The following is a 47,970-nucleotide window of genomic DNA, read 5'->3' as shown; positions in this document are numbered from 1 at the left end:
GGTCACGGCCGCCGTCGCGGCCGGGCCGCCGCCCTGAGACCTGTAGGCGCTGGCGGGCGTGCGTGAAAGCGTGGGCGGAAAGCGCTCGACCCGCCAGAGGTGGTCCAAGCAGGAGAGGCCGACCGCGAGCACCCGGGGCGGCCTCACGGGCCGGCACCCTCCGGCGGGGCCGCCAGCGGCTGCGCGCCGAGCCAGAGGCAGAGTTCGCGCAGGGCGCCGGTAAGCTCGCCCTCGCCAAAGGCCAGGTGGTGGGGCAGGCGGTAGTCGAGCACGCCCGCGACGACGCCGTAGGCGCTCCGCCGCTCGCCGTCCCAGTGCAGGTCGCGGAGCCAGCCGCGCACCCCGTCGAAGCTCGGCTTGCTGGGCTCGCCAAAGCGGCCCGAGAGGATCACCGCGCCCCGGCCACCGCGCAGCAGGCGAAAGCCCGTCGCCGGGCCGGGCCTGAGCACCATGTCGCGCACCGCGCCGAGCGTGTCACGGTTAAAGTGGGTGGTGAGGCGCGTGCCGCTCTCGGCGGCCCAGCTCGCGGGCGCGTTGCCGCAGTGCCAGAAGAGCAGGCTGTCGTCGCTCTCGTCTACGTCGGAGAGGTCCATCAGGGTGGCGGGCCTCTCGCTCACGCCCTGCAGGGCGAGCATGGAGAGCGCGCCCATCACGTCGCCCTCGCAGGCCGCGGGCATGTCGGCGTCGCCCAGGCGCGCCAGGGCGGCGCAGCCCATCGCCCCGCAGCGGTCGGGAAGTTCGGGCCAGCAGCGCAGCGCCAGGGCGTGGTAGCCACCCTCTTCGGCCATCCTGGCGAGGGCGAGCTCGAGCCTCGAGACGGTCTTCAGCTGCTCGAAAGGGACGTTGTGGTTCGCTTCCCGCTCCTCCCAGGCCTGCGCCCGCCTAAAGGCCTCGCGCTCGTCGACCTCCTCCACCCGCGCGAAGAGCTCCGCCAGGCCCTTCGTCTCGACGGTCACCGAGGCCAGTTCGGGGCTCTCCTCGAGGCCGTAGAAGCCCGGCGCCGTGCCGCCGACCTGCAAGACGCGCGCGCCCTCGATGGCCCTTAGCCCCCGCAAGCCGGCCAGCGTGGGCAGGAGGCGCGCCCGAAAGGTATCGCCGTCGGCCGCGCCGTAAAACCACTTGACCGGTTCCCGCTTGGCCACCGCCGGGTGGTCCAGCAGGCTCATGGTCATGTTGAGGCCGCAGAGCGCGTTTAGGGGCAGTGGGCCACTGCCGGCGCCAGGGCCGATGCCGGACTCCAGCCCCGCCGCCTCCGGCACCGCCCAGACGCCCACGCGCCGCGCGGCCCCTAAGAGCGGCGCCAAGAGGTCGCCGGTGGCGAAGGTGCTGTGCTGGATGAGCAGAAAGTCGAGCGCCTCCGCCGCGATCTCCCGCGACACCCTTTCGGCGTCACCTGCCTCGCTGACGGTCACGTCGCGGGTGACGAGCTCGAAGCCCATCTCTTCGCCGAGGCGCCGCAAGCCCGCCTCCGACTCGGCGGCGACGCGGCGGCTGTCGCCTTTGAAGATAGGTCTGATCACAGAGACGAGCGCAAGGCGTAAGGGCATATCCCTTACCTTATACCACTATCGCTACGCCGGCCCCGTCTAAACCCGCACGTCCAACGCTACCAGAACGCAGCGGGTGTAGAGTGACACTATGGCAAACCGCGCGGCGGACTGGCTCAAACAGGCTGAGCGGGACCTCGAGCAGGCTAAACTCTCGGAGGCTGCAGAGACCTTCGAGTGGGCTTGTTTCGCCGCGCACCAAGCCGCCGAAAAGGCCGTCAAGGCGCTCCATCTGCACCACGCCCAAGAAGCCTGGGGCCACGTCGTCGCCCGGCTCCTCAGGGATTTGCCGGAAGGGGTCGAGGTGCCCGCGCTGCTGGGGCAAAAAGCGCGGGTGCTCGACAACTTCTACATTCCGACCCGCTACCCAGGCAGCCACGCCGAGGGTGCGCCTTTCGAACATTACGGTCCGCTTCAGAGTGAGGAGGCGATTGCCTATGCCGGTGAGATCCTCGACTTCGTCCGTGTTTCGCTGGCCGGGGCCTGACGAGGTCGACCGCGCCGCGCGGGCCTGGGCGCGAGGGCTGCTCGAGAGCCATGCCGAGGTCTTGGCCGTCGGCTACTTCGGCTCCTATGCCCGCGGTGACCACGGCGTCGGCAGCGACCTCGATCTCGTGGTCTTGCTCTCCAGAAGCGAGCTCTCTCCCGAACGCCGTTCGCTGGGGTGGCCGCTCGAGAGCCTGCCGGTCCCGGCCGAGGTGCTCGTGTACACGGCCGAGGAGTGGCGAGGGCTCGCCGGGGGAGGCGGCCGTTTCTACCGGATGCTCAGAGACGAAACGGTGTGGGTTTGCCGCAGAGGCGAGCAGAGAGGCGAGCAGGGCGTCCCCTGAGTGCAGAGGCACCGTTTCCGGCCCGGTTCCTCACGGCGCCAGCCGAATCAGTCCTTGACCCCACCGGCCGTCAGCCCGCTGATGATGCGCTGCTGGAAGAAGATGATGAGCGCCACCAAGGGCAGGACGCCGATGGTGATGGCCGCGCTGATCAGCGCCCAGGGAAAGGCGAACTCGCCCTGGTAGAGGGTGATGCCCACCGGGACGGTGCGCATGTTCATGGCGGTGTTGAAGGTGAGCGCCAGCAGAAACTCGTTCCAGGAGTTGACGAAGACGATGATGCCGGCGGTGACGATGCCGGGCGCGCTCACCGGCGCGATGATTCTGTAGAGCGCCCCGACGCGGGTGCAGCCGTCCACCAGGGCGGCGCTCTCTAAGTCCTTGGGGATGAGCTGGAAAAAGCTGGTGAGGATCAAGGTGGCGATAGGCAAGGAGAGCGCGATGTAGGGAATGATCAGGGCCCAGTAGGAGTTGAGGATGTTGGGCGTCCGCGCGGTAGCAGGGAAAAAACTCATCCCCAGGTCGTGCATGACGCTGAAAAAGGCGCTCAGGAAGGGAATCTCGAAGCCCACGAAGAGGCGGTAGAGGGGCACCAGCAGCACCAGGGCCGGAAACATGCTGGTCATCACGATGATGGTCAGAATCAGCTTGCGAAAGGGCATGTTGAGGCGTCCCAAGGCATAACCCGCCAGGGCCGCGAAGAGCACGCAGAGAATCGTCGCCCCCACCGATACCACCGCCGAATTGAGCAGAAAGCGGGCGAAGGGCAAGGCCTGAAAGACCTGAAGGTAGTTCTGCAAGGTCGGGTCCTGCGGCAAGTAGGTGATGGGGAGGCGAATCAGCTCGCGCTCCTGCTTGAGCGAGGTGAGCATCATCCAGACGAGGGGAAAGGTGCCGTTGACGATCAGCGCCGCAAGGCCCAAGTAGGTAAGGAGTCTGGTGAGGAGATTGCCTCTATCCATAAACATGACCAACGGCTAGCGCCGACGAGGCCGACAAGGTTGTAGGTTTTTCCCTAGCCCCTAGTCCCCAACCCCCAGCCCCCAGCTCAGTCATCGGTGTAGATCCATCTCAGATAGAGCACGGTTATCAAGAGGCTCAAGACGAAGAGCGAGACCGACAAGGCCGCCGCGTAGCCGATGTTCAAGTTGATGGTGGTGTTGTAGACGTAGATGCCCAAGGTCTCGAGCGACCGCCCCGGGCCGCCCCCGGTCATGGCGAAGGGCTCGTCGAAGGTCTGAATGGCGGTCAATGTGCGGAAGATGAGCGCCACGGCGATGGCAGGCCGCAGCAGCGGCAGGGTGATCGACCAGAAGCGCTGCCAGGCGCTGGCGCCGTCCACCTTGGCCGCTTCATAGAGGCTTTCGTCGATCGACTGCAAACCGGCCAGCAAGATGAGCCCGACAAAGGACGAGGCGCTCCAGATGATGGTGATGTTGACCGCGGCCATCGCCGGGGTGGTACGCGCCAGCCACAGCGGCCCCTCGATACCGATGCGCGCCAAGAGGTCGTTGATGACCCCCGAGGTGCTGTTGAAGAGCCAGGCGAACATGAGGCCCGTCAACACCCTCGGCATGGCCCAGGGAATCAGCAGCGCCACCCGGACGAGCCAGCGCAGCGGCGACCTGATGTTGGCCAAGAGCGCCAGCGGCAGGCCCAAGGCAAAGGAGCCGACCACGCTCACCACGATGATCAGCAGCGAGACGCCAAAGGCGTTCCAGAAGCGCCGGTCGCCCCAGCGCCCCTCCTCGCCCGGCTGAAAGCCCATGAGGACGGCGAAGACGGCGACGATGAGCAGGGTCCACCACAGGGTCCACCACAGCGCCGCGGAACGCTTCATGCCGCCGCGAAAGGCCGAGAGCCAGAGGAACGGGAGCACCGCCAGGCCCGCCAGCCGCCAGCCCGGCAGACGGTCCATGCTCCAGGTCATGTCGCTGCCCCAGAGCATGCGCTCGAAGTTTTCCAGACCGATGAAGGGCCGGCCCCCGGCGGGCAGGTTGAGCCGCTCGAAGTGAAGCGACTGCCACAAGACGTTGACGATGGGATAGAACATCACCAGCAGGAGCACGACAAAGGCCGGCACCAGGAGGATAAAGCCGAGCTGAGCCTCGGTCAGGTTGCCGTCTCTCAGGCGCTTGAAGAGGCCGGGCTTGTGGTAGCTCGCTTTGGCTGGTGAGGTCGCCATCAGGTTACGTCAGGTTAGACATATTAGACATATTAGACATAATTAGACATAGGTGTGTGGGGCGGGTTGGGTGTGCCCGCCCCTACCGGATCAATTCTCGAGGATGTCCTCTAAGCCGAGCTGCATCTCGCTCAGGGCCTCGTCGGCAGCTATCGCCTGGGCGAAAAAGGCGTTCATGGTGGTGCGGATGAGCTCCGAGACCTCGGTGTAAAAGGCCGTCACCGGCCTCGAGCGGGCGCCCACAATCACCTCGTAAAACTCGGCGAAGTGAGGCGCGGCCTCCAAGACCTCGGGGTCCTGGTAGAGGCTCTGGCGCGCGGGGATGTTGCTGGCCTGGACGGCGAGCGTGCGCTGCGCGTCCTCGCCGGCCAGGAACTGGAGCAGGGTAAAGGCCGCCTCCTTGTTCTGGCTGTAGGGGTTGATCGCCCACTGCCAGCCGCCCACGCAGGTCGCCGACTCGCCCCCTTCAAAGGCGGGCAGGGGCGCCACGCCGACCACTCCGGCCACCTCGGTGGCGTCCGGGCTGTCGCCCTGGAAGTGCGCCCAGGCGTAGCCCCAGTTGAGCATGAAGACCACGTTGCCCGCCTGGAACTGCTGGCGGCTAAGGTCGGTGGTCATCTCGGCGATGCCGGGAACGGTGATGCCGCTCTCGATGGTGCTCTGGTACCACTCGAGCGCCCGGCGGCCCTCGGGCGAGTCTATGGTGATGTTGCCCGCCTCGTCGCGCCAGTCGCCGCCCGCCGTCCAGAGCGCCTCCAAAAAGGTGCAGACGGTGCCCTCGATGGCCGCGCCCTGGTAGTTGAAGCCCTGCAGGTTGGGGTCGCCCTCCCCCTCGGTGATCGTCTGCGCCTGCGCCATCAGCTCCTCCCAGGTCGTCGGCGGCTCGAGGCCGTACCCCTCCAGGAGGTCGGCGCGGTAGTAGAGAAACTGCGCGTCGGTAAAGGCGGGCAGGGCGTAGAGCGTGCCGTCAATCATGCCGGCCTCGACGGGACCGGGCAGGAAGGCCTCCAGGTAGTCCATCATCGCCGCTTCGCTCTCGAAGTAGGGGTTTAGGGGCTCGGCCCAGCCCGAGGCGGCGTACTGCGCGGGACGCACCACGTCGATCAGGAAGATGTCGATGTCGCCGCTCTGGCTGGTCAGGACCGTGCTCAGGTACTGCTGCTGGGCCTCGCTGGTGGCGCCGCCCACCTCGTAGCCGGCGTCGATGTCGGGGTTTTCGGCGCTGAAGCGCTCCAGAATCGGACCGATCACGTCGGGGCGCTGCTGCCCGCCGATAAAGACGGTGAGTTGCGTCTGGGCCAACCCCAGCGAGAAAACCAGGCTCAGCGCGAGTACGAACAGCCGATGTGCTTTCATGTTGCTCCTCCTTCAGATGTAGATGCCTTCAGCCTAACACGCCACGGGCGGGCACGGTTTCAAGTCTTAAGAACCGCTTCCCGCGCCGCGCGGCTTGAGTTATGGGGCCGGGTTTGTTAACCTGCTGTTACGTCTACGTCTAAGACCCTGACAAGGAGGAGTGTTCTATGGCAGCTGTTGTACCCGTCATTTTTTCCATCTTGGCGGCTCTGGCTTTTGCAGCCTCGAGCCTGGCCGACGCCCAAAATCGCCTCATTATCGGCGAGAGCGCCGAAGCCGTTGGGCTCGACCCGAGGGTGCAAAACGACGTGCCCTCGTTCACACGCATGCAGACCATCATGGAGCCCTTGGTCACCTTCAGCACCGACATGGAGGTCATCCCGCGCCTGGCCGAGAGCTGGCAGATCGGCGAAGACGGCCTCAGCCTCACCTTCGCGCTGCGCCAGGGCGTTCTCTTTCATCACGGCCAGGAGTTGACCGCCGAGGACGTTGTGTACACCTTCGACTGGGTGCTCGACGAGGCGAACAACTCGGTGCACCGCAGCCTCTACGCCGACATCACCGCCGTCGAAGCGGTGGACGACTATACCGTACGCATGGAACTGCAAGCGCCCAACGCCTTTGTGCTCAACAACGTCGCGCTGATGCCGATCGTGCCGCGCGACGCCGACGAGCGCGACTTCGACCGCCAGCCCGTCGGCACCGGCCCTCTCGTCTTCGAGTCGTGGACGCGCGACGACCGCATGGTGCTTCGCGCCTTCCCGGACTACTGGGGCGGCCGCCCGCAGATAGACGAGGTCGAGTTCCGGCCCATCCCCGAGGACACCGCCCGCCTCTTGGCCTTTGAAGCAGGCGAGATCGACCTCTACCAGGGTCGCGTGGTGCCCAGCGAGGTCGAAAGCCTCGAGGCCAATCCCGACATCGGGGTGCAGCGCGTGCCGGGTCTCACCTACACCTATGTCGGCTTCAACCAAGAGGTCGAGCCGCTAGACGACGTGCGCGTGCGCGAGGCTATCGCCCACCTCATCCCCCGCGAGGCCGTGGTCGAGCGGGTGATGCAGGGCACCGCCGAAGTGGCGATCAGCCCCTTCTCGTCGGGCTCCCCCTGGTACTACCCGGGCGTTCCCCGCTTCGACTACGACCCCGAACGCGCCCGCGAACTCTTAGCGGAGGCCGGACTCGAGGCCGGCGGCTTGAGCCTGAGCATCTACACCAACCAGAATCCCGTGCGCGAACAGGTCGCGGAGATCCTGCAAGCCGAGCTCTCGCAGCTCGGCATCGAGCTCACCGTCACCATCGAAGAGTGGGGCGCCTTCTTGAGCCGGGTTCAAGACAGCGACGACTACGACCTCTTCATCCTGGGCTGGAGCCGCAACGTCGATCCCGACCGCGCCATCGCCAGGCAGTTTTCCCGCGAGGGCGGCAGCAACTTTACCCACTACCAGAACGACCGCGTCGACGAGCTTTTAGAGCGCGGCCGCAGCCTGCCGCTCTACGACGAGGAGCAGATGGCCATCTACCACGAGGTACAGGAGATCATCGTCGGCGACGTGCCTTACGCCTTCATCATGTACGAGCAGGAGATCGGCGTCTACCACGACACCATCAGCGGCTGGCAGGTCCACCCCTACAACACGGCGACCTATCAGGACATCCACCTGATCGGCAAGGACCGCTGAGCCTTTGCGGCAAGCCCGCTGTTCATGTCCGCTGTTCATGTCCGCTGTTCATGTCCGCTGCCTGCCGATGTCGCCAGCACGGCGCGTTCCTGTTAGGGTTACCTGTTAGGGTAGGGTACCCGTCAGCGATCCGGCGGCAAGCGAGCCGCGGCCCCAAACCCAAGCCGTCCGTTCGGAAGCCGTCCGCCCACCAAGGCCGTCCAAGGAGGACAGATGAACCACGTTAAGGGCTTTGTTTCCCTCGCGCTCAGCCTCGTGCTTTTCGCCAGCGCCGCCTTCGCCGCTTCGCCCAACCGCCTGATCATCGCGCAAGCGAGCGAGATCTCGAGCCTCGACCCGCGCATCGGCACGGACATCTACTCCTTTAGGGTCATCAAGATGATGATGGAGGAGCTCGTTGCCTTTGCGCCCGACCTGAGCCTCGAGCCGCGCCTCGCCACCGACTGGGAATTCAGCGAGGACGGGCGCACCATCACCTTCACCTTGCGCGAAGGGGTGGTATTCCACCACGGCCGCGAGTTCACTTCTGACGACGTGCGCTACACCTTCGAATGGGTCTTGAACCCGGAGAACGACTCGCCGAACCGCCAGCTCTACGAGGACATCGAAAGTATCGAGACGCCGGACGACGGCACCGTCGTCTTCCACCTGAGCGAGGCCAACTCGTTTTTGCTCAACAACATCGCGCGCATGCAGATCGTTCCCGCCGACTTAGGCGACGACGATTTCGCCTCGAACCCGGTGGGCACCGGCCCGATGATGTTCGAGTCCATCCAACGCGACGACCGCACGGTGCTCACGGCCTTCCCGGACTACTGGGGCGGCCGGGCGCAGGTCGACAGCGTCGAAATCCGCCCCATCCCGGAGACCGCTACCCGCCTGCTGGCCTTCGAGGGCGGCGAAATCGACCTCTACCAGGACGACGTGGTGCCCGCCGAGCTCTCGCGCCTCGAGGACGATCCCGACGTCATCGTGCAGCGCTCGCCGGGTACCGGCTACACCTATATGGGCTTCAACCAATTGAGCGAGCCGCTAGACGACGTTCGCGTCCGCCAGGCGATCAATCACGTCATCCCCCGCGAGGCGATCGTCGAGCGGGTCTTGGAGGGCATCGGCCAGCCGGGCGTCAGCATGATCATGCCCTACATGCCCTGGTTCAACCCCGACGTCACCCGCTACGACTACAATCCCGAAAGAGCCCGCGAACTGCTCGAGGAAGCTGGCTACGGCGACGGCTTCAGCGTGCGCATGCACGTGAGCGACAACCCCATCCGCATCCAAATCGCCGAGATCATGGGGTTCGAACTCTCCCAGGTCGGCATCGAACTCTCCGTAACCGTCGAAGAGTTCGGCGCCTTTTTGAGCCGGGTCCAGACCAGCGACGACTATGACCTCTTCATCCTCGGTTGGGGCGGCCAGCTCGATCCGGACAGGGCCATGATCCGCCAGTTCACCAGCGACGGCGCCTCCAACTACGTCAACTACGCCGACCCCCACATCGACGAGCTCGTCACCCAGGGACGCCTGGTGCCACCCGACAGCCAGGAGTCGGTCGACATCTACCGCGAAGCCCAGGAGATCATCGTCGAGGAGTCGCCCTATGCCTTCATCTTCTATACCGAAGAGATCGCCCTGCAACACCCCTATATCGAAGGGTGGGAGATCCACCCTTACAGCGCGAACACCTACCAGGACATCCACCTGATCGGCAAGAACCGCTAAGTCAGTCAAAGGACGCCGAACCAATCGGTGTCCTTCTTCTTCAGCGCGGATGTTGCCGTTTCAACTACTGCTCGAGCTCGAGTCCCCTGCCTGACCGGCTGGACAGCGGAAGATTGACGGCGCTGGTCGGCTGTAAAGGCAAGAGGCGCACAAGCTCTCCAAAGGAGGCCATCTTGTGAAGAATTCGGTTCCGGGACATTCAAGGATATATCTGCCAAGGATATATCTGCTCGCCCTTAACCTCGCGTTGCTCGCGCTCTTTGGCTTCGGTGCTGCTCAAACGACTTCTCAGGAGCGGCTGGTCATCGGCTCGAGCGGCGAGCTCTCCACCCTGGACCCGCGGGTCGGCGTGGACGTGTTTTCGTTCGAGCGCATCAGCGCCATTATGGAGCCGCTCGTGGTCTTCGCGCCCGACCTCAGCCTCGAGCCCCGCCTGGCCGAGAGCTGGACGTTCAGCGACGACGGCCTCACCCTGACCTTCAACCTGCGCCAAGGGGTGATGTTCCACCACGGCCGCGAGTTCACCGCCGCGGACGCTCGCTACACCCTCGAGTGGGTTTTGGACCCGGACAACGCCGCGCAGAACCGCCCGCTCTACGCCGATATTGAGAGCATCGACACCCCGGACGACAGCACCCTGGTGCTCAACCTGAGCGAGGCCAACGCCTTTTTGCTCAACAACATCGCCCGCTTGCCCGTCGTGCCCCAGGAACTGGGCGACGACGAAGGCTTTGCGAGCAACCCCGTCGGCACCGGCCCCTACCGCTTCGAGTCGCTCACCCGCGACGACCGCCTGGTGCTCACGGCCTTCCCGGACTACTGGGGCGGGCGCGGCAGCATCGACGTCGTGGAGTTTAGGCCCATTCCCGAGGACGGCACCCGCTTGCTGGCCTTGGAGGGCGGCGAGCTCGACATGTATCAGGGCAACGTCGTCCCCAGCGAGCTCGCCCGGCTCGAGGCCGACGAACGCTTCGTCGTCGACCGGACACCCGCCGCGGGCTACGTCTACCTGGGCATGAATAACGTAAACGAGCCCCTCGGCAACATGCAGGTGCGCCAGGCCATCAGCTACATGATCCCGCGCGAGGCGATCGTCGAGCGCATTTTGGAAGGCGTCGGCCGGCCCGGCATCAGCATGATCATCCCCGACATGCCCTGGTTCAACCCTGACGTGATGCGCTTCGACTACGACCCCGAGCGCGCTAGAGAGCTGCTCGCCGAGGCGGGCTTCGAAGAGGGCGGCTTCAGCCTCAGGCTCTACACCGACGAGAACCCCGCGCGCGTGCAGATCGCCGAGATCCTCCAGGCCGAACTCGCCCAGGTAGGCATCGACATGAGCGTCAACGTCGAGGAGTTCGGCGCCGTGCTCGACCGCTTTTTGGACACCGACGACTACGACCTCTTCCTGCTGAGCTGGAACGGCCAACTGGACCCCGACCGAGCCATGTTCCGGCAGTTCACGACAGGCGGCGCCTTTAGCGGCTTCATCAACTACTCCAACCCTCGGGTGGATGAACTGGTCAACCGCGGTCGCCTCGTGCCGCCCGACAGCCAGGAATCCATAGCCATCTACCAAGAAGCCCAGGCCATCATCGTCGAGGAGGCGCCCTACGCCTTTATCTTCTACATCGAGGAGGTGGCTCTGGCGCACGCCGACATCACGGGCTGGCAGGTCCATCCCTACAACGCCGTGACCTACCAAAACCTCCACCGGGTCGGCCTAAGCCGGTGAGGCCGGCTTGAAGACAGGCGCTTCACTGCATTTTCGGTGCCGGATCCATCCGGCACCGAGGGACGCGTCACCGCGACCTCGACACCGTCGCCTGCGCGTAAGCCTTTATTTTTCGTAGTTTGGGAGTTCTCCGGTGTTTCAATATATTCTCCGCCGGCTCTTCTCGCTCGTCTTCATCCTCTTCGGCGTCTCCATCATCGTCTTCGCTCTGGTCCACCTGGCGCCGGGCGACCCGGTCCGCATCATGCTCGGCGAGGAGGCCACCGCCGAGGACGTAGCCAGGCTGAACCGCCTCTACGGCTTCGACCAGCCCCTGCCCGTGCAGTACGGGCGCTGGCTCGGCAACGCCCTCAGAGGCGACCTGGGCCAGAGCATCCGCCAGCGCCTGCCCGTCACCCAGCTCATCTGGGAGCGCATGGGCGCCACCATCGAGCTGGCTCTGGCGTCGCTCTTGCTGGCTATCATCGTGGGCATCCCCTTGGGCGTCATCGCCGCCGTGCGCCGCAACTCCTGGATCGACTTCGGCAGCATGATCGCGGCGCTGGCCGGCGTCTCCGCGCCCAACTTCTGGGTGGGCCTGATCCTCTTGAGCAGCGTCGCCCTGCACGTCAGCTGGCTGCCCCTCTTCGGCCGCGGCCCCGCCTTTACGGGCGCCGTGGCGGCTATCTTCACCCAGGGCAGCCTCGTTCCCCTCTGGGACTCCTTGCGCTACCTGCTGCTACCCGCCTTTGCCCTGGGCACCTCGATCATGGCCCTGATCACCAGGCTGACGCGCTCGAGCCTCCTGGAGGTCTTGAGCCGCGACTACGTCCGCACCGCCCGCGCCAAGGGCGTCTTGGGCCTCTGGGTCGTCTACAAGCACGCGCTTCGCAACGCCCTCTTGCCGGTCATCACCATCATCGGCGTGCAGTTCGGGGCGCTCTTGGGCGGCGCCATCGTCATCGAGGTGGTCTTCGCCTGGCCCGGCGTGGGCCGGCTCATCGTCAACGCCATCTCCCAGCGCGACTTCCCCATCGTGCAGGGCGCCGTCCTGATGCTGGCGGTGGTCTTCGCCCTGGTCAACCTGCTCGTCGATCTGAGTTACAGCCTGTTCAACCCGAGGATCCGTTATGACTAGCGCAGCCTACAGGAGCCAGGCGTCAGGCGTCTGTCTTCTTCCTGACCCCTACGGCAACCGCGCTCCGCCGGCACTCAGCCTGTGCGGCAGGAGAAAGGCCCTACTGTGACCGTACTGTGACCGTCCACACCGCCGCCCCCACCGGCGCGCCCGTGCCGGAGCCCGCACCGGAGCCCGCACAGGGGCCCGCGCAGGGGCGCAAGAGGATGCCGACCTGGCGCAAGCTGCTCAGGAACAGGAACATCGTCTTCGGCTCGCTGCTCATCGTGCTGCTGGTCATGACCGCCCTCTTCGCGCCCTGGCTCACCCCCATGGACCCCCTGCAGCAAGACATCTGGGAGCGCTACGCCCCGCCCCAGGGCCTCTTCGGCGAGGACGGTTTCAACACCCGCTACATCCTGGGCGCCGACGAGCTCGGCCGCGACCTGCTGAGCCGGCTGATCATGGGCAGTCGCGTGTCCCTGATGGTCGGCCTGATCGCCACCGGCATCTCGCTGCTGGTCGGCGTGGTCCTGGGCGCCGTCGCCGGCTACCTGGGCGGCTGGGTGGACAACGTCATCATGCGGGTCATGGACGTCCTGCTGGCCCTGCCGGGGATTCTCCTGGCCATCGCCATCGTGGCGGCGCTCGGGCCCAACATCGTCAACGCCATGGTGGCCATCGCCATCGTGCGGATCCCGGCCAGCGCCAGGATCGTGCGCAGCGACGTCTTGGCCCTGCGCGAGGAGGAGTTCGTCGAGGCCGCTCGGGCGCTCGGTGTCTCCCACCTGAGCATCCTCTTCAAGCACATCCTCATGAATGCCTGGGCGCCGGCCCTGGTCCTGGCGACGCTGGGTATGGGCACGGCCATCGTCGCCGAGGCGGCGCTGTCCTTTTTGGGTCTGGGCACGCAGCCGCCGCAGATCAGTTGGGGCAGGATGCTCAGCGTGGGCAGGGAGGCGATTCGCTCGGCGCCGCACGTCACCCTCTATCCGGGGCTCGCCATCATGCTCACCGTGCTCGGCTTCAACCTCCTCGGTGACGGGCTCAGGGACTTCTTCGATACCAGACTCCAGGATAGGTAGGGGCGGCAGCGTAAAGCCCGTCCAGTAATTGCTCACTGCCGAGACGAACCGGCCACTCGAGCGCCGCTCCTAGCGGCGGTGGCGGCTTCAGGAGCGTCCACCTCCTGGTCGCGCGCCTGCAGGCGCGCGATGACGGGCCGGCTGCGCAGCGCCAGCCACAGCATCTGGACCAGGCTGCCCACGGCGAAGGCAAAGGTGCCGACGTAAAGCCCCGGCAGCGTCCCCAGCCACACCCCCACCACCAGCAGCACGGCGCTCGTCGCGAGCGAGATCAGCACCGCGTGGCTGACGTGCCGCGTCTGACCGCCATAGAGGATGACGCCCTGGTAGTAGTTCTGGTACACGGTCACAGCCGGCCACAGCAGCGTGAGCAGCAGGCCGCCGCCGGCCAGCCTCACCAGGTCCGGCTCGAGACCCATGACCGCGCTGAAGTAGAGCTGTGACAGCGGGCTCAGCGCGACGAGGAGCAAGACCCCGGTCATGCCGAGGCTCAAGAGGTGCGCAAAGCGCCGCAAGCTCCGCCACGCGCCGCTCCCGTCCAGCGTGGCCACGACCACTTCGTTATAGGCCATGCCGAGACCCCGGAACATGAAGATAAAGGCCATCAGGACGGGCCAGGCCGCCAGCGACTCGAGGGCCTGGGGCATGCGGGCGAGCGCCGCGCTGCCCAGCGGCTGCGCGGCCAGAATCAGCAGGCTGGTCAGCGCCAGGGGGTTGTAGAAGCGGTAGAAGGCCCGCCAGGACAGCGGCGTACCCGCCTCCGCGGGCAGTTGTTCCCTGACCACCGGGCGCACCCGCCAGCCGATAAAGGCCGCCTCGGCGAGCACGCCCGCGGCGATGCCCACCGTGCCGACCACGATGCCGGGCGCCCCGGCGAGGGCCGCCACCGTTATGCCGAGGAGGATGGCGAGGAGCCGGATCACGGTGCCGACGCTGACCGAGAGCGAGCGCCCGTGGCGGATGAGCAGACCCTGGTGGAAGCGGCGGTAGGCGATGCTCCAGGTAAACGGCAGCATCACCATGAGACCCCAGCGGGCGGGCTCGACCACCTCCGCCGGCGGGTTCAAGAGCCTGACCACGACCAGGTCGTAGAGGGGCGTAAAGGCGAGCAAGGCGTGCAAGACGGTGAGCAGCACTCCGGCCGTCATCATGAAGCGGTGGATGAGGCGGTAGGCCTGCCGGTCTTTGCTGAGCGCGGTGGAGGCGGCGAGCAGCATGATGATGGGCGCTTCGATGACGAGCGCGAGCGGGAAGACCAGCCCGCCCAGGGCCGCGAGGTGGACGGTGGGGTCGGCGAGGCGAGCGATGACCGCACCCACCAGGGGCTGCTCCAGGCTCATGAACAGCCAACTGGCGGCGAGCGGCCACCACGCCTTGAGGATGTGGAAGAGCGGCAGAGGGCGCATAACCCGCACAGCCTACTGCTTGCGCCTGGGCGACGCTAGCCGCCTACACTACAAGCCGCCTGAGATAACAGGTCGGGTTTCAGACGGTCCTCTCTCAGGCTGGTGACCAGCTCGAGCGCCCCGGTGCTCCTCCGCGACATGCGCGCGGGGTGGAGTCGGAAGCGCCGAAACACTAGGTTTGAAGGCCGGACTACCGAAGTGCTCAGGCGTTCTCGAGAGGTCCCGCCAGTCGCACCGCATGAAGGATCGCTTCGACCATCGATGCCTCGCTCGCCACGCCTTTACCGGCGATGTCGAAGGCGGTTCCATGATCCACCGACGTTCGCACGACGGGCAGGCCGACCGTGATGTTGACGCTCTTGTCGAATCCCGCGTACTTGGCCGGAATGTGGCCCTGATCGTGATACATCACGACGACGACATCGAACCTGCCCTGGCTCGCGTGCCAGAAGACGGTATCCGGCGGGTGCGGCCCGGAAGCTTGAATTCCCTGTCTCTTTGCGGCTTCGATCGCGGGGGCGATCTCGCGGATCTCTTCGTCGCCGAACAAGCCACTCTCACCGGCATGCGGGTTGAGGCCCGCGACAGCAATCCGAGGTTGGGAGATCCCAGCCCCCTCGAGAACCGTGTGGGCCAGCTCGGTAACCCTGAGAATTCGGTCTCGCTTCACCCGGCGGATGGCTTCAGCCAAACTCACGTGAGTAGACACATGAATCACCCGGAGGGTTGGTCCGGCCAGCATCATGGCGTAGTCCCTGGTGTTGGTAAGAGCTGCCAGCATCTCGGTATGTCCGGGGTAAGGAACGTTGGCTAGCGCCAGCGCCTCCTTGTTGATCGGTCCGGTCACGATCGCCGCGATCTCCCCTTTCAAGGCTAGTTTGACGGCGTGTTCGATGTATTCGGCTGCGGCCTTGCCCGCCTCTGCCGTGACTTTACCCCAGCGATGGCTTCCCGCCTTGACATTCTGAAGGTCGATGACTTCGACGTCATCAGGCAAGGGCTGCCCCCCTGGAAGAGCGCCCTTATCCGCAAGGGCACGGGCCGCCTGCTCGAGCACAGCCTCATCACCGATGATCGTCAGTTTGCATACCGCCAGAACGTCCTGCTGGCGCACCGCTTTGAGGGTGATTTCAGGACCGATGCCGGCGGGGTCGCCCATGGTAATGGCGACTCGAGGCTTACGGCTGTGCTTGCTTATCATGCCTGCCTTTCGGAATGCTTCGCGACGCCTCAGCGGAAGAGCGTGGTAGGTAGCCATAGCACGAGCCCGCTAAAGAAAACAAGCAGGAAAAGGATGACCACCATGACGAACAGATACGGAACGCTTTCGCGTGCAACACCCAGTACAGGAGTTTTGGCGATATGAGCAGAGATCATCATCGTTGTGCCGACCGGCGGGGTGAACAAGCCGATCGCAAGGCCAAAGACCATGACCACGCCGAAATGAATGGGGTCGATACCGACCGCGCGCACGACCGGAAGCAAGATCGGCCCGAACAGGAGAACACCTGGAGACACGTCCAAAATGGTGCCGGCGAGCAAAAACATCAGGGCGAGCAAGGATAGGAGAACAACTGGGTTGTCGATCGTCCCGCCGATACTGGTCGCGAGCGCTTGGGGAATGAGCGAGTAGGCGAGAAGCCAGGTTATGAAGCCAGCGGTCGAGATAACGATCATGACGACCGCCGATGAGACGACCGTTTCGACGCACGCCCGGTACAGCAACGGCATACTCCAGCGGCGGTAGATTAGGCCCAGCAGCAGCGCGTAAAGAACAGCGGCGACGGAAGCCTCCGTGGCGGTAAACACCCCCGCCATGATGCCCCCGAGGATGATCAGGACGAGTCCGAGCGCCGGCAGCGCCCGGACTCCGGCGACGAGCACGTCACGAACGCTGGCACGCTCATACTTTTGGTAGCCGCGCTTCTTGGCGAGATAGGTGGTCATCAGGATCATGCCGAGAGCGACCATCACGCCCGGCACGATGCCGCCGAAGAACAGCTCGCGGATGGACAGCTGCGTGGCCACTCCCGCCAGAATCATGGGGATGCTCGGCGGGATGATGATGCCCATGGTGGACGAGGTGGCGTTGATCGCGGCCGCGAAGCGGGCGTGATAGCCCTCGCGCTTCATGGCGGGAATTAAAATGGAGCCGAGTGCGCTCGAGTCGGCTATCGCGGACCCGGAGACACCTCCGAAGAACATGCTCGCGACGATCGAGACGTTGGCGAGGCCACCGCGCAGGTGCCCGACAAGCGTGCGGCTGAAGTTGATGATCTGCTCGGACAGGCCGCTGCCGTTCATCAGAGCGCCGGCGAGAATGAAAAACGGGATCGCCAGGAACGGAAACGAGTCCAGGCTGGTAAACATCCGTTGGAATACGGCCAGCATGGGTAGGGGTGTCTCGTTGACCAGGTAGGCGACGCCGGCGAGACCGAGCGCGAAGGCAATCGGCACCCCGATTGCCAGCAGCACCGCGAAAATACCGAGAAGCAGCAGCACCCGTCACTCACCTTCTTCGCGGAGCGGTTCACCCGTTCTCCACGAGCGCACGATGCGCAAGATGGTCTCGAGGTTGAACAAGAACATCACCGCGCCGCTGACAGGCAAGGCGGCGTAGGCATAGCCCATAGGATACCTGAGCGCGCTCGAGCGCTGGTTCATGGTGCGCTCGACGAGCTGCCAGCCGTGAATGCTCATCAGGTAAAAGAAGTAGCCCAGGATTATAGCAGCCAGGAGCTGCACGAGCACACGTCCCGCGGGCGGCAGCCGGTTGGGCAAGAGGTCGATGCTTATATGCGCCCCTCTGCGGTACACGACCGCGCCACCCAAGAAGACAAGCCAGATCATGAGGTGACGGCTGACTTCCTCCGTCCAGTCGAGCGGCTGGCCGAACACGTAGCGGGTGAAGACCTGCGAGCCTATAAAGGCGACCATTAGAACCAGCACAAGCACCAGCCCGAACATCAGGGTGCGCTCGAACCAGTCGAGGGTGCGGGTCATTCTCTATTCTCCAAGCGCTCTCCTCCAAGAGGGTGAGCCCCGGCCGCGCGGCGGCCGGGAATCGGCGTCAGTAGCTCTGGCCTACTTCTTGAATGGCGTTATAGAGCTCTTCGAAACCTTCGTACTGCAAAAAGCTCTGCTGAACATCGCCGGCGGCTTCACGCCACGGCCCAATGTCCGGTTCCGTGATGGTCATGTGCTGCTCGATCTCTTGCCAATAGTGACTGTCGAGGTCGGCAAGCAGTTCGTCGTTGTAAACCCGCGCGTCTTGAGCGGCGCGAACGAGCGCCTCCTGAAGGTCCGGCTCGAGGCTGCTGTAGCGGTCCTCGCTTATGACGATCATCATGAAGCCGACCAAGTGGTTGGTCAGCGCCAGGTAATCCACCACCTCATAAAAGCGGTTCGCGTAAATCACCCCGAGCGGGTTCTCCTGCCCGTCGACGACACCTTGCTGCAGCGCGTTATAGACCTCCGTGAAGGCCATGGGGGTGGGGTTGGCGCCGAGCGCACGCCAGGTGGCTAAGTGCGCTTCCATCTCCGGAACGCGAATCCGCATGCCCCGAACGTCTTCCACCGTGTTCACGGGCCGGCTCGTGGTGAGGATACGCGGGGTGCGCATCAGGTAGCCAAGGGAGCGGATTCCGGTGCTCTCGACGAGCCGGTCGGTAATCAGTTCACCCGCTTCGCCTTCCATGACGGCGCGGACATGATCCTCGTTGCGGAACAGGAAGGGGAACTCGAGGATGGCCATGGCGGGATCGAAGTTCTGGAGGATGCCGCCGAGCACCGAGCCGTCGATGGTACCGAGCTGAATGCCTTCGGCGACATCACGCTCACCGCCGAGTGCGCCACCGACAACCACCTCGATATTGATGCGGCCGTCGCTGTACTCGTTGGCGAGACGCGCGAACTCCACGAGCGATTGGCTCTGGTGATCGTCCGCTGCATACGCTGAAGCGAACACCATCTCTACCTCTTGGGCTGCCGCGTTGGCGAACACGCCGAGCGCCAACATAATGACCGTTGCTTGCGCAAAACACCTCAAGGCTTTCATGTCCTACCTCCTTCGTTGCGTCGTTTCAAGCCGCTCGCCGTAAGGCGCGGCGGCCAGGGCAACCACTAGCTGGGCGCGGAGAGGGCGTCGACGCCCTCTCCGCTCAGGTGACGGACGACATGAAGAAGCGCGTTCTTCCCGCCAAAGCCGCCTGCTTTCGTAATGATGGGGAGGCGATCTGCACTCCCACCTTGGACAAAGCCAAAGGGCAGGCCGGGGGCGACCTCACCTTGGATAACGATCTCGCTTGCCGACAGAGCTCGAAGCGTGCGGTAGGCTGTTTCTCCGCCGGTCACAAAGATGCAGCGCGGTTTCGTTGCTGTGATGAGACGGCGGGCGTACTGGGCTATAGCGTCAGCGAAAACACCTGTTTCGGCTCTACCGGCAGGCGACTGGAGAGCAAGGTGAGCTGTAGCAAGGTGAGCCGCCGCACGTTCTTGGCTGGCGGCGAAGCCCGCTGTGGCGGTGAGCGTTATGGTGTGCACCGTCTCCCATTCCTTTAGAACGTCGAGCTGCTCGCGGTTCACCGGGTTCATCGATCCGCACAAGATCAGTATACCCGCCGACCCGACGGTCTTCGGGGGAGGCGCCTTGGCGTCTGTGTCCGCTGCCGGCCGCAGGCTCTTGGCCAGGTGCCGAGCGAGACCGGCCGTCCCCACCAGCAAGACCTTCTTCGGCAGGTCTTGCGCCGAGCGCGCGATCACCGCGAGATGCTGCTCGGTCGCAGCGTCTACAACGCAGTAGCCGTTTTGCGAAAACGACCGCCGAAGCGCTTCCGTCAGCGCGCCAGCACCGCGCTCGACGGTCTCCATGCCGATAGTCCCGACGGACACCCCGGCCTGGCGGCGGAGAAGCGTCGGTATGTGGGAGGTCGCCGCTGCACCGACGGGATCCTGCCCTGCTGCGGCGTCCTCGAGAGGAACACCCCATAGCAACTGGCGAGCAGCGACGGTCGTCCGCCCCTCTGCCGGTAGGGCCGGCGCGACCAGAACGCCAGCACACCCAGAGGCGCGCCTCAGCGCCTCGGTTTCGGTCGCTACCGGGCCACGCAAGGTCGAGTCGATCTTCTTGTAGAGGATCGCCTCGGGCCCCTCGAGCCACGGCCTGAGACGAGCCTCGATCTTGGCTCGAGCCTCCTCGGCGCCGGCATGACGCGTCTCTGTGTTCACCACCCGCACGGCAGCGTTCGGCGGAGCGCCGTCCACTGCCATGAGGCCGTCCACGGCGATGGAGACGGGCGTCTGTGGACGGGCGAACACCGCGGCGACCTCGCATGCACCCGTAAAGTCATCCGCCACGACCAGCACATGGGTCATTCCGGAGCACCTGCGGCCTGAAGATCGGCCGGGGCCCCGGCGACGGTGACGGTCGCCCCGTGGGCGCGGGCAGCCTCAAGCTGTTCGCTCGAGATGCGGCTGTCGGTGATGAGCTCGTCGACCTTCTCGAGCGTGGTTATCTCGCAGAATGCCGCCAGGCCGAACTTCGAGGCGTCGGCCAGAACGACCACCCGGCGGGAGGCTCGGATCAGCTTGCGCTTGGTTGCAACCACATCGATCGAGGTGTCGCTCAGGGAGCGCTCAGCTACGCTGTGGACGCCGACGAAGGCGATATCGACGTGAATACGGTCGAGGAAGTCCCCTCCCGGCTCCCCTACCAGCGTGTATGATCCCTGCCGGAGCGTCCCGCCGGGAACCACCAAGCCGGCATGAGAGATAGGCGCGAAGAGCATGGCGATGTTCAGATCATTCGTCAGCGCGGTGACGCGCACGCCTCGTTTGACCACTTCTTTGGCAGCCTCGAGCACCGTCGAGCTGGAGTCGAAGATCACGCTCCAACCGTTCTCCACGCGTCCAGCGGCGAGCTTTCCGATGGCTCGCTTCGCCTCATGATTTTGATGGACGCCTATGGCGAAGTCAGGCTCGAAGGTCGTACTCGGGAGTGTCGGTAGATTCGCTCCGCCATAACTGCGCTGCAGGTAACCATGCCGATTGAGGAAATCGAGGTCGCGCCTCACGGTGCTTTCGGAGAACGACGAATGCCTGGCCAACTCCTTGATCGATGCGGCGCCACGCTGTTGGATAAAGTCAAGCAACACGGCGCGTCGCTGCGCGGGTATCACGGCTTGCCCTCCTCATGATTGAAACGTCGGTCTGAGACGTAGGTCTGAGGCGTCGGTACTAGCTATATCACAGCCAGATTAGCATAGAGTTGCAAACTATGCCAAACTATGCCGAGGCTCTTGTAAAGATGACGGCCGAGAGGCGGGTCTCGGACCCAGGCAGAGGGCCAAGACGGAGGCTGTAACCGAGCTGTGAGGTCGCGGCTTGCCAGTCAGGAGAAGCCAGAGAGGAGAAGGAAGTGAGAATCGTCGATATTCAAGAGCGCACCGTGTCGATCGCCTCGGATATCCGCAACGCCTATATCGACTTCAGCAAGATGAACGTCTCGGTCGTTGCCGTCTACACCGATGTGGACGTGAACGGCCAGAGGGTGATCGGCTACGGCTTCAACTCGAACGGCCGTTACGCCCAGGGCTGCATCCTGCGCGAGCGCATCATCCCGCGCATCATGAACGCCGAGCCCAAAAGCCTCTTGGACGAGACGGGCAACGCCCTAGACCCACAGCGCGTCTGGGACGTCATGATGATGAACGAGAAGCCCGGCGGTCACGGCGAGCGCTCCGTGGCGGTAGGCGTCATCGACATGGCCCTCTGGGACGCGCTGGCCAAGGCCGAAGGAAAACCCCTCTACCGCCTGCTCGCAGAGCGCTACCGGAATGGCGAAGCGGATGAGCAGGTTTTCGTCTATGCCGCAGGCGGCTACTACTACCCCGGCAAGGAGGTCGAGCAGCTAAAGGAGGAGATGCAGAGCTACCTCGACATGGGCTACAGCGTCGTCAAGATGAAAATAGGCGGCGCCAGCCTCGAGGAAGACCTCAGACGTATCGAGGTGGTGCTCGAGCTGGTCGGTTCAGGTGAGAACCTGGCCGTGGACGCCAACGGTCGTTTCGATCTCGATACCGCGGTGGCTTATGCCAGGGCGCTCGAGCCGTACGGGCTGCGCTGGTACGAGGAGGCTGGAGATCCTCTGGATTATGCCTTGCAGGCTGAACTTAGCGAGCATTACCAGCCGGCTATGGCGACGGGAGAAAATCTGTTTTCCATGCAGGACGCGCGGAATCTATTGCGGCACGGCGGCCTCCGAAAGGACCGGGACATCTTGCAGATGGACCCCGTGCTTTCTTACGGCCTGGTAGAGTACAGGCGGACACTATCGGTGCTTCAGGAGATGGGGTGGTCCGCGCGCCGCTGCATTCCCCATGGCGGCCACCAGTTCGCCCTCAACATCGCGGCGGGTCTGGGCCTCGGCGGCAACGAGTCTTACCCCCAGGTGTTCAAGCCGTTTGGTGGCTTTGCCGACAGCACGCCCGTCGAGAACAGCCTTGTCGGTCTACCCGAGGTAGCGGGCATCGGTTTTGAAGCCAAGAGCGAACTCTACGCGCTCCTCACCTCCTTGTTTCACGGCGATGGCTGATCCAGCTACCAAAGATCCTGCCCCGCTGGAACCCGATGTTCAGTCAGCCTCGGCCTCGAGCATGACCCAAACTAGCCAACACGCTTGACAAAGCTTCGCCTGTTCTTAGCATCTTGTTCTGGAACGCAATGATTCTCTGGCCGCCGTGCTAGCTTTTCGACATGAAATGGCAGGATTTAAGACGCAGCAGAAACGTTGTCGACCGCAGGAACGCCAGGCGCACCGCCGCCACCGGAGGTGGTTTGGGCCTGGGAGGCATGATTCTCGTGCTTGCCTTTGCGCTGCTCACCGGGCAGAATCCCCTGGCGCTCCTGGGGCTGGTGCAGCAAACTACCCCCAGCACGAGCCAGACCCAACCACAAGTACGCCAAGATGAAAATAGCGACTTCGTGCAGGCCATCCTGGGGGATACCGAGGTCGTCTGGGGAGAGATCTTTGCCGCCTCAGGTCAGACTTACCAGGAGCCCGAGCTCGTGCTCTTCTCAGAAGGAATAGAATCCGCCTGTGGCTTTGCGGGCTCCGCAGCAGGTCCCTTTTACTGCCCAGGAGACTCCAGGGTCTACATGGATCTTTCCTTTTTTGGGCAACTGGAGGCAACGGCGGGGGAGGAGGCGGAGTTTGCACGTGCCTACGTCATCGCGCACGAGGTCGCTCACCACGTGCAAAACCGGCTCGGCATCCTCGCTGAGGTGCAGGCACAAAGAAGGGGCTTGAGCACAAGCGAGAGCAATGCCTTGCAGGTGAGGGTCGAGCTGCAAGCCGACTGTCTTGCCGGCGTGTGGGGCCACTATACGGCGCAGCGGGGAATCATCGAGCAGGCGGATATCAACAGGGCGTTGCAAGCTGCGGCGGCGGTGGGAGATGATCACCTGCAGCGGCAGTCGCGCGGCCGGGTCGTGCCTGAGAGCTTCACGCACGGCACATCCGAGCAGCGGATGCGCTGGTTCTCGAGGGGACTTGCGAGTGGCGACTCTGCCGACTGTGGGACCTTCAACACTTCCGCCCTCTAGGTCATGGTGCCCTCTAGGTCATGGTGGCAACGGGGATGGGTGTCGGTCTGCCACGTCGCGTCCTCAAGGCACAAGGGACTTTGGAGCTGTCACACCCTGGTTTCCAAAGCCGGTATACAAGCCATACAAGGGCCCCAGGTACGTAGACTCTCTTCTCACGCGCTACGAGCCCGTTTCATGACCCCTTGAGAGACGCGGCTTTTATCAGCCATTCCTGATCCGCACTCCCTTGACCCTGTACCCTGATACGGGGTTTATCCTGGTAAGCGCAGGAACTGGAGGTGGATCCGGGTGAGATCGTTAACCATCGGCAGGGCCGCCAAGCTCGCCGAGCTAGGCGTCGAGACGTTGCGCTTTTACGAGCGGCAAGGGCTGATCGCGCCGCCACCACGCACAGCGTCGGGGTACAGACAGTATCCGCAGGAGGTCGTGGCGCGCCTGCGTTTTATTCAACGCGCCAAGGCGCTGGGCTTTACCTTGGGCGAGATAAAGGAGCTGCTCTCGCTGCGCTTCAGCCCCTCGGCAGACCGCTGCGACATCAAGGCTCGAGCGGAGGCCAAGCTCGCGGCTATCGAAGCAAAACTGCAAGACCTAAAGAGGATGAAAGGCGCCCTCGAAGGTCTCACCCAGGCCTGCGCCGAAACGGCCTCCGCTCGCGGCTGCCCCATCTTGGAAGCGCTCGAGGATTCGGGTGGCTCCGACCCACCTGAAGCCAGCGTTTAAGCAGTGGCAGCGCTCATCAGGGCTCTGCAGCTCAGCCGGACCTACCGAGTGCCCCAAAGGCGCGAGGGGCTTCGCGGCGCCTTCCAGGACCTGCTGCGTCCGCGGACGCGCCAGGTCCACGCCGTCAGCGAGGTAAGCTTCGAGATCGCGCGGGGTGAAAGCGTCGCTTATATCGGCCCCAACGGCGCCGGCAAGTCCACCACCGTCAAGATGCTCTGCGGCATCCTGAGGCCCAGTGCCGGGGACCTCCGGGTCATGGGCTTCGAGCCGCACCGCGACCGGGAGCGCTACGTACAGCACATCGGCGTCGTCTTCGGCCAGCGCAGCGCACTGTGGTGGGACATCGCGGTGATCGAGTCTCTGCGGCTCCTGCAGCGGGTTTACGGCGTCTCCGAGGTGAACTTCAAGGAGCGCCTGGGGCGCTTCGACGAGGTGCTGGGCCTGGGTGGCTTGCTCAGCACGCCCGCCCGCAAGCTCTCGCTGGGCCAGCGGGTGATGGCGGATTTGGCGGCCGCCCTGCTGCACGACCCGCCCGTCGTCTTTTTAGACGAGCCCACCATCGGCCTCGACGTCTCGGTCAAGGCGCGCATCCGCGATTTTCTCAAACACCTCAACCGGGAGGGCACCACCCTGCTCCTGACCACCCACGACCTGGGCGACGTCGAGGCGATTTCCGAGCGGGTGATGGTCATCGACGAGGGGCGGCTCATCTTCGACGGGCCGAGCTGGAAGCTGCGCCGGGAGGTAGGACGGGGCAGCCGCATCATCGTGCAGACCGCCGAGGGCTCCAGCCAAACCTTGCAGGCCGCCACAGAGGGCATGAACCTGATCTGGACGGATGAAGGCCGCGGGCGCTACAGCGCCCGCTACGACGCCGCGAGCTTGCCGACGCCGGAGCTGGTCGCGCAGGTCATCGCCGGTATCAAGGTCGAGGACATGGAACTCCGCGCGGCCAGCATGGAAGACGTGGTGCGCGAGCTCTACGAGGGTCGGCGCGGTGGCTGAAGGCGCCGGCCGCATGACGCTCTACTGGGGCTTTGCCCGGGTGCGCTTCGCCGACCTGCTCGCCAACCGCACGCGCTTCTTGGTGGGCGTTTTCAGCTATCTCGTCTATGTCAGCGTCTACTACAGCATCTACCGGGCGGTGTACGGGGTCGGCGAGACGATAGGCGGGCTGAGCCTGGCCGAGGCCTTGAGCTACGTCGCCGTGGTGTGGCTCCTGCGCTCCTTTTACACCAGCACCTTGGACCGCGACCTGACAGAGGAGGTGAGGCAGGGCGACATCGCCCTGTCGCTCTTGCGCCCGGTCGACTTCAACCTATCCAAGCTGGCCGGCGCGGCCGGCGAGATGGGCTTCAGAGCGCTCTTTTTCACGCTGCCCGCCGCCGTGGTCATCCTGCTCGTCTACCCCGTCTTGCCGCCCGCCGGACTCGCGGCGGGGTTCGGCTTCTTGCTGAGCGCCCTGCTGGCCTCTGCCGTCTACGTCCAGCTGAATCTGCTGGTGGGCCTCAGCGCTGTTTTCAGCGAGCACACCATCGGCATTCAGCGAGCCAAGAACGCCATGCTCGACCTCTTCGGCGGTGTGCTCCTGCCGCTGTCCTTCTATCCGGAATGGGCCCAGAGCATCCTCGCCTGGCTGCCCTTTGGGGCGGTGGCCTACGCGCCCGTGTCGCTCTACCTGGGCAAGCTGGGCGCCCTCGAGGTCCTCGGCGTGCAGGCGCTGTGGGCGGTGGCGCTCTACGCCGTGAGCCGCTGGCTGTGGCGGCGGGCGGCCTATCACCTGACCGTGCAGGGAGGCTGAATGCGGAGCCTGTTGCTGAGCCTGGACTATCTCATCATGCTCTTAAAGGCTCGGCTCGCCTACCGCGCGGACTTTTTCGTCCAGGTGGGCTCGGACCTGCTCTTGCAGGCCGTCGACCTCGTCTTCCTGATGGTGCTCTTTTCGCGCGTCAGGGCGCTGGCGGGATGGAGCTTCGATGAGGCGCTCTTCATCTACGGCTTCTTCCTGATTCCCTTCGCGCTCTTCAACGCCACCTTTGCGGCCCTGTCGGCGCTGGGGGCACGCTACATCGTGCGGGGCGATCTCGACCGCGTGCTGGTGAGGCCAATGAACTCGTTTTTGCAGGTTCAGCTCGAGCTCTTGCGGCCGCAAGCCTTAAACGGCGTGCTGCTGGGGCTGGTGGTCATCGCCGTAGCTTCGGTGCGATTGGGGCTGAGCTGGTCGGCGCCAGGCGCCTTGGCGGCAACGGCGGGCGTTGTCGGCGCCTGGCTGGTCTACGGCGGCGTCTATATCGCCGTCGCCAGCGTCAACTTCTGGACTCAGGACCGCGCCGGCCTCTTCCCCATCGCCTACAACCTGATCACCTTTGGGCGCTACCCGCTGACTATCTACCCGGCCGCCATCAGGTTTCTGCTCACCTTCGTCTTGCCCTACGGCTTTTTGGCCTTCTATCCCGCGGCCGGACTCATACGCGAGGAGTTTCGCCTTATCGGGCTGATGACCCCGGTGGTTGGGGTCATCAGCCTGACGGTGGGCTTGAACCTGTGGAGGCAAGGCTTGAAACGCTACGAAGGCGCCGGCTCATAAACGTCTCACGCCCGCTGGCGCCAACCCGCGGTCACCACCAGGGCCAGCGACAAGAGTCCGCTCGAGACCCATAGCGCCCCCGCCGCCCCGCCCACGAGGTCGCCCGCGACGCCGCTCAGGCTCGGCCCCAGCGCCTGACCGAGCGCAAAGGCCGCCGTCGACAGACCCATCGCCCTGGCCCAGGCGCCAGGGGGCAGGCGTCGCCTGAACACCTGGGTGATGGCCACGATGACGCCCAGGAAGCTCATCCCAAAGGCAAAGGCCGACAGCCAGGGCAGATAGACCATCACCGGAAAGAGGCTGGCGAGGGTGAGCACGAGGAGCACGTGGACGAGCGCGCGAGCGCCACCCAGGCGCTCCACCCAGCCTCCCCAGACGACGCCGGTCATGAGCGCGCCGACGCCCAGGACGGCCCAGAAGCCCGCGAGCGGCACCGGCAAGGCCGTGGTCACGAAGGTCATGTAGCCGATATAGCCCGCGCCGTAGAGCCCGTAGGCCAGCAGCAGCGGCGCGATGGGCCGGAGGCTGCCGTCTTCTCCCAAGGCGGGCGGCGCGGGCTCTTGCAGCCGCGGATAGGCGAGCAGGGCGAGGGCCGCCAAGAGCCCCGAGAGGAGCCCGAGCAGCGCCCACGCCTCCTGCCAGCTCGCGGTCAGGGGCAGGGCCAGCGGCGACAGCAAGATGCCCAAGCCCACCCCGCTGAAGTAGAGGCCGACGCTGAGACCACCCGCCCCGCTGGCCAGGAGCAGCGCGGCGCCGCCGACGAAAACCCAGGCGCCCAGGATACCCTGCACGAACCTTAGGAGCATCAGCCCCGCGAAGGGCGGCGCCAGGGCCAAGGCCAGCAGGCTCAGCGCCTGCAAGGAGAGCGCGCCGTAAAAGCCCCGGCGGTAGCCCAGGCGGTAGAGCGCGCGGTGGCTCAAAAGCGCGCCCAGAAGATAACCGGCGGTGTTGGCGCTGCCCAGCAGGCCGGCCTCCGCGTAAGACAGGCCCAGCTCCCACTGCATCTCGGGCAGGACCAGAGCGTAGGCGAAGCGGCCGATGCCTACCGCCGCCGCGGGGCCCAGACCGAGCAGGAGGCCGAGCAAGAGGCCGAGACGCACCCGGCGATTCTACGCCAAAGGCGCAAGCGGAGCCGCGAAGGTGAGCTCGAGCCGGGCGCGCCCTCGCGCCCCCGGCGTTATCATGGGCCATGACCTTAAAGGGCACAGGCAAAGGCCCCCTCCCACCCCTCCTGGTGCAGTACGTCGAGTTGCGCGAAAAATACCCCGACTATCTGATGCTCTTTCAGGTCGGCGACTTTTACGAGACCTTTGGCGAGGACGCCGAAAGGCTGGCTCGAGCCGTGGGCCTCATCCTGACGCACAAGTCGAGCAAGGACTTCGTCACCCCGATGGCCGGCATCCCGCTGCGCAGCGCCGACGCCTATGTCGAACGCCTCCTGGGCCAGGGGCTGCGGGTGGCCGTCGCCGACCAGGTCGAGGACGAGAGCGCGGCCGACGGCCTGGTCAGGCGCGAGATCAGCCAGCTAATTACGCCCGGCACGGTCACCGACGAGGGGCTCCTAAAGCCCGACGCCAACTACTTGGCGGCGGTCTCGGCCCAAGACGGCTACGGGCTGGCGCTGCTGGACATCAGCACCGGCGAGTTTCGCGGCAGCCAGCTCTTTTCGAAGGGCGCGCTCTTCGACGAGCTCGCGCGCTACCGCCCCTCCGAAGTCCTGCTCGCGCCCGAACTCTTTGAGCACGAGGCGAGCCGCGAGAGCTTCAGCCGCCGCTTCGCGGTGATGCTCTGCCGGGGGCGCTTCGACCCCGCGGCCGCCAAGGAGGTCTTGGCGCGGCAGTTCGGCACCGTCCCAGCCGAGCTGGACGGCGCCCTGGCGGCGGCGGCGGGAGCGGTGCTCTCCTACGCCATAGAGACCCAGCGAGGCGAGCTGCCCCAGGTCACCCGCTTTCAGCCTTACGACCCCGGCGCCTTTATGCAGGTGGGCGAGGTGACCTTTGCGGCGCTCGAGGTCTTTGACTCGGCCTTGGGCTCCTCGACGCTGTTTGGCGCTATCGACTGCACCCGCACCGCGCCGGGGCGGCGCCTCCAGAAGGCCTGGCTGCGGCACCCGCTCTTAGACGCCGGGCTCATCGAGGCGCGCCTGGACGCCGTCGAGGCCTTTGTCAGGGACGGCGTCTTGCGTGACGAGGTGCGCAAGACGCTCCACAAGATGCACGACCTGGGCAGGCTCTCGGCCCGCCTCGCGGCGCAGCGGGCGGGGCCGCGCGACCTCTGTGCGCTCGAGCGCAGCCTCAGCCTCGTCCCCCAGCTGCGCGCGCTCCTGGCCGCGTGCTCCGAAGGCGCGCTCGTCAGCCTGCTCGAGCGCATGCAGGCTCTGGACGAGGCCTGCGAGCGCATCCGCGCCGCGCTCGTTGCCGACCCGCCCCTGAAGCTCAGCGAGGGCCGGCTCATCAAGGACGGCTTCGACAGCATCCTGGACGGGCTGCGCCGGCAGGCCGAGACGGGCCGCGACTGGATCAGCGCGCTCGAGCGCTCGGAGCGCGAGCGCTTGGGCGTCCCCAGCCTCAAGGTCGGTTTCAACAACGTCTTCGGCTACTACCTCGAGCTCACCCGCTCGCACTACGCGCAGGTTCCCGCCGACTACCGCGCCGTGCAGACCCTAAAGGACCGCCAGCGCTTTACCAGGAGCGACCTGCAGGACAAGGAGCGCGAGATCCTGCGCGCCGAGGAGGCCGCCAAGCGGCGCGAGATGGAGGTCTTCGGCGAACTGCGCCAGGGCCTCACTCCCTTCGCCGAGCGCGTGAGCGAGCTGAGCACGGTCTTAGCCGAACTCGACGTCTACGCCGGGCTGGCCCAGGTCGCGGCGACACGCGCCTACAGCCGGCCCAGGCTATCGCCAAGCGGCCGCGTCCGCATCCGCCAGGGCCGCCATCCGGTGGTCGAGGCGCACCAGCTGTTCATCCCCAACGACCTGGAGCTCTCCAGGGGCGAGCGCCTCGTCGTCCTGACGGGGCCGAACATGAGCGGCAAGTCCACCTATCTGCGCCAGACCGCCCTCATCGCCCTGTTGGCGCAAATAGGCTCCTTCGTGCCGGCGGCGGCGGCCGAGCTGCCGCTTTTCGACCGCATCTACACCCGCATCGGCGCGGGCGACGACATCGCCGGCGGACGCAGCACCTTCATGGTGGAGATGGAGGAACTGGCCGCCATCTTGCGCGGGGCGACGCCGCGCAGCCTGGTGCTCCTGGATGAAATCGGCCGCGGCACCAGCACCTACGACGGCCTGTCGCTGGCCTGGGCGGCCTCGGAGTACCTCCACGACCGGGCCCAAGCCTACACCCTTTTCGCCACCCACTACTTCGAGCTGACCGGCCTGGCCTCCAAGCTCCCGGCCGCGCGCAACCACCACGTCGCCGCCCGCGAGGAGGCGGGCGGGCTGGTCTTCTACCACCAGGTCCTGCCGGGCCCGGCCAGCAAGGCCTACGGCTTGGAAGTCGCCAAGCTGGCCGGGCTGCCCGCGAGCGCCCTGGAGCGCGCCCGCGCCGTCTTGGCCGGGCTCGAGGCCAGCGGCAAGGACCACGGCGTGGCGGTGGTCGAGGCGCTCCTCGCCGCCGACCTCAGCCGCCTCTCGCCCCTGGACGCCCTCACCCTCCTGCACAGGCTCCAGGAGCAGGCTCACGGCCTGGTGGTAAGCGACTGAGATGATCCGTAAGCTCTCCCCCCAACTGATCCGCGAGATCGCCGCGGGCGAGGTCGTCAACTCGCCCGTGGACGTGCTTCGGGAACTCGTGGAAAACGCGCTCGACGCCGGGGCGAGCCGCCTTACGGTCATCCTCGAGGCGGGTGGGACGACGCGCATCGTGGTCAGGGACGACGGCCACGGCATCCCTCGCGAGGAACTGACGCTCAGCGCCGAGGCGCACAGCACCTCCAAGCTCGAGTCGCTCAGCAGCATCCGCACCCTGGGCTTTCGCGGCGAGGGTCTCTACGCCATCTGCAACTCGGCGCGGCTTACGCTCACCAGCCGCCCGGCGGGGCAGCTCGGCGGCGCCAGCCTCGTCGCCGAGGGCGATGAACGCATACTCTCGGATGGGCCCGCGCCGCTCGGCACCAGCGCCGAGGTGACGCGGCTTTTTGCCGCCCTGCCCGCCAGGCGCGCGGCGCTGGAAACGCCCGCCGCCGAGGCCAGAAAGGCGCTCGCGCTGCTGGGGCGCTACCTCCTGCACCACCCCGGCTTGCAACTCCGCCTCGTCGCCGACGGCGAGGAGAGGTGGGTCCACGGCGGCGGCGGCGCCCTGAGCGTCGTCAAAAGGCTGTGGGGAAACGTCACCGCCAACCGGCTCATCCCCGTGCAGGCCGAAGGGCCCGGCCTGTCCATGAGCGGTCTCATCTCGCGCCCCGAGCTGACTCGGCCCCGGCGCGACCGGCTCTTTCTGGCCGTCAACGGCCGCCCGGTGGACTGGCTCGACGGACTGCTGGGGGCCGTCCTCGCCGCCTACCGCGAACTCCTGCCGCGCGGGCAGTATCCCGTGGGGGTGCTGAACCTGGCCTTGGAACCCGAGCGCGTCCTCGTCAACACCGCGCCGCAAAAGGAGCGCGTGCGCCTCCTGGAGGAAGATGCCATCGCGGCGGCCGTTCAGGGGGCCCTCGAGGAGGCCCTGAGCGCGCACCCGCTCGCCCGCGCTCTGCCCGACTTCCGGCCCGCCGACGGGGTGAGCGCGGCGCCCCGCGGCGCCTTTCCCGGCTTGCGCTTCGTCGGCGCCTTTCGCGCGCTCTACCTCCTGGCCGAGGCCGAGGGCTCCCTCTGGCTCGTCGACCAGCACGCCGCTCACGAGCGGGTCATCTTCGAGGAGTTGCAGGCGCGCTACAGGGCGGAGCCGCCCCTCGAGCTCGCGCGCCCCGAACTCCTGCCGCTCAGCCTGGAGGAGGAGGCGCAGGTCGCGGCGCGCGCCGACGCTCTAGCGGCCCTGGGCCTCGCGCTCGAGCCCTTCGGCGGACGGCAGTGGCGCGTGCGCCGGGTGCCCGCCTTTCTGATCGGCCATCCCGACCTCGTCGCCGAGGTGGTCAAGAGCAGCCTGGGCGGCAGCGACCTGGCCGGCGCCTGGCGCGCGGTCCTGGGCCGCCTGGCCTGTCTGCCCGCCATCAAGGCCGGCCACCGGCTTTCCCACGCCGACGCCCAGACGCTGCTCGACGCGCTCTGCCTTTGCGCCACGCCCTGGGTCTGTCCCCACGGCCGCCCTACCGCGCTGGTTTTGAGCGAGCTCGAGCTCGCCCGGCGCTTTGGACGGCGCGGCCCGCGCGCGATCAAAGATGAAGTGACGGCCTAGCCAAGCCTCTGCCGGCAGGACGCTTGCTCATCTACTACATAGCCTGCTGTAATAGTACCGTTACGCTCAAACCCTTATGATTCCAAAGCAGTTTCAATTCGACCTGAGCCGCTTGACGGCTCGGCTTCTCACGAAAGGAGCGCCTTATGAACCGCGACATCTTCGGAGGCAATTGGAAGCAGTTCACCGGCAAAGTCAAGGAAAAGTGGGGCGAGCTCACCGACGACGACCTGCAAGCTATCGACGGCAAGAAGGATCAACTCGTCGGCAGGCTCCAGGAAAAGTACGGCTACAGCCGCGAGAGGGCGCAGCAAGAGGCTGACGACTTTGAAAGAAACATGGGCTAAGCGTCAAGCATGAGAAAAGTCGCCCTTCGGGCGGCTTTTTTTGGCTTGCCCTGTTACCGCCGCGCCCTGTTACTGCTCGGCGAGTCCAAGTTCACTCGCAAGCTCCCGGACCATCGCCAGATTCTTGAGCGCGTGGCCCTTGGTGGTGTTCAGAAACAGCAACCAGACCTGCTCGAGGTCGTCTTGCAGTTCGGCTATTCGCAGCAGAAAGGGCCGCAACTCGTCGGCGCTGTAGAGGTAGTCGTGCCGCTCCGCCGCGCTCTTGCCGTCCCACCACGTGCTCTTGTTGCGACCGTGCAGGCGCAAGTAGATCATGCCCGCGCTGCTGTGCAGGTCAGGGCCCGGCAGGCCCCTCAGCGGCGGGTAGTCGACGCTCGTCCAGACGAGGCCGAAGCTCGCTATGCTCTGTCTCACCTCGAGCTGGTTCCAGCTCTCATGGCGGAACTCGAGCGTCAGCCTTTCCCCCTCGAAGTGCTCGACCAGTTCCAAGAGGTACTGCCGGTTCTCGGCGGTGCGGTGAAACGAGTAGGGGAACTGCGCCAGAAACGGCCCCAGGACGCCCGCCTCGCGCAGCGGCGCGACCGACTCGAGCATCCGCGTATACATAGTGTCGTCGGCGTCGCGCGCGTGCGTCATGCTCTGGTGCAGCTTGACCGCGAAACGCACCCGGCCGCCGCTCTTCTCGAGCATGCCCCTAAAGGCCTTGACACCGGGGATGGCGTAGAAGCTGGCGTTCAGCTCGACCGCGTTGAACTTTTCGGCGTAGACCCTCAACCAGTCGGACTTCTTCACCTCGGGCGGGTAGAGCAGCCCGACCCAGTCGTCGTTGGAGTAGCCGCCGGTGCCCAGATAGAGTTCCATAACGCTTCTCCTTACTCTCCCCGGCGCGGCAAGGGGCTAAGGTCTCACCTCGAAGCCTGCCCGACGAAAGTGATCGAAGGTGAACGCCTGGCGCAAGCCCGCCCTGCGCATGAGCGCGAACGAGACGCAGTCGGTAAAGCTGACCTTATCGGCGTCCTTAAGGAGCTCGAGCGCCGCGAGTTCGTCGTTATCGACAAAGATCATTCTTCGTCGTAGAGATACTTGTCGTGGTTCTCCGCGAGGTCGGAAGGGACATCACCCGCGAAGGCTTCGTACTGTGCAAAGAACGGGTCACGTGTAGTCGTCCTTTCCGCTAGACGCGCCTCCAATGCTTTTCCTATCAGTTCCCCGAGCGAGACTCCCTCCTCACGCGCCACATACTCGGCCCGGTGCTTGAGCTCAGGCGGCAACATGATGGTTGTGCGTTTCATAGGTGCATAATAACACAGCCACAACCAGGCTCGGGCCTAATTCTTTTTGGATATGCATGAGGAGCGCCTAATCCTCGAGTAATTCTGCGCCATTGGCTTGCTGAAGCTTGTCCCGCTCAACTTCGAGCACAGCGTCCAGATGGATGAGAAGAGCAGGAAGTTCTCGTTCGACCACATCCCATACCGTCTCGAGTCTCACGCCAAAGTAGTGATGGCTGAGGAGGTCCCGAAACCGACCCATCCCACGCCAGTCGATCTCGGGATAGCGCCCCTTGACATCATCAGAAAGATTTTTGGCAGCCTCACCAATTATTTCTAGATTGCGAAGGGTCGCATCCACAACAAGCTCGTTAAGCATAAACTCGGTGAGGCCCATTCCCTGGGTGTAACGCTGGACTTTGTTCGCGCTTTCGCGCATGTCCTCGAGATAGGAGACCTACGCGCCATCTACGACCTCATAGCGATCTCGCTCGACATAAGACGCCACTCGCGGCTTGAGGGCACCCTCCGTCACCAGATCAACCTTGTGTCCAAACACATCCTCGAGATAAAGCGTGGCTCCGATGTACTGCCTATACGTTGGGGCTTTACCGAAGCCCACAAGAATATCCACGTCACTCGCAAGCGTAGCCTCGTCGCGAGCGACCGAGCCAAAGAGGGCGAGACGCCTCACCCCAAAGCGCCTATTCAGCTCCTTGAAATGCTCCTCGAGAATGGTCACGGCCTCTTGACGGGTCACCCTTACAGTTTACTCGGCTAAGCCGATGAGCTGCTTGGTCGGCAATGCATTCGGCGATGAGAGGTTCTTGGGGTGCTTGAGCCGAGGGTTGAATAGCGTTGAACAGGATTGAACAGCGCCCTCAAGCTTTGCTTTTTCACGGCTCGTGGAGCAGTAAAACGGTATGCTGGGATATGCCGCCCCATGCCCCTTTCGCGGACGCGCTCGAGGGCTTCGCCGAGTCGCTCACGGCCAGTTTCGCCTCGAGCGTCGCCGCGCAGCGCGAGGACCAGCTCAAGACGCCCATGAAGAACCTGCTCGAGGCGCCCCTCTTGAACAACCGCCGGGTCCTGGCCCGGAGCGAGGCGCAGGTCGCGGGCCTGGGCGGACGGCCCGACTTCGGCGTCGCCGTGAACGGGCTGTTGGCGGGCTACATCGAACTCAAGGCGCCCGGTCTGGGAGCCAGGCCGCAGCGCTTCAGTGACGAGCGCAACAAGCGGCAGTGGGAGAAGTTCAAGGCTCTGCCCAACCTCATCTACAGCGACGGCAATGAGTGGACGCTGTTGCGCTCGGGCGCGCAGGAGGCGCATGTGCGCTTTACCGGCGACGTGACGAGTGACGGCGTGCGGGCCTTTACGGCGGACGAGGCCGTGGCCTTAGAGCGCCTCCTGCACGACTTCCTGCTCTGGGAGCCCATCGCTCCCGCCAATCCTAAAGCCTTGGCCGAACTCCTCGCGCCCCTATGCCGGATGGTGCGGGATGACGTGGCATTTGCTCTGCGCGACCCCGACTCGAACCTCTCGCAGCTCGCCCGCGACTGGCGCGAGGCGCTCTTTCCCGACGCCGACGACGCCCGCTTCGCCGACGCCTACGCGCAGACGCTCACCTACGCGCTCCTCCTGGCGAGGCTGAGCGGCGCCCAGACCGTCGAGCCCGAACTCGCCGCCCTCACCCTGGACAGCGGTCACGGTCTCCTGGCGGGGGCCTTGCGGGTGCTCGGCAACCCCGACGTTCGCCGCGACATCGGCGTCGGTCTGAACGTGCTCATTCGTGCGGTCAATGCGATTGACCCCGCCGCCCTGCACAAGGGCGGGGGTGACCCCTGGCTCTACTTTTACGAGGACTTCCTGGCCGCCTACGACCGCAAGCTGCGCAACGACTACGGTGTCTACTACACGCCCGCACAAGTTATCCAGGCCCAGGTGCGGCTCGTCGCCGAGCTTTTGGGGACCCGCTTCGGCAAGTCCCTGTCCTACGCCGACGACGAGGTGGTGGTGCTCGACCCCGCCGCCGGGACGGGCGCCTACCCGCTCGCCATCTTGCAGCACGCCCTGGCGCACGTCGCCGCCTTCTACGGCCCCGGCATGCGCAGCCAGTACGCCTCCAAACTCGCCCAGAACGTCCATGCCTTTGAATTCTTAGTCGGCCCCTACGCCGTCGCTCACCTGCGGGTGACGCAGAAGATTCTCGAGGAGGGTGGCGAACTCCCCGCCGACGGCGCGCACGTCTACCTGGCCGACACCCTCGAGTCGCCCGAGGCCAGAGACTTGGAGCAGCAAGGCATGATGTACCGCCGCCTCACCGACGAACACCGCCGCGCCCGGCGGGTCAAGGGGGACACCCGCGTCCTCGTCTGCATCGGCAACCCGCCCTACGACCGGCAGCAGCGCGATGAGGATGACATTGAGCGCGGCATAGAGCTTCGCGGGGGTTGGGTGCGCTTCGGCGAGCAGAACACCGGCCAGACGCTCGGCATCCTGAGCGACTTCATTCAGCCCGCGCTGGCCGCCGGGCAGGGCGGCCACGTCAAGAACCTCTACAACGATTACGTCTACTTCTGGCGCTGGGCCCTCTGGAAGGTCTTTGAGCAGACGAACGGCCCCGGCATCGTCTCGTTTATCACCGCCGCGAGCTACCTGCGCGGGCCCGGCTTCGTGGGCATGCGTCAGCACATGCGCCGGGTCTTCGACGAGCTGTGGATCATCGACCTCGAGGGCGACAGCCTGGGCGCCCGCAAGACCAAAAACGTCTTCGCCATCCGCACGCCGGTCGCCATCGCGGTAGGGGTGCGCTACGGCCAGCCAAAGCCCGACGAACCCGCCGAGGTTCACTACGCGAGGCTCGAGGGCACGCGGGAAGCCAAGCTCGAGCAACTCGCCGGTATTCAGAGTTTTAGTGGTCTCGAGTGGCGCGACTGCCCGAAGGACTGGAAGAGCCCCTTTTTGCCCGAAGGCGCGGGCGACTACTACGCTTGGCCGCTGCTGACCGACCTTTTTCCCCTGCAGCTTGGCGGCGTCAAAATTGGTCGAACTTGGCCGTTTGCACCAGATAAAGAAGTGCTACAGCGACGGTGGGAGAGACTTGTCAGCTCAAACAACAAGGAACGCGCAGCACTCTTCAAGGATTCCCCAACAGGACGCAAAGCGGCACAGCGCGCACCTCAAAACCTACCTCAGCCCACTTCTGACGAGTCCATTGCATCCGTGACAGCCAATAGCCCCTTTCCGAAAATAGCGCGTTATGGTTACCGAACATTAGACCGTCAATGGATTCTCGCTGATGGACGCCTTATTGACCGTCCATCCCCAGGGCTTTGGCATAGTTACAGCCCCAAGCAGGTTTTCCTCATAAGTTTTCTCACCGAGGTTCTAGGACTTGGACCGGCGGCAACCATTTCCGCCCATGTTCCTGACCTTCATCACTTTCGCGGTTCCTTTGGCGGTAAGCACCTCATCCCCCTCTGGCGCGACGCCGAGGCTACCCAGCCCAACATCACGGCGGGGCTGCTGGACGTGCTCTCGAGCAGCTACGGCAAGCCCGTTTCGCCCGAGGATTTTTTCGCCTACGCCTACGGCGTTCTCGCCTCGCCCAGCTACGTCGAGAGTTTCTCCGAAGAGCTGACCTTGCCGGGGCCGCGCCTGCCGGTCACAAAAGACGCCGCGCTGTTTGATGAGGTGGCGGGCTTGGGGCGCACTCTCATCGGCTGGCACACTTACGGCGAGCGCATGGGCGGGAGCATTCCCAGAGGCGCGGCGCGCAACGCCGTCGCGGTGCCCGCCGACTCGGAGGGCTATCCTAACGACTTTTCCTACGACCCGCGGACGAGGACGCTGCACGTGGGCGCGGGCGCGTTCGCGCCGGTGGAGGCGGAGGTGTGGGGCTTTTCGGTGTCGGGGCTCGAGGTGCTCAGGAGCTGGCTCGGCTACCGGATGCGCGAGCGGAGCGGGCGGTCTTCCTCACCCCTTGACGCTATCCGGCCGGAACGCTGGACGGCGGAGTTGACGAGGGAACTGCTCGAGCTGCTGTGGGTGCTCGAGGCGACCGTGGGGCTGTGGCCGGAGCTGGCGGCGAAGCTGGAAGAGGTGGTGAGCGGCCCGGTCTTCGCCGCGGCCGAACTGCCCGCGCCCGAGACGAGTGAACGCGCGGCGCCGGGACGGGGCGACGGCATGCAACCCAGGTTGGCCTTCGACAGCGCCGAGGACGAGTAATACGCGAGCCGCGACGTGCTGGTAGTGCTGAAAAATCGGGTAGCATAGCAGGAGGCAACCATGGCTAAGACGCTCGTCGTTCAACTCGCCGCCAACGCGCTGGGCGAGGACGTGCAAGAGATGGTCACGTTTTTGGAAACGCAGTACCCGGTCGAAACGCTCACGCGCGAGACGACACTGGTGATGGTGCGGTTCAGCGCGGAGGTAGACGAGAGTGAGCTCGAGGACGATATCCGGCAGCATTTCAACGATGTCGTCTCGGGCGGGCTCGAGTGGTCTTAGACGCTAGCGCCGCGCCTGCCGCGTCTCCTTGCGCATGAGCGTGGCGAGTTCCAAAATCATCACGTCGACGCTGCCGGCGATGTCCTCGCGCTCCCCCGGGCTATACTCGCGCGCGCGCAGGCCCGCGTCCAGGCAGAGCGCCACCACTTCCTTGTACTTCGCCGAGATGGCGGGATAGGGCGCGAGCAGCGGCTCTATCTCGAGCAGGCGGTCATAGACGTGAAAGAGCCGGTCATGCAGCCGGGCGAGCTCGCCCGGCTGCATCTTGGGGTCGTAGAGGCTGTAGTAGTTCCACTGCTTGAGCCGGCTGAGCGCCTCGTCGAAGAGGTCCTGGCGGCGGCGCCAGCCTTGGAGCTCTCGCGCCTCACGCCCTCTGCGCCGGGCCGCGGCCTCCTGCGCGAAGTAGGCCGCTATGAAGCCGACCATCAACCCCAAGAGGCCGACGAGGAGCGTGTAGAGCCCGATCACCGCGGGCCGCGTCTGTGGGTCGGCGAAGAGGTCGAGAAACCGGGTGTCCAGGAACCGGGTGTCCATCCCCCCAGGCTAAGCCCTGGGAGCCGAGTCGGACGTGACGCCGCATGAACGTCTGCTCATCATCGCCCCAGCCCTCGCCCCGGTCCTCGCCCTAATCGCCAAAGGGCGGCGCATCCACCCAGGGGCCCGGGTCCACGGGGATCTCGCGCACCCGCACCTCCCAGTGCAGGTGCGGTCCCGTCGCCAGGCCCGTCATGCCCACGTAACCGAGCAGTTCGCCCTGCCCGACCTCCTGACCGGGAACGACCTCGAGGCGGTCCAGGTGCATATAGCCCGTGCAGACGCTCAAGCCGTGCAGCAGGTAGACCGCGTTGCCGCGCACCGTGAGCCTCTCGGCGATAACGACCTTACCGGCGGCGGCGGCGTAGACGGGCGTGGAGGCGTCGCCGCGAAAGTCGAGGCCCTCGTGATACGAGGTGTAGGGACCGCCGTTGTAGGAGCGCCTCGTGCCGAAACCCGAGGTCAAGACGGGGTTGTCGAGCGGATAGCGAAAGGCGCCCGACCAGCGCGGCGTCCCCTCGAAGGTGCGGCAGTGCGAGCGAACGTAGGCCAGCTCGTCACGGATGAGGTCGCGCTGCAAGAGGGTGGCGCTCTCCGGCGGCAGGGTGATGCTCTCGCGGCGGTAGTCGCCGATCACCACCCTGACTAAAACGGTGAGCGATTCGCCGCCCGGGGCGCGCAGGACCAGGGGATAGACGCCCGGCTCCTGCAAGGCGGGCACCGCCAGAACCCCCTGCGCGCCCGTAGAAGACGGCGAGAGCTCATAGTCCCAGTCGAGAAAGCGGGCGCTCAGGGTGACGGGGCTCTCGAGCGCGACCCGGAGCCCGAAGCTCCGGCCCTGCACGGGCGTCTCCGGCTCGAGGCGGATGGCGCTGAAAGGCGCTTGAAAGGCGCTTGGCTGGGGCGCCCCCGGCAGCCTCAAGACCTGGCCGACCCTCAAGCGGTCGGGGTCGGTCAGCGCATTGAACCGCGCGAGTTCGGCCGCCGTGAGCCCGTGCGCCGTGGCGATGCGGTAGAGGGTGTCGCCCGGCTGCACGGTGTAGTCCGCCTGCGCGGCGGCAAAGCCGAGCAAGAAAAGGACCAGGCTCAAAAACCGTTGTGTCATGTCTTCTCCCTAGACCAGCATAGCGAAGGTGCCAAGGCAGCGGATGAAAAACGTCTCTCTCGGCAGAGGCCTGTCCCCAAGGCGCGGCGTCGTGCATACTGTACAAGAAGGCTGGAGGAGACCTGTTTGAGCGATTACGACGAGTTTGGGGATGAAAAGTTCACGCAGCGCAAGGGCAAACGCAAGCCCAAGGTCACGCGCCGGGTCAAGGAACTGGTCGGCAAGGGCGACGGGACCAAGGGCGACGGGACCAAGGGCGACGGGGCCAAGGTCAAGTTCGACGACCCCGATTTGCAAACCCTCTTCGAGCGCGGCGTCCTGAGCGAGCTCCTTTGGCAGATGCAGAGCGGCAAGGAGGCGACCGTCTACGCGGCCGAAGGGCCGAAGGGCAAGCTGGCCGCCAAGATCTACGCCGACCCCAGGGCGCGCACCTTTAGGCGCGACGAGATCTACCGCGAGGGCCGCTTCGTCTCGAGGGGCCGCTTCAAGAAGGCGATGCAGCAGGCCGGCCGCACCGGTCTGCCTGCCGAGCACATCCTCTGGGTCGAAGACGAGTTCCGCGCTCTCCAGACCCTGCACCGGGCCGGCATCTTGGTGCCCAGGCCCGTCGCCCACGAGGGCAGCGTCATCCTGATGGGCTATATCGGCGACGAGCACCCCGCCCCGCGCCTCGCCGACGCGCAACTCTCGGCGGCGGAGGCCGCGGACGCCTTTGAGCAGAGCCTGAGCCACCTCGCCGCCATGCTGAGGCTCGGCCTGGTCCACGGCGACTACTCGACCTTCAACCTGCTCTGGTGGCAGGGTAGCGTCGTCGTCATCGACCTGCCGCAGATGGTCAAGCTGAAGGAGAGCAAGCATGCGGGGGAGCTCTTGGAGCGCGACGTGCAGTCGCTGCTCAAGTCGTTTCGGAGCTTTGGAATCGAGGCCGAGCTCCTAGAGGTCTTGCGCGAGGTGAAGGCTCGAGCCAAGGGGACCCCGGAGGCTTGACGGGTACTTGACAGACGAGCGCGTCCGGCGCATACTGAGCAGGTCTTAGGAAAGGGGTGGTGTCGATGATTGAGAGAATCCTTAATCCAACCGTGCAGTCCGCGCGGCGCTCCGCCCTTTCCAGCCAATCCTGATTCAAGTCTCTTAGTCAATTCAAGTCTCTGAGTCAAACTCCAAAGGGTCAAGCGCCCGGCCTTCGGGTCGCCTGCCGCGCCGCCGTGCTGCCAGGCATGGTCGCCTTTCTCCAGGAGGTGAAACGCGACCTCACCCCAGCCACGCATCATGGAGAAGATACTTGAACCACTCTGGTGATTTTGACCTCGAGGACAGCTTTGAAAGCTTCAGCAAGCGCAAAGACCGCCGCAAACCGGCCGGCCGCCGCTCGGTCTACGACCTCGCCGCCGAGGACGACAAGGGCTCGAGCGTCGCCCTCTTCAGCGACCCCGGCCTCCAGGCCCTTTACGAGCGGGGCCTGATAACCGACCTCGTCGGACAGCTCAAGAGCGGCAAGGAGGCGACCGTCTACGTCGCCGAGGGCCCCAAGGGGCTGCTCGCCGCCAAGATCTACACCGACATCAGGATTCGCTCATTTCGCGTTGATCGCGTCTACCGCGAGGGGCGCTTTATCGGCGACCAGCGCCTGCAGCGGGCTATCGACCAGCGCTCCGAAACCGGCTTGAGCGCGCAGCAGGCGCTCTGGATCGCCGAGGAGTACGGGCAGCTCCAGACCTTCTACCAAGCCGGGATTCCCGTGCCGGAACCGGTCGCGCAAGTCGGCGCCGTTGTCCTGATGACCTTTATCGGCGACGAAGGCGGCCCCGCCCCGCGCCTCTCCGAGGTGCAACTCGCGCCCTACCAGGCCGAAGACGCCCTCGAGCAGAGCGTCAGGATCTTCATCCAGATGCTGAAGCTGGGCCGCGTCCACGGCGACTACTCGACCTTCAACCTGTTGTGGTGGCGGGGCAGCGTCATCGCCATCGACTTTCCGCAGGTGGTGACCCTCAAGGACAACCCCAGTGCCTGGGCGCTTCTAGAGCGCGACGCGCGGTCCTTGTGCAAGTCCTTTGGGCGCTTCGGTCTGCGCCCCGACCCCGCGCAGGTGTTGCGCCGGGCGAGGGAGGAGGCGGAACTCTGAGCGAGCTGCAATCCGGCTCGAGGCTCGGCAGATGCAGGCTCGGGCAGATGCAGGCTCGGCAGATGCAGGCTCGGGCGGCAGGAAGCTGGAAGGCGTCAGCCTCGAGCTCCCGCCGCCTCGGCCTTGCCGGGCCCTTCGGCCGACTCCGCCGCCTCCTCATGGTCCGGCAAGATGTCCTCGGCGTTGCGCACCGCCGAGAAGAGGTAGGCGCCCAGACCCACCGCCGCGCCAAAGAGGCCCGCCACAACGAACATCAGCGCCATGCCCGCGCCCGGCCCGGTGCCGACGAGCGGGCCAAAGGCGGCCGCTAGGGCGCCTCCCGGCATCATCGCCGGCTCGAAGACGCGGTCGGCCAGCGGCCCCGCCATGAGCATCGCCAGTGGAATCGTGATCTGGGCGATGAGGCGCCGGGTGGCGAAGACCCGCCCCTGCACGTCCGGCGCCACCTTGGCCTGCCAGATCGCCTGGTTCGAGCCGTTCAGGATGGGAATGAAAAAGACGAAGAGAAAGCTGGCGAGCATCCACATCGGCAGGCTCCCTCCAAGGCCCATGAGCACTTGTCCCAGCAGGCTGCCGAAGACCATGCCCAGGAGCACGCCGTGAACGCGCCGCCTGGGCCCGCCCCAGAGACTGAGCAAGAGCCCGCCGGCCACCCCGCCGACGCCGCCGGCCGAGAGCACGCTGCCCAAGGCCAACTCGTCGTTGCCCGTCCGCGAGAGGATCATGGCGGCGAGCACGGTGTTGCCGAAGGTGCTCGTCAGGTTGATGCAAAAGAAGACCAGTTGCAGGCCGAGCAGGCTGGGGCGGGCGAGGATGTAACGGAAGCCGTAGAGCGACTCCTTGAGCAGGCTGCCCCGCCCCTCACCTCCCGCCTCGCTCCTCCTGGGCTGAGGAATATGCACGACGAGCAGGATGACGAGCGCGGTCGCCAAGGCGATGAGGTCCAGCACGAGAATCCCCACCAGGCCGACAGGGCCGAGCAGCACGCCCGCGAGCAGTGGCGCGGCGATGGCCGAGGCCGACTCGGCCAGCGAGAGCATGCCGCTCGCTCTGGCATAATGTCTCTTGGAAACCATCATGGTGACGGCGGCGGAGTAGGCCGGAAAGTGAAAGGCGCTGAAGGCTCCGGCGACCGCGCCCGTGAGGTAGAGATGCCAGATTTCCAGGTTGCCGCTCAGATAAAGGACCAAGACGGCCGCCGTCGAAAGCCCCGCGCCCATGTCCGAGAGCATCATCACCAGCTTGCGGTTCCACCTGTCGACCAGCGCGCCGGCGAGCGGGCTCAGGAGCACCGCGGGGCCGAAGCGGAAAAAGCCGACCAGGGCAAGCGCCGTCGCCAGGCCGGTCTCCTGCCAGGCCCAGATGCTGAGGGCGAAGCCGGTCATGCTGGTGCCGAGCAACGACACCACCTGTCCGAACCAGACGAAGGTAAAGCTGGTCATTCCCGCCGGGCGCTTAGCTGATGTCATGCCTCGTTGCCCCTCCCGTTCATGAGTAAGCGAGTATACGGCTTTTCTCGGTTTGTGTAAAGTTATCTTTTACATTCTGGTTCATGTAGCTCAGCTATCTTAAGAATTGTTAAAATTTACTTTAAGGTCAGCTCGCAGCTTGGTCATTGCTGCCAGGTTAAGGTGTAAGCTACTCGAGATGAAAGAGCCTTCCTCGAGTAGCGGCGCCCTGGTCATCGACGATCCCAAGGCCGCAGCACTTCTCCTCGAGCCCCACTACAGCCAGATGCTCAAGCCCTTCTTTGGCGCGGAGGCGAGCGTCGGCGAGGCGGCGCGGCAGCTCGACTTAGACCCCGGCACCGCCTTTTACCGCGTCAGGCGCCTTCTCGACCTGGGTATCGTCAAGGTGGCGCGCGAGCAGGTCCGCCGGGGCCGCGCGCTCAAGCTCTACCGGACGAGCGCGGAGCGCTTTTTCGTGCCCTTCCGGCATGCGCCGGTAGACGACCTCACGGCCTTTGTCAGGCTGCACGACGAGCACTGGCAACCCCGGCTGTTGAGGGGCATAGCGCGCGCGCTCGAGCAAGATCAGCAGGGCGCTCGGACCTGGGGCCTCGAGCTCTACAAGCACAAAGAGGGGCTGCTCGTCTACGACCTGAGCGCGGGACCTGAAACTGCCCAAGGTGCCTCCGACTACCACGTCAGGGGCATCATCAACATCTGGGACACGAGATATTACCTCGGCCCGGAGGATGTGAACGCGCTCAGCAGAGACCTTGAAGAGGTGTTGGCACGCTACCGCCCGAAGCGGAGCGGCCCGCGCCAGGTACTGCGGCTGGCGCTGGCGCCCTTTGAGACGGCTTAGCGCAAGACCCCGTGATAAACCCACGAGAGAGCACAAACTGCCACGCGCCCTCGGGCGATACTGAGGTATGGAGATCGGACTGGCTCTAGGCGGCGGCGGGGCGCGCTGCGGCGGCGTCTTGAACCTGGTGCCCGTCGATCTGGTGAGAGCGCGAAAGCAACCGTTCATCCACACGGTAAGGCTCGGTGGTTGCGGTGATCTCCGCAAACGCCGGGTGTAGGGGGTTGATGAGGTAGTTCGTTTCCTCCATCACCACGCGGCTGGGAACCGCCAGTACGCAGCTCCTTTGCCCCTCCAGCCACAGGTCGCCGTAAGCGCGGCTATCGAAACCCTCGGGGTCACGCACGAAGGTCTCGAGGCCTTCGTCCGCTAGCGCCGTCACTAGGGGTTCGGGGATGAGGATGCGGGTTTTGACGTAACGCGCGAGCTGGTTTTTGTTCTGCAGGTTCACGAACAGCTCGAGGGTGGCGAGCGCCAGGCTGCTCGAGCTGTAGATGATGCGCTTTCCTTGGGTGTGCCAGCGGCCTGGCGCGAAGAGCCCGCCGCTGCCGGTCATCGCTTGGTCGTGGTAGAGGTCCCTGGTTAGCCGCCAGGCGGTGATCAAGGGTAGAGCCCCCAGGCGAGTTGCCTGAGGAGGACGCTTACCGCTTCCGCGCCGGGGTCGGTGTCGAGCAGGCTGAGGGGGGTGGCGCCCAGGGTGGGCAGGGTGGTCTTAAGCCAAGCCCTGGCGTCATCCTCGTCACCGAAAAATTGGACGGCTTCGCGGTGGATGCGCGCGACGCGGCTGAGGGCGTTGCTCTCGTTCACGGTGAAGCCGCCTTCATGCTGGCGTTTGCTGAGGGTGCGCCTAGGGATGCCGAGGAGCGCCGCGAGGTCCTCGGTGCTCACCCTCAGGGCGTCGCGCAAGAGGATGAAGGTCTCGTAGGCCAGGCCTTCTCTGACCGCGCGGATCTGGCGGTCGTCGATCTCACCGAGTCGCTGGAGGGTCACGCTATCACCTCCAGCAATTCTACCACGAAAAACAGCATGAATGCCATATTTCTTGTTCTTTGGCCAGGGCTGACGCATCTAATTCCGAGTGCTCAAACCTGCCTCCAGGACGCAGAATACCGAGGTGCTTTGGAGGTCGTATCTTTATGATCTGACCTCTAGGTCACTGCACAGCATCCTCGCCTCTTCGGTTCAAAGGTCTTTTGGTGTGCTAGGCGCAGTTCCTTGTGCGAAGCAAAGGTGATGTCACCCTGCGGCTTACGATTAAGGTGCGTCGGCCCTGACCTGGCACCGTTATCTTGCACCGTCATTATCTTGCACCGTGGTGGACTTGGGCTCTGTCAGCTTCTGCCATCACTACGTTGACTCGCACCGTCAGAGAGCGGCTCGTTTCCTTGTCCCTGCTCTCTTTGCCAATGGCGCAGGCTTTCTAACAGCCACTGGCCGGCTCGAGCCTGGCTGTCGTCATACTGCCTTTAGAATCGCCATCAGCTGCCAGTAGCGTTCGAAGCGGGGGTCGTTGGTCGCTTCAATATGATCACCTACCCAGCCGGCAAACCCGGCATCGGCCTTTTCCCGAGCGCCTCGGCAAGCCCACCGGTCCAGCGACTGGCAATCTCGAGAACAACCTCACCGTCAGCACGTTCGCCATGATCTACTGCCCAGGCGACCCTTGTCAGGGTTTGGGAAAGCTCAGTCCACGCCCTGGTGGGCGCGCCGTTCGCGCCCACAAAAGGCTCAAGGCGATTGATCTCAGCGCAAGACCCCGTGATGAACCCACGAGAGAGCACAAACTGCCACGCGCCCTCGGGCGATACTGAGGTATGGAGATCGGACTGGCTCTAGGCGGCGGCGGGGCGCGCTGCTTTGCGCAGATAGGCGCGCTCAGGGCGCTCGAGGAGGCCGGACATAGGGTGGTCGCCATCAGCGCCTGCTCGACCGCCGCCTTTATCGGCGCGCTCTCGGCGGCGGGCTCGAGCGCCGAACAGATTCACGCGATCGTCAAAGGCGCCGACTACGGCAGCTTTCTCAACTTGAGGGGCCGCTTCGGCCTGATGAGCCAGGATCCCATCAAGGACCTGCTCCGCCCGCACCTGCCCGCGACCTTCGAGGGGCTCGGCATTCCTTTCGTCGTTGCGGCAGTGGACCTCCAGGAGGGCGAGGCGGTCGTCCTCGACTCGGGCGAGCTGCTCCCGGCGGTCTGCGCCAGCAACGCCTTTCCGGGCCTGTTCAGCCCGGTTTGCATCGGCGGCCGTTACCTCATCGACGGCGGCGTCTTGAACCTGGTGCCCGTCGATCTGGTGAGAGCGCGAACGGCTGCGCCCGTGGTCGCCGTGGACGTGAGCCTGTCGGAAAAGCGCGCGGTCGACCTGCACGAAAACCGCAACCTCTGGCAGAGAATCAGCACACCGCTCAGAAGGAAGCGCGTTCCCCTCTTTCTGGACCTGCTCGACAAGGCCTACGTCATCACCCAAAACCACGTCACCCAGATGCGCTACGCCGCCTGTCCGCCCGACCTGCTGGTCAAACCGGGCTTGGATCACGACTTTCGCATCCAGGACTTCGACCGCCTCGACGAGGCCGTAGCACTCGGCTACGAGGCGACATCGGCGCTCTTGGCGCGCCTCGAGCCGGTCACTGAGTCTTGAAGGGCCACCACCTCCTCGTCGGCGACCTGCGGGCGCACTACCTCGAGGCCGGCAAAGGTACGCCGCTCGTCTTGCTGCACGGCTCCGCCATCGACTCGAGCCTCCTATCCTACGGGCCCAGCCTGCCGGGGCTGGCGCGAGACTACCGCGTGATCGCCCCCGACTGGCCCGGCTACGGCAAGAGCGAGCGGCCGCCTCACGCCTTGGGCATCCCCGACTACGTGAGCTTCTTGGAGCGCTTCGTGGACGCCATGGGCTTGGAACGCGTCCACCTGGCCGGCTTCTCGATGGGCGGCGGCGCGGCGCTCGGCTTCGCGCTCGAGCACCCGGGGCGCGTCCACAAGCTCGTACTCATCGACGCCTATGGCCTCGGCAACGAGGTCCACGTGCCCTTTCTGCCCTTCTTGGCCCTCAAGGCGCCGCGGCTCGCCACCACCTTTTGGGGTGGGCTCAAGCTCAGCAGGCGCCTCTTGAGCGTCTTTTTGAAAGTCTTTGTCTTCGCCGACCGGCGCAAGGTCACCCCCGCGCTCGTCCACGAGGTCTACGAACAGCTCAGGTCGCCGGAGGTCGAGCGCGCCTTTATGCGCTGGATCCGCGGCGAGGTCGGTTGGCGCCGGCTGACCACGAACTACGCCGACCGGCTCGGCGACGTGGCCGCGCCCACCCTGCTGTTGCACGGCGCGCGCGACTTGATCGTGCCCGCCTCGCGCTCGAGGCGGGCGGCCCGGCTCATCCCCGGCGCTGAGCTCCACCTGGTGCCGCGCTGCGGCCACTGGCTGCCCCGTGAAGCCAGCAAGGTCTTCGAGCGCGAACTGCTTCTGTTCTTGCGGGACTAAGCTGCGGCTTCTTCCTCTTTATCCAGCAACGCCAAAATCTGTTCGGGTAGGTCCAGTGGTGCATCACGGTAGAAGGTGTAGGCTTGGCCCGTCAGCTCATAAAGCAGCGTGTCTCCGTAAGGGAACAGCGCCCATAGAGACGTGTCAAAATTGTCATAGCGCTTGCGCAATTTTGTCAACCACTGAACAACATTATGGGCCGCAGGTGATTGTATATCAGCAAAAATAGTGAAGGCGGGTATCCAAACGACCATCACCTTTATCAGCTCACCCATCTTGTTATAGGTAAAAGGTGCTCGATGGCCTCTTCATAATGACCCGTTTCCCATAAAAGCTGAGCCAAGTCATCTCTAATGATTTGCGCTCGTAAGTGTTCACGGGGGCGGGTTGTTTGTAAACAAAGTCTCATTTCTGCTAG

General features: G+C 65.1%; 46 protein-coding genes. 23 read left to right on the top strand and 23 right to left on the bottom strand.

Annotated features, from left to right (window positions below; translation table 11 throughout):
- Positions 1-143: 143 nt before the first annotated feature.
- Complete coding sequence (locus tag M3498_00705; GenBank protein ID MDQ3457815.1) at positions 144-1,520, bottom strand: fucose isomerase; 1,377 nt, start codon at positions 1,518-1,520, stop codon at positions 144-146.
- A gap of 118 nt (positions 1,521-1,638) precedes the next feature.
- Between M3498_00705 and M3498_00700 the strand changes: the two genes are divergently transcribed.
- Together M3498_00700 and M3498_00695 are read left to right on the top strand one after the other, a co-directional pair.
- Positions 1,639-2,034 (top strand): HEPN domain-containing protein, encoded by a 396-nt coding sequence (locus tag M3498_00700; protein ID MDQ3457814.1) that lies wholly within the window; start codon positions 1,639-1,641, stop codon positions 2,032-2,034.
- Positions 1,985-2,377 carry a nucleotidyltransferase domain-containing protein gene (locus M3498_00695; GenBank protein ID MDQ3457813.1) on the top strand — a complete coding sequence of 131 codons (393 nt, stop codon included), beginning with the start codon at positions 1,985-1,987 and terminating at the stop codon, positions 2,375-2,377. The genes M3498_00700 and M3498_00695 overlap by 50 nt, the downstream gene beginning before the upstream one ends.
- A 47-nt stretch (positions 2,378-2,424) precedes the next feature.
- On the opposite strand, the gene M3498_00690 is transcribed toward M3498_00695, so the two are convergent.
- The 3 genes from M3498_00690 to M3498_00680 form a co-directional block, all read right to left on the bottom strand.
- On the bottom strand, positions 2,425-3,339 hold the full coding sequence (locus M3498_00690; GenBank protein ID MDQ3457812.1) for a carbohydrate ABC transporter permease: 915 nt from the start codon (positions 3,337-3,339) through the stop codon (positions 2,425-2,427).
- An 86-nt stretch (positions 3,340-3,425) separates the two neighbouring features.
- Positions 3,426-4,562, bottom strand: a complete 1,137-nt coding sequence (locus M3498_00685; protein ID MDQ3457811.1) for a sugar ABC transporter permease — start codon at positions 4,560-4,562, stop codon at positions 3,426-3,428.
- A 90-nt stretch (positions 4,563-4,652) separates the two neighbouring features.
- Complete coding sequence (locus M3498_00680; protein MDQ3457810.1) at positions 4,653-5,918, bottom strand: ABC transporter substrate-binding protein; 1,266 nt, start codon at positions 5,916-5,918, stop codon at positions 4,653-4,655.
- Positions 5,919-6,085: 167 nt separating this feature from the next.
- On the opposite strand from M3498_00680, the gene M3498_00675 reads away from it, so the two are divergent.
- The 5 genes from M3498_00675 (at position 6,086) to M3498_00655 (ending at position 13,232) form a co-directional block, all read left to right on the top strand.
- Positions 6,086-7,597, top strand: coding sequence for an ABC transporter substrate-binding protein (locus tag M3498_00675; GenBank protein ID MDQ3457809.1), 1,512 nt, complete (start codon positions 6,086-6,088; stop codon positions 7,595-7,597).
- Between the two features lie 213 nt (positions 7,598-7,810).
- Positions 7,811-9,319: an ABC transporter substrate-binding protein gene (locus M3498_00670; GenBank protein ID MDQ3457808.1), complete on the top strand. Its 1,509-nt coding sequence runs from the start codon at positions 7,811-7,813 to the stop codon at positions 9,317-9,319.
- A gap of 247 nt (positions 9,320-9,566) precedes the next feature.
- Positions 9,567-11,051: an ABC transporter substrate-binding protein gene (locus M3498_00665; protein ID MDQ3457807.1), complete on the top strand. Its 1,485-nt coding sequence runs from the start codon at positions 9,567-9,569 to the stop codon at positions 11,049-11,051.
- A 133-nt stretch (positions 11,052-11,184) separates the two neighbouring features.
- Positions 11,185-12,168: an ABC transporter permease gene (locus tag M3498_00660; protein MDQ3457806.1), complete on the top strand. Its 984-nt coding sequence runs from the start codon at positions 11,185-11,187 to the stop codon at positions 12,166-12,168.
- Positions 12,169-12,284: 116 nt separating this feature from the next.
- The gene (locus M3498_00655) at positions 12,285-13,232 is read left to right on the top strand and encodes an ABC transporter permease (GenBank protein MDQ3457805.1); all 948 of its coding nucleotides are present in this window, start codon (positions 12,285-12,287) and stop codon (positions 13,230-13,232) included.
- 32 nt (positions 13,233-13,264) lie between these two features.
- On the opposite strand, the gene M3498_00650 is transcribed toward M3498_00655, so the two are convergent.
- The 7 genes from M3498_00650 to M3498_00620 all read right to left on the bottom strand — a co-directional run bounded on the left by M3498_00650 (position 13,265) and on the right by M3498_00620 (position 20,814).
- The gene (locus M3498_00650) at positions 13,265-14,638 is read right to left on the bottom strand and encodes a hypothetical protein (protein ID MDQ3457804.1); all 1,374 of its coding nucleotides are present in this window, start codon (positions 14,636-14,638) and stop codon (positions 13,265-13,267) included.
- 202 nt (positions 14,639-14,840) lie between these two features.
- Positions 14,841-15,797, bottom strand: a complete 957-nt coding sequence (gene pdxA / locus M3498_00645) for a 4-hydroxythreonine-4-phosphate dehydrogenase PdxA (GenBank protein ID MDQ3457803.1) — start codon at positions 15,795-15,797, stop codon at positions 14,841-14,843.
- 71 nt (positions 15,798-15,868) lie between these two features.
- Positions 15,869-17,140 carry a TRAP transporter large permease gene (locus M3498_00640; GenBank protein ID MDQ3457802.1) on the bottom strand — a complete coding sequence of 424 codons (1,272 nt, stop codon included), beginning with the start codon at positions 17,138-17,140 and terminating at the stop codon, positions 15,869-15,871.
- Between the two features lie 3 nt (positions 17,141-17,143).
- Positions 17,144-17,641 (bottom strand): TRAP transporter small permease, encoded by a 498-nt coding sequence (locus M3498_00635; GenBank protein ID MDQ3457801.1) that lies wholly within the window; start codon positions 17,639-17,641, stop codon positions 17,144-17,146.
- A 67-nt stretch (positions 17,642-17,708) separates the two neighbouring features.
- Positions 17,709-18,695 (bottom strand): TRAP transporter substrate-binding protein, encoded by a 987-nt coding sequence (locus tag M3498_00630; GenBank protein ID MDQ3457800.1) that lies wholly within the window; start codon positions 18,693-18,695, stop codon positions 17,709-17,711.
- Between the two features lie 65 nt (positions 18,696-18,760).
- Positions 18,761-20,011 (bottom strand): four-carbon acid sugar kinase family protein, encoded by a 1,251-nt coding sequence (locus tag M3498_00625; protein ID MDQ3457799.1) that lies wholly within the window; start codon positions 20,009-20,011, stop codon positions 18,761-18,763.
- On the bottom strand, positions 20,008-20,814 hold the full coding sequence (locus M3498_00620; protein MDQ3457798.1) for a DeoR/GlpR family DNA-binding transcription regulator: 807 nt from the start codon (positions 20,812-20,814) through the stop codon (positions 20,008-20,010). Before M3498_00620 ends, M3498_00625 begins: the two co-directional genes overlap by 4 nt.
- Before the next feature lie 239 nt (positions 20,815-21,053).
- On the opposite strand from M3498_00620, the gene M3498_00615 reads away from it, so the two are divergent.
- The 6 genes from M3498_00615 to M3498_00590 all read left to right on the top strand — a co-directional run bounded on the left by M3498_00615 (position 21,054) and on the right by M3498_00590 (position 26,549).
- A complete protein-coding gene (locus M3498_00615; protein MDQ3457797.1) occupies positions 21,054-22,229 on the top strand; it encodes a mandelate racemase/muconate lactonizing enzyme family protein in 1,176 nt (391 codons plus the stop codon).
- A gap of 161 nt (positions 22,230-22,390) precedes the next feature.
- A complete protein-coding gene (locus M3498_00610) occupies positions 22,391-23,239 on the top strand; it encodes a zinc metallopeptidase (GenBank protein MDQ3457796.1) in 849 nt (282 codons plus the stop codon).
- Positions 23,240-23,530: 291 nt separating this feature from the next.
- Positions 23,531-23,962 carry a MerR family transcriptional regulator gene (locus M3498_00605; GenBank protein MDQ3457795.1) on the top strand — a complete coding sequence of 144 codons (432 nt, stop codon included), beginning with the start codon at positions 23,531-23,533 and terminating at the stop codon, positions 23,960-23,962.
- Between the two features lie 3 nt (positions 23,963-23,965).
- Entirely contained in the window at positions 23,966-24,967 is a 1,002-nt protein-coding gene (locus M3498_00600) for an ATP-binding cassette domain-containing protein (protein ID MDQ3457794.1), read from the top strand.
- A complete protein-coding gene (locus M3498_00595; GenBank protein ID MDQ3457793.1) occupies positions 24,960-25,763 on the top strand; it encodes an ABC-2 family transporter protein in 804 nt (267 codons plus the stop codon). The genes M3498_00600 and M3498_00595 overlap by 8 nt, the downstream gene beginning before the upstream one ends.
- Complete coding sequence (locus M3498_00590; GenBank protein MDQ3457792.1) at positions 25,764-26,549, top strand: ABC-2 family transporter protein; 786 nt, start codon at positions 25,764-25,766, stop codon at positions 26,547-26,549. It begins immediately after the preceding gene.
- Positions 26,550-26,554: 5 nt separating this feature from the next.
- Here M3498_00590 and M3498_00585 read toward each other — a convergent pair whose 3' ends face one another.
- A complete protein-coding gene (locus M3498_00585) occupies positions 26,555-27,649 on the bottom strand; it encodes a YbfB/YjiJ family MFS transporter (GenBank protein MDQ3457791.1) in 1,095 nt (364 codons plus the stop codon).
- An 89-nt stretch (positions 27,650-27,738) separates the two neighbouring features.
- Between M3498_00585 and mutS the strand changes: the two genes are divergently transcribed.
- From mutS to M3498_00570, 3 genes are all read left to right on the top strand, one after another.
- On the top strand, positions 27,739-30,252 hold the full coding sequence (gene mutS / locus M3498_00580; GenBank protein ID MDQ3457790.1) for a DNA mismatch repair protein MutS: 2,514 nt from the start codon (positions 27,739-27,741) through the stop codon (positions 30,250-30,252).
- Between the two features lies 1 nt (position 30,253).
- Positions 30,254-31,879, top strand: a complete 1,626-nt coding sequence (gene mutL, locus M3498_00575) for a DNA mismatch repair endonuclease MutL (GenBank protein MDQ3457789.1) — start codon at positions 30,254-30,256, stop codon at positions 31,877-31,879.
- A 146-nt stretch (positions 31,880-32,025) separates the two neighbouring features.
- A complete protein-coding gene (locus M3498_00570; GenBank protein MDQ3457788.1) occupies positions 32,026-32,226 on the top strand; it encodes a CsbD family protein in 201 nt (66 codons plus the stop codon).
- Between the two features lie 69 nt (positions 32,227-32,295).
- On the opposite strand, the gene M3498_00565 is transcribed toward M3498_00570, so the two are convergent.
- The 5 genes from M3498_00565 to M3498_00545 form a co-directional block, all read right to left on the bottom strand.
- On the bottom strand, positions 32,296-33,087 hold the full coding sequence (locus M3498_00565; GenBank protein MDQ3457787.1) for a DUF72 domain-containing protein: 792 nt from the start codon (positions 33,085-33,087) through the stop codon (positions 32,296-32,298).
- A gap of 36 nt (positions 33,088-33,123) precedes the next feature.
- Entirely contained in the window at positions 33,124-33,291 is a 168-nt protein-coding gene (locus M3498_00560; GenBank protein MDQ3457786.1) for a hypothetical protein, read from the bottom strand.
- Positions 33,288-33,518 carry a ribbon-helix-helix domain-containing protein gene (locus tag M3498_00555; protein MDQ3457785.1) on the bottom strand — a complete coding sequence of 77 codons (231 nt, stop codon included), beginning with the start codon at positions 33,516-33,518 and terminating at the stop codon, positions 33,288-33,290. Before M3498_00555 ends, M3498_00560 begins: the two co-directional genes overlap by 4 nt.
- 67 nt (positions 33,519-33,585) lie before the next feature.
- On the bottom strand, positions 33,586-33,936 hold the full coding sequence (locus M3498_00550; protein ID MDQ3457784.1) for a DUF86 domain-containing protein: 351 nt from the start codon (positions 33,934-33,936) through the stop codon (positions 33,586-33,588).
- An 18-nt stretch (positions 33,937-33,954) separates the two neighbouring features.
- The gene (locus M3498_00545) at positions 33,955-34,239 is read right to left on the bottom strand and encodes a nucleotidyltransferase family protein (protein MDQ3457783.1); all 285 of its coding nucleotides are present in this window, start codon (positions 34,237-34,239) and stop codon (positions 33,955-33,957) included.
- Positions 34,240-34,430: 191 nt separating this feature from the next.
- Here M3498_00545 and M3498_00540 point away from each other — a divergent pair, with 191 nt between their 5' ends.
- Positions 34,431-37,724 carry an N-6 DNA methylase gene (locus tag M3498_00540; protein ID MDQ3457782.1) on the top strand — a complete coding sequence of 1,098 codons (3,294 nt, stop codon included), beginning with the start codon at positions 34,431-34,433 and terminating at the stop codon, positions 37,722-37,724.
- 60 nt (positions 37,725-37,784) lie between these two features.
- Positions 37,785-38,006: a hypothetical protein gene (locus M3498_00535; protein ID MDQ3457781.1), complete on the top strand. Its 222-nt coding sequence runs from the start codon at positions 37,785-37,787 to the stop codon at positions 38,004-38,006.
- 3 nt (positions 38,007-38,009) lie between these two features.
- On the opposite strand, the gene M3498_00530 is transcribed toward M3498_00535, so the two are convergent.
- Together M3498_00530 and M3498_00525 are read right to left on the bottom strand one after the other, a co-directional pair.
- On the bottom strand, positions 38,010-38,540 hold the full coding sequence (locus M3498_00530) for a hypothetical protein (protein MDQ3457780.1): 531 nt from the start codon (positions 38,538-38,540) through the stop codon (positions 38,010-38,012).
- 91 nt (positions 38,541-38,631) lie between these two features.
- A complete protein-coding gene (locus tag M3498_00525; protein ID MDQ3457779.1) occupies positions 38,632-39,645 on the bottom strand; it encodes a M23 family metallopeptidase in 1,014 nt (337 codons plus the stop codon).
- A 126-nt stretch (positions 39,646-39,771) separates the two neighbouring features.
- Between M3498_00525 and M3498_00520 the strand changes: the two genes are divergently transcribed.
- Together M3498_00520 and M3498_00515 are read left to right on the top strand one after the other, a co-directional pair.
- The gene (locus M3498_00520; GenBank protein ID MDQ3457778.1) at positions 39,772-40,632 is read left to right on the top strand and encodes a phosphotransferase; all 861 of its coding nucleotides are present in this window, start codon (positions 39,772-39,774) and stop codon (positions 40,630-40,632) included.
- Between the two features lie 295 nt (positions 40,633-40,927).
- Positions 40,928-41,767, top strand: a complete 840-nt coding sequence (locus tag M3498_00515) for a serine protein kinase RIO (GenBank protein MDQ3457777.1) — start codon at positions 40,928-40,930, stop codon at positions 41,765-41,767.
- A 95-nt stretch (positions 41,768-41,862) separates the two neighbouring features.
- Here the strand turns inward: M3498_00515 and M3498_00510 are convergent, their stop codons facing one another.
- The gene (locus M3498_00510; protein ID MDQ3457776.1) at positions 41,863-43,236 is read right to left on the bottom strand and encodes an MFS transporter; all 1,374 of its coding nucleotides are present in this window, start codon (positions 43,234-43,236) and stop codon (positions 41,863-41,865) included.
- 178 nt (positions 43,237-43,414) lie between these two features.
- Here M3498_00510 and M3498_00505 point away from each other — a divergent pair, with 178 nt between their 5' ends.
- Positions 43,415-44,077: a hypothetical protein gene (locus M3498_00505; GenBank protein ID MDQ3457775.1), complete on the top strand. Its 663-nt coding sequence runs from the start codon at positions 43,415-43,417 to the stop codon at positions 44,075-44,077.
- Between the two features lie 85 nt (positions 44,078-44,162).
- Here M3498_00505 and M3498_00500 read toward each other — a convergent pair whose 3' ends face one another.
- Positions 44,163-44,681, bottom strand: a complete 519-nt coding sequence (locus tag M3498_00500; protein ID MDQ3457774.1) for an RES family NAD+ phosphorylase — start codon at positions 44,679-44,681, stop codon at positions 44,163-44,165.
- Positions 44,678-45,067: a DUF2384 domain-containing protein gene (locus M3498_00495; protein ID MDQ3457773.1), complete on the bottom strand. Its 390-nt coding sequence runs from the start codon at positions 45,065-45,067 to the stop codon at positions 44,678-44,680. Before M3498_00495 ends, M3498_00500 begins: the two co-directional genes overlap by 4 nt.
- Before the next feature lie 824 nt (positions 45,068-45,891).
- Between M3498_00495 and M3498_00490 the strand changes: the two genes are divergently transcribed.
- Together M3498_00490 and M3498_00485 are read left to right on the top strand one after the other, a co-directional pair.
- Positions 45,892-46,716 carry a patatin-like phospholipase family protein gene (locus M3498_00490; GenBank protein MDQ3457772.1) on the top strand — a complete coding sequence of 275 codons (825 nt, stop codon included), beginning with the start codon at positions 45,892-45,894 and terminating at the stop codon, positions 46,714-46,716.
- Positions 46,713-47,552: an alpha/beta fold hydrolase gene (locus tag M3498_00485; protein MDQ3457771.1), complete on the top strand. Its 840-nt coding sequence runs from the start codon at positions 46,713-46,715 to the stop codon at positions 47,550-47,552. The genes M3498_00490 and M3498_00485 overlap by 4 nt, the downstream gene beginning before the upstream one ends.
- Here M3498_00485 and M3498_00480 read toward each other — a convergent pair.
- On the bottom strand, positions 47,549-47,827 hold the full coding sequence (locus M3498_00480; GenBank protein MDQ3457770.1) for a hypothetical protein: 279 nt from the start codon (positions 47,825-47,827) through the stop codon (positions 47,549-47,551). The genes M3498_00485 and M3498_00480 overlap by 4 nt on opposite strands.
- Positions 47,828-47,970 lie beyond the last annotated feature (143 nt).

The sequence above is a fragment of the Deinococcota bacterium genome (assembly GCA_030858465.1).
Classification (GTDB): domain Bacteria; phylum Deinococcota; class Deinococci; order Deinococcales; family Trueperaceae; genus JALZLY01.
This window is presented reverse-complemented; position numbering and strand designations above follow the sequence as displayed.

What these genes read in the sequence shown, in the direction of transcription:
- M3498_00700 (MDQ3457814.1), top strand. Translation starts at nt 1,639, where the DNA reads ATGGCAAACCGCGCGGCGGACTGGCTCAAACAGGCTGAGCGGGACCTC.
- M3498_00695 (MDQ3457813.1), top strand. Translation starts at nt 1,985, where the DNA reads ATGCCGGTGAGATCCTCGACTTCGTCCGTGTTTCGCTGGCCGGGGCCT.
- M3498_00690 (MDQ3457812.1), bottom strand. Translation starts at nt 3,339, where the DNA reads ATGGATAGAGGCAATCTCCTCACCAGACTCCTTACCTACTTGGGCCTT.
- M3498_00685 (MDQ3457811.1), bottom strand. Translation starts at nt 4,562, where the DNA reads ATGGCGACCTCACCAGCCAAAGCGAGCTACCACAAGCCCGGCCTCTTC.
- M3498_00680 (MDQ3457810.1), bottom strand. Translation starts at nt 5,918, where the DNA reads ATGAAAGCACATCGGCTGTTCGTACTCGCGCTGAGCCTGGTTTTCTCG.
- M3498_00675 (MDQ3457809.1), top strand. Translation starts at nt 6,086, where the DNA reads ATGGCAGCTGTTGTACCCGTCATTTTTTCCATCTTGGCGGCTCTGGCT.
- M3498_00670 (MDQ3457808.1), top strand. Translation starts at nt 7,811, where the DNA reads ATGAACCACGTTAAGGGCTTTGTTTCCCTCGCGCTCAGCCTCGTGCTT.
- M3498_00650 (MDQ3457804.1), bottom strand. Translation starts at nt 14,638, where the DNA reads ATGCGCCCTCTGCCGCTCTTCCACATCCTCAAGGCGTGGTGGCCGCTC.
- pdxA (MDQ3457803.1), bottom strand. Translation starts at nt 15,797, where the DNA reads ATGGGCGACCCCGCCGGCATCGGTCCTGAAATCACCCTCAAAGCGGTG.
- M3498_00635 (MDQ3457801.1), bottom strand. Translation starts at nt 17,641, where the DNA reads ATGACCCGCACCCTCGACTGGTTCGAGCGCACCCTGATGTTCGGGCTG.
- M3498_00630 (MDQ3457800.1), bottom strand. Translation starts at nt 18,695, where the DNA reads ATGAAAGCCTTGAGGTGTTTTGCGCAAGCAACGGTCATTATGTTGGCG.
- M3498_00625 (MDQ3457799.1), bottom strand. Translation starts at nt 20,011, where the DNA reads ATGACCCATGTGCTGGTCGTGGCGGATGACTTTACGGGTGCATGCGAG.
- M3498_00610 (MDQ3457796.1), top strand. Translation starts at nt 22,391, where the DNA reads ATGAAATGGCAGGATTTAAGACGCAGCAGAAACGTTGTCGACCGCAGG.
- M3498_00590 (MDQ3457792.1), top strand. Translation starts at nt 25,764, where the DNA reads ATGCGGAGCCTGTTGCTGAGCCTGGACTATCTCATCATGCTCTTAAAG.
- mutS (MDQ3457790.1), top strand. Translation starts at nt 27,739, where the DNA reads ATGACCTTAAAGGGCACAGGCAAAGGCCCCCTCCCACCCCTCCTGGTG.
- mutL (MDQ3457789.1), top strand. Translation starts at nt 30,254, where the DNA reads ATGATCCGTAAGCTCTCCCCCCAACTGATCCGCGAGATCGCCGCGGGC.
- M3498_00570 (MDQ3457788.1), top strand. Translation starts at nt 32,026, where the DNA reads ATGAACCGCGACATCTTCGGAGGCAATTGGAAGCAGTTCACCGGCAAA.
- M3498_00565 (MDQ3457787.1), bottom strand. Translation starts at nt 33,087, where the DNA reads ATGGAACTCTATCTGGGCACCGGCGGCTACTCCAACGACGACTGGGTC.
- M3498_00560 (MDQ3457786.1), bottom strand. Translation starts at nt 33,291, where the DNA reads ATGATCTTTGTCGATAACGACGAACTCGCGGCGCTCGAGCTCCTTAAG.
- M3498_00555 (MDQ3457785.1), bottom strand. Translation starts at nt 33,518, where the DNA reads ATGAAACGCACAACCATCATGTTGCCGCCTGAGCTCAAGCACCGGGCC.
- M3498_00550 (MDQ3457784.1), bottom strand. Translation starts at nt 33,936, where the DNA reads ATGCGCGAAAGCGCGAACAAAGTCCAGCGTTACACCCAGGGAATGGGC.
- M3498_00540 (MDQ3457782.1), top strand. Translation starts at nt 34,431, where the DNA reads ATGCCGCCCCATGCCCCTTTCGCGGACGCGCTCGAGGGCTTCGCCGAG.
- M3498_00535 (MDQ3457781.1), top strand. Translation starts at nt 37,785, where the DNA reads ATGGCTAAGACGCTCGTCGTTCAACTCGCCGCCAACGCGCTGGGCGAG.
- M3498_00530 (MDQ3457780.1), bottom strand. Translation starts at nt 38,540, where the DNA reads ATGGACACCCGGTTCCTGGACACCCGGTTTCTCGACCTCTTCGCCGAC.
- M3498_00525 (MDQ3457779.1), bottom strand. Translation starts at nt 39,645, where the DNA reads ATGACACAACGGTTTTTGAGCCTGGTCCTTTTCTTGCTCGGCTTTGCC.
- M3498_00510 (MDQ3457776.1), bottom strand. Translation starts at nt 43,236, where the DNA reads ATGACATCAGCTAAGCGCCCGGCGGGAATGACCAGCTTTACCTTCGTC.
- M3498_00505 (MDQ3457775.1), top strand. Translation starts at nt 43,415, where the DNA reads ATGAAAGAGCCTTCCTCGAGTAGCGGCGCCCTGGTCATCGACGATCCC.
- M3498_00490 (MDQ3457772.1), top strand. Translation starts at nt 45,892, where the DNA reads ATGGAGATCGGACTGGCTCTAGGCGGCGGCGGGGCGCGCTGCTTTGCG.
- M3498_00480 (MDQ3457770.1), bottom strand. Translation starts at nt 47,827, where the DNA reads ATGGGTGAGCTGATAAAGGTGATGGTCGTTTGGATACCCGCCTTCACT.